Raw genomic sequence first — 56,689 nt, forward strand, 5'->3', positions numbered from 1 at the left:
TCTGGTCGTCAATACCCTCCTGACCGACTCGCGCGTTCCCCCGCCGGCCTTCCGGCGCCGGTGATCCAGATCACCCTTGGCGACACCATCCCCATTGTCCTTTATGGCGTCACAGCGATTGACGCGGCCATCTCGTACTGCGTCATCCAGAAGGATCTCTCCAATCCGGCGGTCGCCGACATTACGGACATGACGATCGTCAGCGTGAACCCCACGCCCGCCAAGACCGCCATCACCAAGGTCATGGGCGGCCAGCTCCCGCTGGATTTCAACAACCAGGGGCTCCAGGGCCCGCTGGCTGTCTACATGGTCACCGTGGACGCAGTCGGAAACGTGGCCATGTCGCCGCCATCCCTGCTGGAAGTGACCTTTGTCCCGGCGGCCAACCCCATGCCGGACGGCAGCCTGCCCGCGCCCAGCCTCGGGACGATCGAATACATCATCACGAGCAACACCATGCAGGACGCCACGCCCGTCTACGCGCCGGTCACGCCTGCACAGATCCAGCAACTGTGGCCGGACGCGACCGGCGTCCAGTTCATCATCCTCATCGACGGCTACCGCCAGGGGGCCGAAAAGCGGGACACCATCACCGCAGACGTGCTGTTCTCGGCCCTCAACAACACCGACAATGTGTCGGCGCCCATCGACTACACGACGTTCGCCGGATACGACACGGGCCCCAACAACGAACTGGGCAAGGTCGTCGTCCAGTACAAGGTGCTCTCGAAGAACAGCAGCGCGCCGCAGCCCTACAGTCTCGCCCGGACCTACGCCATCGACACCGTGGCGCCCCACACCAGGAAGCCTGGCGCCGGCTAAACCGGAGAGAAAGACAGCGCCTTCCGGAAATGGCCCTGCTGCGCGGTCCCGGCGCGGCGGGCCGCAACCGTCCGTCACGGCGGCGCGGCCAGCCCCGCGACGCGCGTTCTTTCCGGACAACATCCGGGCGTCCGCGTTAACGGCCGCCCGGACCGCGCGTCACGCCGTCTCCAGCGCCGCGTCACTGCGGCGCGCCGCAACGGCGGCGGCGTCCGGCTCCGGATCACGCGGAACCGGGCCGGTCCGCTTCCGCAGCTGCGCCAGCGCCGACAGGTTCACCGAGCCCAGCGGGCCGGCCACGTCATGCAGCCAGCACTCGCCGATGGCGATGCCGTCGCGCGCATGGTGGCTCACCATTTCCAGGCCGATCCACTCGCCCGCCGGCTCGCGGCAGAGATACAGCGTGAAGTCGGTGTTGATGAAGTCGATGCCGTATTCGCTGCTGTTCGCCACGGGGCTGACGAAATCCGCGACCATCGCCGCCCGCAGGAACGGCGTCAGCGGCATGTCCGCCACCGCCCGGTTGTTGGGCCGGAACCACGCCTGGCGCGCCTCCACCGGGCACAGCGGCCCCAGCACCGGCGCGTTGCCGGGAGCCACGCGCGGCGCATGAAACCCCTCCTTGCGGATCCGGTTGTACTGCGGCGGCAGCGGCAGCAGGTCCCAGGAGCCGAAACTCAGGTGCGGCCCCATCTGCTCCGGGGACGGCGCGCTCCAGCCCGGCGCCTGCCAGGTGGCGTTTTCGGGATTTTGCGTGCGCAGCGCGAACTGGCACGTGGCCCGCGCCAGCAGCTGGCCATCGTCGCCGGTGATGCTGGCCTCGCCCAGCTTCAGGCGCCGGCCGTCCTTCAGCAGGCGCAGCTCCACCTTCAGCGGCCGCGCCGGCACCAGGCCCAGCATGTCGATGCTGAAACGGGTCGCGACATAGTCCGGCCCGCCCCAGGCCTGCTCCAGACAGGCCGCGAGAAGACTGGCGGTGGCCGCCCCGGTGACGGTGTCGTCCACCCAGTATCCGCGGCTGATGCTGGTCGGAACGTAACGTTCGCCCTCTGTTATAAAATATGACTTATGCATTTTTTCCGCTTTTCCCGCCAGGCGGATGACTGTAACTGGCGTTTTACCTGCGCGCGTTCATTCAGCCGCGCCCGGCGCGTGTCAAGTACGCCCGGACGGCGCCCCCGCCCGCCGGTCCCGGCGCCGTCATTTCCGGCGCCCCCGCCCTGCGCCCGCCGTCGTTGCGCGCCCGGCTCCCGGCCGCTACCTGCTGCCCGCAGGCGCTGTTGACCAGACGCGCCGGCGGCGTATCGTCGCCATACAATGACATACGTAATGCAAAACGCGCCGCGCCGCCCCGCCCGCGCGACGCGCCCGGGAGGAATTCCATGGCCAGTTCCGACGCCGGCCGCACAGCCGCCGAGGTCAGGGAGAGACAGCCGGAAAGAGAGCTCACGCCAGGCCTCGTGGCGCTGCTCGCCGGCCTCGCCGCCATCGGCATTCTCTGCACCAACATCCTGCTGCCGGCCTTTCCGGCCATCGCCGCCTCGCTGGGAACGCCGCAACGGGCGCTGGGAGTCACGCTGTCGAGCTTCTTCCTGGTGTTCGCCTTCGGCCAGCTGATCGCCGGCCCCCTCGCCGACCGTTATGGCCGGCAGAAGCCGGTGGCGGCCGGGCTGTGCGTGTTTCTGGCCGGATCGCTGGTCTGCGGCCTTGCGGGCGATCTCGCCACCCTGGTCGCCGGGCGCGTGCTGCAGGCGGCGGGGGCGTGCGTGGCCTCGGTGCTGGCCCGCGCCATCGCCCGTGACCTGTTTGACGGCGACATGCTGGCGAAGGCCATGTCCATGATCATGGTGGCCATGGCCGCGGCGCCGGGGTTTTCGCCGCTGGTGGGCGGCGTGGCCGCCACCTGGCTGGACTGGCGCATCCTGTTCGTCATCGTCAGCGCGGCGGCGGCGGCGCTGCTGCTGTTTCACGCCGCGGTTCTGGGCGAGACGCTGCCCCCGCCGGCGCGGCGGCCGTTTTCCCTCGCAGGCGTGGCGCGCACCTATGCGGGGCTTGCGGCGGACGGGCGCTTCATCCTGCCGGCGCTGGCGGTGAGCATGATCATCGGCGGGCTGTACGGCACGTTCGCAGCCGCCCCCATCATCCTGATGAGCGAGGTGGGCATGACGCCGGTGGGCTACGGGCTGTTCTCGGCGGTCACGGTGTTCATCGTGTTCGGCGCCGGCCTGCTGGCGCCGCGTCTGGCCCACCGCTACGGGCCGCTGCGTCCGGCCACGGGCGGGGCCATTCTGGTGGCCGCCGGCGGGGTGCTGATGCTGGCCTTCTACCGCACCGGCGAGCTGTGGACCTATGCGCCGCCGCTGGCGGTGTTCCTGCTGGGCATGGGCATGGCCAATCCGCTGGGTTCGGCCATCGCGCTGCGGCCGTTCGGCGACCGGGCGGGCGCGGCGGCGGCGCTGCTGGGCTTCCTGCAGATGGCCACCGCCGCGGCCGCCACCGGCGTGGCGGCGGCGCTGCCGCTGGCGCCGGCGCCGGTGCTGGCGCTGCTGCAGCTGGCCGGCGGCGCGGGCGCGCTGGCGCTGTTCGTGACGCTGGCGCGCAGCGGCGCGCGCTGAGCGGGCGGCGCGGCGTTACGCCTGCGTTAACCTGACCGGGCGCAGAATGGCGGACGCGCCGCGCCGGACGGGTGGCGGGGGCGCGATCCGGTCCGGGAGGCGCCCATGTACGAGCGGAGGTCCGAGCCTCTTCTTTCCGCGCCACGGTTCGCCTGGCGCATGACGGTTCACCTGTTGCTGACCCTTGTCCTGCTCGCCCTTTCGGTGCTCGCCGGAGCGGCGGGCTTCGCCCTGGTCGAGGGGCATGACGTGGAGAACGCGGTTCTGTCGGCCCTGCAGGTTCTGGCGGGGCTGGGCCTCACCGAGGCGCCGGCCAGCCGCGGCGGCCGCATCTTCACGGCGCTGTTCGCGCTTTACGCCAACCTGTTCTTCGTCGCCACCGCCGGCCTGATCCTGGCGCCGCTGGCGCACCGGCTCCTGCATAACCTGCATCTGGACGACTGAGCCGGACGCGGGCGCTTGCCCTCACGGCCGGGGCCGTCACAATGGCGCGGCCGCGCGGGACGCAGCGAACCGGATCCAGCCCGCCGCGGAGGAGGAGCTGCATGGAGCGGGAACGGAAGGCGGAGCTGCAGGCGCTGGCGGAGCAGGTCAACGCGGCGCTGGCCGCCGCCCAGGCCGACGACGACGCGCGCCGCGCCCGGGACGAAAGCCCCGAAGCCCTCGGCCATGCGGTGCGCGAGGCCGCCCACGTCTACAACAACCTGCTGGCCGTGCTGCAGGGCACGGTGGAGCTGCTGCGCCATCCGGCGCTGCCGGAGGCGCGCCGCGCGCGCTACCTGCAGGCGCTGGAGGCCTCCACCAGCCGCGCCGCCGAAGAAACGCGCCGCATCCAGGCGCTGGGCCGCCGGCTGGCGCCGCGCCGCGTCGTCCTCGACCTTGCGCCTGTGGTCAGCGCCGCGGCGCGGCGCCACGGGCTGGCCCTCGCCGCGCCGGCCGGGCCGGCGCGCGTCATCGCCGACCCGGCCGACGCGGGCGAGGCGGCGGGCGCGCTGTGCCGGCTGGCCGCCGCGGCCGGCGCGGGCGCGCCGCTGGCGATCGGGCTGGTCATGACCGGCGCGGAGGGGGAGGCGCTGGCGCAGGTGCGCGTCGGCCCGGCCGCCGGCGACGCGGCGGCGGGCCGGAGCTTCCTGGAGGCGACGCTGGCGCTGCTCGCCGGCGCGGGCGCGACCGGCGCGCTGGCGGAGCTGTTCGCCTTCGCCAGCCGGCACGGCGCGCGGCTGGCGGCCGCCGCCGGAGAGGACGGAGGCGTCGCCCTGACGCTGGCGCTGCCGGCGCAGGCCGGCGTCCCGGAGGCGGCGCCGGCCTGCGGGAGAGACGCGCCGCAAGCCGGCGTGGCCGGCGCAGGCGGCGGGCGCGCCGGACCGGCGGTCGCCGCCGGAGGCGGTCAGTCGCGATAGATCATGCGGCGGTTCATGCCGCCGTCGAGGATCAGGGTTTCGCCGGTGATGAAGCCCGCCCCGGCGAGAAACAGCACCGCTTCGGCCACGTCCTCGGGCCGGCCGACGCGACCGGCCGGATGCTGTTCATGGTCCTCCTCGGCGAGATCAGGGGAATCCGAGATCCACCCCGGGGCGATGGCGTTGACCCGCACCCGCGGCCCGAGGCTGACGGCCAGGGCGTGGGTGAGCGCCACCACGCCGCCCTTGGCCGCGGCGTAGGCCTCGGTGAACGGCTCGGACATGAAGGCCCGGGTGGAGGCCATGTTGATGATGCAGGAGCCCTCGCGCAGCAGCGGCGCGGCGGCGCGGGTCATCAGGAAGGCGCCGGTGAGATGGCTGTCGACGATGCGCCGCCAGCCCGCCAGCGACAGCTCGGCGACGGGGCCGGTGACCGGCGCGGCCACGCCGGCGTTGTTCACCAGCAGGTCCAGCCCCTTCCAGCCGAGGCTGGCGAAGGCGTCGGCGACGGAGTCCTCGTCGGAAACGTCGCAGCAGACATAGCGGGCCTCATCGACGCCGCCGTCCTGCAGGTCGAAACTGGCGACCTCCCAGCCTGCCTCGGCGAGGGCGGCGCAGATCGCCGCGCCAATCATTCCCGACCCGCCGGTGACAATCGCCTTGCGCATGCTCCAGCCTCCCCTCCCGCGCCGGACGTGACGCCGCCCGCGCGCCGCGCGGGGCGCGACCTGCGAAAAACGCATGACAGCCCTGCGCGTCCTGCCGCCAACGGCGTTGTCTCACGGCGACGGCGCATGGAAACATCGCGATCCCAAACAAAAAATAAACGCAACAACACATGTATTCGGGAGCGAAACGCCGTGACAACGATAACCAGACGCCAGATGTTCGCCGCGCTCGCCGCGACGGCGGGCGCGCCAGCCATCACGGGCCTCATGCCCGGCGTCGCGCTGGGCCGGGACACGACCGGCGTCACTGACAGCGAAATCCTGATCGGAACCACCACCTCGCTCAGCGGGCCGGTGTCGGCGCTGGGGGTGCAGGCGCGCTGTCAGGCCGCCTATTTCCGCATGATCAACGAGCGCGGCGGCGTCGCCGGGCGCAAGATCCGCTACATCATCTATGACGACGGCTTCAGCCCGCCCAAGACGGTGGAGCAGGTGCGCCGGCTGATCGAGAACGACCGCGTCGCCTTCCTGTTCAACATGCTGGGCACGGCGCCCAATTCGGCGGTGGTGAAATACATCAACCAGAAGAAGGTGCCGCACCTTTTCCTGGCGGTGAACGGCTACAAGTGGGGCGATTACAGGACCCACCCCTGGACCATGGGCTTCGCCCCCAACGCCCGCATCGAGGCGCAGGTCTACACGAAATACGCCCTGGGGCGGAACCCCGACGCCACTTTCGCCATCCTGTACCAGAACGACGACCTCGGGAAGGATTACGTCGCCGGCGTGCGCGACATCCTGAAGGACGCGTTCGAGCGGCGCGTGAAGGCCATTCCCCATGAAGTGACGGATCCGACCGTGGATTCGCAGCTGGTGGCGCTGCGCGCCTCGGGCGCGGACGTGCTGATTTCCGGCACGACCGCCAAGTTCGTCGCCCAGAGCATCCGCAAGGTGCATGAGCTGCAGTGGCGGCCCGTGCATTTCATGGCCAGCGGCGCCGCCTCCATCCAGGGCGTGCTGGCGCCGGCGGGCATCGACCGTTCGACCGGCGTCATTTCCTGCGGCTACATGAAGGACGCCGCCGATCCGGAATGGGCCAGCGACAGGGGCATCCTCGACTACCTCGCCTTCATGAAGACGTACTTCCCGGAGGGCAACGCGCTGGAGGGCTACAACCAGTACGCCTATCTCGTCGCGGAAGTGCTGATGCAGGTGCTGCGCCAGTGCGGCGATGACCTCTCGCGCGAGAACATCATGCGCCAGGCCACCAGCCTGAAGGACCTCGAGATGCCGACCCTCCTGCCGGGCATCCGCATCAACACCAGTCCGACCAACTACTTCCCCATCCGCCAGGTGCAGCTGATGCGCTTCAACGGCAAGACATGGGAGCGCTTCGGCGACATCATCGAAGGCGCCGGCGAGGGCTGATCCGGCGCGGGGCGCAGGCGCGGTCCCGGCCGCGCCGCGCATCGGGCGACGCGCGCCGGGCGCCCCCGGCGCATGGCCGGCGCCCGGCGCGCCGGTGTAAACAGGGACGGCGCAACTGACGGGAAAAACGCCCATGCCCGCCGCCCCGGACGCCGACATCGTGGTCTGGCTGTTCAGCCTCCCGGCTCCGCCGGAGGAGGAGGCGCGGCTGGCCGCCTTGCTCTCGCCGGACGAGCAGGCGCGCGCCGCGCGGCTGCGCCGGCCGGAGGACCGGCGCCGGCATGTGGCGGCCCATGCGGCGAAACGCCAGATCCTCGCCCGCGCCGCCGGCGTCGCGCCGGAGGCGCTGGCCTTCGCCGTCAGTCCCTGGGGCCGGCCGGAGCTGGCGGCGCCGGCCGGGCTGCATTTCAGCCTCAGCCATGCGCAGGCGCACGGCGCGCTCGCCGTCAGCCGGCGCGGCCCTGTGGGGGTGGACGTGGAGGAGATCCGCCCGGTGGAGCCGGAGGTGGCGGCGCAGTTTTTCTCCGCGGCGGAACAGGCAGCGCTGGCGCGCCTGCCGCCGGCGCAGCGGCTGCAGGGCTTCTATCGCTGCTGGACGCGCCGGGAGGCGGTGCTGAAGGCGCTGGGCCGCGGCTTCAGCCTGCCGCCGGAGACCTTCGACGTGACGCTGGCGCCAGGCGAGGCGCCGCGCCTGCTGCGCTTCCGCGGCGATGCGCTTGCGCCGGCGCGCTGGCGCATCGTCCATTTCGACGCGGCGGAGGACGCGCCCGGCGCCGTGGCCGCTCCTGCGCCGGACGCGCGCGTGGCCATCCGGCGCTGGCCGGAACAGGCGTAAGGCCGCCGGCCGGGGCGCGGCTGGGCGCGACGGCGCGCGCCGCGCTCAGCCGTAGCCGCCTGCGGCCGGGCCGGCGGTCTCGCCGCGCGCTTCGGCCGCGGCGGCGTCCGCCGCCGCCCGCAGCAGGGCGCCGTCGCTGGAAACCGCGATGAAGACGAAGCCCATTTCGGCGAGCGCGCGGGCGCGGCGCGCGGTCACCGCATAGACGCACGGCGTCTTGCCGGCGGCGCGGCAGCGGGCGACCACCTGGGCAAGGGCCGCGTCGACCTCCACGCCGGCCGGGTCCACCCGCGCGCCGCCGGACAGGGCGATGGAGAGATCGGCCGGCCCGACGAACACGCCGTCGACGCCATCCACGGCGAGAATCTCGTCCAGCGCCGCCAGCGCCTCGCGCGTCTCCACCATGACGAACAGCTTGAGCAGGCTGTTGGCGCGGGCGAGGTAGCCGGCGCTGTCGAGCCCGCTGGCGACGCGCGATTCGCCCGGCCCCCAGCTGCGGCCGCCCACGGACGGAAACTTGCAGAAGCTGACGAACTGGCGGGCGTCGCCGGCGCTGTTCACCATGGGGGCGATGATGGCGGCGACGCCGGCGTCGAGCAGGCGCGCGGCGGTGGCGCACGCGCCGACCGGAACGCGCGCAACCGGCGGCTTGCCGGCCGCCAGCGACAGCTGCGTTCCCCGGACCACGGCGGCGAAGTCAACGACGCCGTGCTGCATGTCGAAGGTCGCCGCGTCGAACGCCGAACGCGCCAGAACGCTGGCCACCTGCGACCCGCCCATGCCGATCCAGGCGGAGAACACCGGCGCGCCGCCGGCCAGCCGCGCCGCGAACTGCTCATACACCGACATGTCCCGCTCCCTCACGAAGACGCCCGCCCGGCGGCGACCGGCGGACGCGGCGCGGCCCCGGGGCCCGTCACCGCAGCGCGAAGCCGACGGCGCGCTCCAGCTCGTCCAGCGCCGCGGCCGGGTCGATCACCTTGATGGTGGTCATGCCCATCTCGCGCGCCGGCTTCAGGTTGACGCCAAGATCGTCGAGATAGACGCAGCGGGCGGGATCGACTCCAAGACGCCCGGTCATCAGGGCGTAGATGCGCGGATCGGGCTTGCGCATGCCGATCTTCGCGCTCTCGATCACCTCGTGGAACAGCGCCATCACCTCGGCCTTGTAGATGGACCTGGGGTTGTCCGAGGCGGCGGCGATGACGTTGTTGGTGATGCAGCCGGTTTTCAGGCGGGCGGAGATGCGGCGCAGCGCCTCCACCATCTCCGGGCGCAGGTCGCCGCCCAGCAGGTCGATCATGTCGCGGCCCGGCACCTCATGGCCCAGCGCCCGGCTCTCCTCGGCGAACATGCGGTCGAAGGCGTCGAGATCGATCTCGTTGCGCTCGAACTTCGCCCAGGCGTTGTCGAGATGGTTGGTGGCGTTGACCGTACGCAGGAAGTCCTTCGGCAGGCCGCGCTCGGCCTCGTAACGGTTGAACGCCTCAAACGGGCTGGACGAGATGACGCCGCCAAAGTCCCAGATAACTGCCTCAATCACGCCTGTTTCCTCCGCCGTATCTCCGGGCCGGACCCGGTCTGTCGCGCCCGCCGCGGCCTGCGCCGCCGGCGCCTGTGATGGCGACGTGCGATGAGCCGCATGACGACGCCGGAGACGCAAGGCGAGACTGCGCCGCCGGCCGCGGCTCACGCCGTCCGGTGAATGGGTGTGGACCCGCATCGCGCCCGGCGTCCCGCGCGGGCGCCGTCGTGGCGGCGCCTCAGCCCTCGGGCGCCGTGCGGTAATAGATCTGGCTGCGCTGGGCCGGGGTGGGATTCCTGTAGGCCACGCACTCGGCGAAATAGAAGCTGTCCGGCCGCATGGTGGCCGGATCGGCGCAGATGCGCGCCAGCTCCTGCTGCCGGCTCTGGGTGGACTGGCAGGCGCCGAGCGCGGCGCAAACGCCGGCGAGCGCCGCAATGCGGATGATGGCGGGCAGCAGCCCGTTGCTGGTGGTCATGTCACTCCCTCGCCCCGCCGCTGTGGGCGGCTTCACAGCGGCGAAGGTAAAGTCCGTTACGGCGCTGCGCAACGCGAATTGGCGCAGGGGCGGGCGCGCGCCCCCAACATGCGCGCCTCTGTCTGCGGCGCAGCGCCCCTGCCGGCGGCCGGCTATTTCACGCCGGCGGTGGTCATGGCGGCCGCCGCCTGTTCGACGCTGCAGTCCGGCGCATCGGCGCCGGAGGCCTGCGCCGCACGGATCTCCCTGGCCGCCTCCGCCAGCTGCGCCCGGAACACGGGGCTGGACTGCAGCTGCGCGGCCACCGCCGCGCCGATGAGGCGCCCGGCGTCGACGTCGCTCTGCCAGTGATAGTTGCAGATCACCCGGCTCTGGCCGAATTCGTAGCCGCGCCGGAGGATGGCGTTGGCCTTCTCCGGCGCCGCCGCGGCGAGCACGAGCGCCCAGGTCCAGCCAAAGGCGGCGTGGCCGGAGGGATAGGAGCCGTCCTTGCGCAGGTGCTCCTCGTCCGCCGGATAGCAGGTGGCGTGGTCAGGCGAGACCACGAAGGGCCGCTGGCGGAAATAGGCCTGCTTGGCCTTCAGCGTGGCCGCGCCGGCGTCGGTCAGCGTGCGCCGCAGCAGCATGTTGAGGTGCGGCGTGGCGCTCCGGCTGATCTTCACGCCCAGCGCGCAGGAGAACGCCTCCACCACGGCGGGCGAGCGATAGTCGGCGTCGCGGGCGGCCAGCCTGCCGCGCGGCGTGTCGCGCAGCCGGCTGGCGGCGGCGCGGACCGCCTCGTCGGCCACCGCCTGGGGCGAGCCTGGCGAAGGCGGCGGCGCCAGCAGCGCCAGCGAATCAACCAGCTGCTCGCGCGGCAGGTAGCCGGGCAGCACGCCGGGGCGCAGCTCCTTCAGCGCCGCCGGGTCCGTGGGCGGCGGCGCGGACGCGTCGGCCGCCTGCGGCGCGCCGCCCGCCCCCGGTTCACGCGCGAGCGCGCCCGGCGTCGCGGCGCCGGACATCACGGCTCCTGACATCAGGGCGGCGGCGACGGCGAGGCGGAGCGCCCCCGCGAGGGTGATGGGCTGGTTTTTCATGATTGTTTCCTCCCGGCTCGTTGCGGGCGGCGCGCGCCGGCCGCCAGCGAAGCAGACAGTATCACGCTGCCCGGGACGATCTGCCAATGACCATGCGGAAACCCAGGGCCTCCGCCACGTGGGGGCGGCGCACGCGCTCCTCGCCGGCCAGGTCGGCGATGGTGCGGGCCACGCGCAGCGTCCGGTGCCAGCCGCGCGCCGACAGGCGCATTGAGTCCGCCGCCGCCTGCAGCAGGGCCATGCCCTCGCCGTCCGGCGCCGCCGTCTCGTGCAGCAAGGCCGGCGGACAGGCGGCGTTCAGCATGTCCGGCGCGCCGTGGCGGGCGTAGCGCCGCTGCTGGCGCTCGCGGGCGGCCAGCACCCGCGCGCGCACCGCGGCGGAACTTTCGCCCGGCGGCGCGCCCGGCGCCGGCATCAGGTCCACCGCCCGCACCGCCGGCGTTTCGATGACCAGGTCGATGCGGTCCAGCAGCGGACCGGACAGGCGCGCCTGATACTGGGCCATGCACCGCTCGTTGGGCCCGCGCCGGCAGGCGTAGCCGGGCTCGGTTCCGCGGCCGCAGCGGCACGGGTTCATGGCCGCCACCAGCTGGAAGCGCGCCGGATAGGTGACGCGGTGGTTGGCGCGGGCCACCATTACCTCGCCGCTTTCCAGCGGCTGGCGCAGGCTGTCCAGCGCCTGCACGCTGAATTCCGGCAGCTCGTCGAGAAACAGCACGCCGTTATGGGCAAGGGACGCCTCCCCGGGCCGGGCGGAGACGCCGCCGCCGACCAGAGCGGCCATGGAGGCGGAGTGATGCGGCGCGCGGAACGGCCGCCGGTCGGTGAGCGCGCCGGCCTCCAGCAGGCCGGCGACGGAATGGATCATGGAGATCTCCAGCAGCTCGCGCGGGCGCAGCGGCGGCAGCAGCGACGGCAGGCGCTGCGCCAGCATCGACTTGCCGGCGCCGGGCGGGCCGTTCATCAGCAGGTTGTGGCCGCCGGCCGCCGCCACCTCCAGCGCGCGCCGCCCCAGCGCCTGACCGCGCACGTCGGCGAGGTCCGGCAGCGGCCCCTCGCCGGCGCGCACCCTTGCGACAGGGCGCGCCAGCGGCTGCGCGCCCTGGAAATGGGTGACGAGCCGCAGCAGCGAGTCCGGCGCGAGAATCTCCAGCTCCTCGCCGGCCCAGGCGGCCTCGGCGCCACAGGAAGCGGGACAGATCAGGCCGTGGCCGCGCGCCGCCGCGGCGATCGCCGCCGGCAGCACCCCGGCGACGGAGCGGATGGAGCCGTCCAGCCCAAGCTCGCCCAGCACGGTGTAGCCGTCGAGCGCGTCCGAGGGCAGCGCGCCGATGGCGACCATAACGCCGAGCGCGATGGGCAGGTCGTAATGCGAGCCTTCCTTGGGCAGGTCGGCGGGAGCGAGATTGACGGTGATGCGCTTCGCGGGCAGGGCGAGACCGGCGGCGAACAGGGCCGAACGCACCCGCTCGCGCGACTCGGCCACGGCCTTGTCGCCAAGGCCGACGATGGCGAAGGCCACCACGCCGCTGGCCAGCTGCACCTGGACGTCGACCGGACGGGCCTCAATGCCCGAGAAAGCGACGGTGGCGACCTGCGTGACCATTTCCCTTCCCCCGGTTCCTTCCCCCGGCCTTTTCCTTTCCCCGCCCCTCCGCCCCCGCCCGTGGCCCCGTCTCCGACCCCCCCCGCGCCGGTCCGCGCCAGCCCGTTCCCGGCCCCTGCGTCGCCGGGCCGGCCGCCGGCGCGACGGAGCCCCGCCTGCGCCCCGCGCCGGAGCAGACGGAAACAATCTACAGATGTCATTAAATATTCCAAACAGTTTTGTGCAAGTAAAACCAGATACAACCTGCAGCAATTATCATATAATTTCACCGGCGCAGGTCGCCAGACCGGCCGCGCATGACCGCCGGCCTCCGGCGTCTGGTCCTCCAGCGCCCGCTCGCGGGCGCGCGGCGGCGCAGGCGCGCCGTTCCGGCGCCGGCCCGTGTCAAAAACCAGTAAAACGCGTCCGGGGCGCCGGTAATGCCCGACAGGCGCGCTGTTGATTGCGGTTGTTGCGTCAAAAGGCGTCCGTCCCGTGTTGGTCAAACGCTTGACCAAACCCAGGGCGCGGCATTAGGGCTAGTGGCCAGTTTCGGTCCGGCGGAGTCGCCGCTCCGGCCGGGACGGCGCGGCGGCGAGCGTCGCGCGGTCCGGCCGGACGCGCCGTCCGGTCGCAAAACGTTGTGGGGTCTGGCGGCGTCGCCGGCCAGGCCGGAAATCCTGTGTGGCCAGCCGCATGCGCTGTTCCACCGATTGGGAGGTACTAGCCTTGAAGCTCGATTCATCCGTCTCCGCAGTCATCACTGGCGGCGCCTCCGGTCTCGGCGCCGCGACCGCCCGCGCGCTGGCCGCCCATGGCGTCAAGGTCGCCCTGTTCGACCTGAACGAGGAGAAGGGCGAGGCCCTTGCAAAGGAGCTCGGCGGCGTGTTCTGCAAGGTCGACGTGACCTCCGAGGAGCAGGTTGACGCGGCGTTCGAGAAGGCCCGCGCCGCCAACGGCCAGGAGCGCATCCTGGTGAACTGCGCCGGCACCGGCAACGCCATCAAGACCGCCTTCCGCGACAAGAAGACCGGCGAGCTGGCCCACTTCCCGGTCGACGCCTTCAACCGCATCATCCAGATCAACCTGGTCGGCACCTTCCGCTGCATCGCCAAGTCGGCGAAGGGCATGCTGTCGCTGGAGCCGCTGGCTGACGGCGAGCGCGGCGCCATCGTGAACACCGCTTCGGTCGCGGCCGAAGACGGCCAGATGGGCCAGGCCGCCTACTCCGCCTCCAAGGCCGGCGTCGTCGGCATGACCCTGCCGATCGCCCGCGACCTCGCCGGCGAGGGCATCCGCATCAACACCATCCTGCCGGGCATCTTCAACACGCCGCTGCTGCAGGGCGCTCCGGACAACGTCAAGGCGGCCCTCGCCGCCCAGGTGCCGTTCCCCCGCCGCCTCGGCAACCCGGAGGAGTACGCGCACCTCGCCCTCACCATGATCACCAACAGCTACTTCAACGGCGAGGACGTGCGTCTCGACGGCGCCATCCGCATGGCTCCGCGCTGATCCGCGGCTCCATCACCGTTCGCGAAGGCCGGCGGCGACGCCGGCCTTTTGCGTTTCGGGAGGTCGCCGCCCGGCCCGTCTGTCGCCGCCGGCGGCCAGGACAGCGGCGGAGATGCGGTCGCAATTTTCCTTTGCATAAATTTTGTTCACTGTGAGTCCTTGCACGCGCCGCCCGCCCGGCGCATGGTCCGCGGCCCGACATGTTCCAGGGAGCGCCGCGTCATGCGCCTGCACATTCTTGAACTGGACGAGGTGGAGCCGGAGGCCGAGGCGCGCGGCCAGCGGTTTCGCGACCTGTTCGTCGCCTGGCTGAAGCCGGCCCTGCCGGAAGCGCGGTTCACCTCCAGCCTCATCGTGGCCGGCGAGCCGCTGCCGGCGCCTGGCGACCATGACGCCTTCATCCTCACCGGCTCGCGTCACGGCGTCTATGAGGACCTGCCGTGGATGCGCGACGTCATCGCCTTTTTGCGGGCGGCGGCGGCCGTGGGCGCGCCGGTGGCCGGGATCTGTTTCGGCCACCAGATCATGGCGGCGGCGCATGGCGGCGAGGTGCGGAAATATCCGGGCGGCTGGAACATCGGCCGCATGGGCCACCGGGTCGCCCCTTCGGCGCGGCCGCTGTTCGGCGGCCGCGACAGCCTGCACGTGCTGTCGTTCCACCAGGACCAGGTGATGCGCCCGCCGCAGGGAGCGGAGGTGCTGCTGGGCTCGGAGCGTTCGCCTTGCGGGGGACTGCGCTACCGCGACTTCCCGCAGATGTCGGTGCAGTTCCACCCGGAATTTCGTCCGGAGACGGTGCGGCTGATCCTCCGGGACGGCGCGGATCCGGACATTCCGGCGCAGGCGCAGCGCGCCGCCCTCGCCTCGCTGGAGGAAGGCCCGCTCGACAATGACGTGGTGGCCGCCGCCTTCGCGCGGTTTTTCCGCGAGGCGCTGCGCCGGAAATGACGCGCGCCGCCGTCGCCCGGCGGCGATGGCGCAGGCCGCCGGCGGCCCTGAAACGCGCCGCCGCGCTCCCGCCCCGCCGGAGACGGGGCGCGCGGCGGCCCCGGCTGTCAGGCGTTGAAATGGAGCTTCAGGCCCGGCCGCGGCCAGCGGCGCCTGTAAAGCCTGCCGGTGGATGAGGCGGTGATCCAGGCGTCGCGCATGTCAGGGCCGCCGAAGCAGATATTGGTGGTGATGGCGTCCGGCACGGCCACATGCCCGAAACTGCCGTCCTGCGGGTTGAACACTGTGATCCCGCCGTTGGCGATGGTGGCCACGCACACGCGCCCGTCCGCCTCCACCGCCAGGCTGTCCAGCAACTGGTAGCCCGGCAGCGGCCCCAGCACCCGGTGCTGGGCGGCGAAACGGTCGGTGGAGCCGCCGATCTGCCCGGGGCCGGTGATGCTGAAGCCCCACACCCGCGAGGTGCGGGTCTCGGCCACCCACACCGTCCGGCCGTCCGGCGAGAGGCCGACGCCGTTGGGCGTCATCAGGCCGCTGCGCGCCTTCACGATCATCGAGCCGTCCGGCTTCGCGTAATAGAGATGGCCGATGTCCATGCGCTCGTCGTCGGCCTTGCCGAGGTCGGTGAACCAGAAGCCGCCCGCGGCGTCGAACACCAGGTCGTTGGGGCCGCGCAGCGCCCGGCCGCCGCCCTCGGTGTAGAGGGTGGTCACCTTGCCTGTCTTCAGGTCCACGCGCTGGATGCTGCCGCCCGGATAGTCGGCCGGAACGCCGTGCGGGGCCAGCGTGCCGTCCGGCCGCGTCACCCAGTTGAAACCGCCGTTGTTGGTGACGTAGACGGCGCCGTCCGGGCCGATGGCCGCGCCGTTGGGGCCGCCGCCCAGCTCGGCGATCACCTCAACCCGGCCGTCGGGCTTCACCCGGGTCAGCGTCTTGCGGCGGATCTCCACCAGGATCACCGACCCGTCGGACATCGCCACCGGACCTTCGGGAAACTCCAGGCCTTCCGCAACGAGTTCCAGCTCTGCCTTGCTCACGGACTTCTCCTCCCTGTCGCCGTCTGCGCCCGGCGCGTCGCGCAGCATCCGGGGCGCGGTCCTGCGCAACACTGGCTGAAATCGCCGTTCCGGTCAGCAGCCGCCAGGACATTGCCGCCATGACCGGCCGGCATTGACGCGCCTGCGGCGCGCGCCCGCCGCCCGCGGAATACGGACATAAAGAATTCTTTATATGTTTATTGCGCCGGCGCGACCGGAATGCTAAGCAGCGGACGACGCCGGCGCGCCGCGCCGCCCCGCCGCCTTCGCGCGCGGGGCCGGAACGCGCCACCACGCGCGAGGTTTACGCGGCTTCGCCCCGGCCATTTCAGGGCGAGCGGACCCCGCCTCACTTCTGCAAGCAGGATATCCATGTCCCGGACCACGCACGACTACATCGTCAAGGACATCTCCCTGGCCGACTGGGGCCGCAAGGAAATCGAAATCGCCGAGAGCGAAATGCCCGGCCTGATGGCCACCCGCGCCGAGTACGGCCCGCAGCAGCCGCTGAAAGGCGCGCGCATCGCCGGCTCGCTGCACATGACCATCCAGACGGCGGTGCTGATCGAGACCCTGAAGGCGCTGGGCGCGGAAGTGCGCTGGGCCTCGTGCAACATCTACTCCACCCAGGACCACGCCGCCGCCGCCATCGCCGCCGCCGGCACCTCCGTGTTCGCGGTGAAGGGCGAGACCCTCGCCGAATACTGGGAGTACACCCGCAAGCTGTTCGAGTGGCCGGACGGCGGCGTGCCGAACATGATCCTCGACGACGGCGGCGACGCCACGCTGTTCGTGCACCTCGGCGTGCGCGCCGAGAGCGGCGACGTCGCCTTCCTTGACCAGGCGGGCTCGGAGGAGGAGGCGATCCTGTTCGCGCTGATCCGGCGCACGCTGCAGGAGAAGCCGAAGGGCTGGTTCGGCGAGATCGCCCGCAACGTCCGCGGCGTCTCGGAGGAGACCACCACCGGCGTGCACCGCCTCTACCAGATGGAGAAGGAGGGGAAGCTGCTGTTCCCCGCCATCAACGTCAACGACAGCGTCACCAAGTCGAAGTTCGACAACCTCTACGGCTGCCGCGAATCGCTGGTGGACGGCATCCGCCGCGGCACGGACGTGATGCTCTCCGGCAAGGTGGCGTTCGTGGCCGGCTTCGGCGACGTGGGCAAGGGCTCGGCCGCCTCGCTGCGCCAGGCCGGCGCGCGCGTCATCGTCTCCGAGATCGACCCGATCTGCGCCCTGCAGGCCGCCATGGAAGGCTATGAGGTGACCACGATCGAGGAGGCGCTGCCGCGCGCCGACATCTACGTCACCGCCACCGGCAACCGCGACATCATCACCGTCGACCACATGCGGCGGATGAAGGACCGGGCCATCGTCTGCAACATCGGCCACTTCGACAACGAGATCCAGGTGGCCGGCCTGCGCAACTTCAGGTGGCGGAACATCAAGCCGCAGGTGGACGAAATCGAGTTCCCGGACGGCAAGCGCATCATCCTGCTGTCGGAGGGCCGCCTCGTGAACCTGGGCAACGCCACCGGCCACCCCTCCTTCGTGATGTCCGCCTCCTTCACCAACCAGACGCTGGCGCAGATCGAGCTGTTCACGCGCGCCGGCGCCTATGAGAAGAAGGTGTACACCCTGCCCAAGCACCTCGACGAGAAGGTGGCCCGCCTGCATCTGGACAAGCTCGGCGTGAAGCTGACGCAGCTCACCCCGGAGCAGGCGGCCTACATCGGCGTCAGCGTCGCGGGCCCCTACAAGCCCGACCATTACCGTTACTGACGGTTGACGGCGGGGGCGGCGGCCCCCGCCCGACGTTGCGGCATGTTCCGGCGGAATCCCTTCCGCCGGATTTTTTGTCGGGGCGCGCCGCAGGTACACTCGCCGCTGATTCGGCCCATGCGCCGCCGCGGACGCGCCGCCGCGCGGGCGTCGCGGCGATGACGGCGGCCAGGGCGTCGCGGCGCGGGAGACGCCGCGCGCCGGCGGCGATGGAGACGGACGACACATGACCGGCCCGCGCCACTCCAGCCACACGACGACCGCCGCGCCGGCCCCCGCCGGCGCGCGCCGCGGCGCGCCGGCGCGCGGCGTCGCCGGCATGGCCGTGGCGCTGGCCGCCGGCATGGCGCCGCTGGCGGCCGCGCAGGCCGCGGCCGGAACGGCGCTGCCGGCGATCGCCGACCCGGCGCGCACCGGCCTCGCCGTGCTGGCCGGCGGCCTCGGCCTGTCGCTGGCCCTGCTCGCCGCCATGCATCACGCCATGCGCCGGCGCTGGCGCGGACGGCTCGCGGACCTGGAGCGCGAGCTGCGCCGCGCCCGGCTCGCCGCCGACCAGGCCGAGGTGTTCCTGGCCAGCGAGCCGCAGGCGCTGGTCAGCTGGCCGGAACCGGACGGCGCGCCGCGGGTTGAGGCCGGCGGCGGCTTTCTCCCGCAGAACGTCGCGCAGGAGCGGCTGCTGGCCTTCGGCGCGTGGCTGCGCCCCGCAGACGCCCGCGCGCTGGAGCGGGCGGTGGAGGGGCTGCGGGCGGCGGGCGCGCCGCTGTCGCTGACGCTGCAGGCGCTGGACGGGCGTTACATCGCCGCCGAGGGGCGCATCGTCGCCGGCGCGCCGACGCTGCGGCTGCGCGATGTCAGCGGCGAGCGCGAGGGCCGCGCCCGGCTCGAGGACCAGCTGGCCGCCACCGGCGGCGAGCTGGAGGCGGTGCGCGACATGCTGGACGAGATCCCCCAGCCCGTGTGGGTGCGCGACCGCAACGACCGCATCGTCTGGACCAACGCCGCCTATGTGCGCGCGGTTGAGGCGCCGGACATGGAGACCGTGGTGCGCCAGGGGCTGGAGCTGCTGGACCAAGCCGCGCTGGCGGAATCGCGCCGCCAGCGGGCCATGGGCGCGCCCTGGCAGGCGCGGCTGCCGGCGGTGATCGCCGGCGACCGGCGCATCATGGAGGTGGTGGAGACGCCCGGCGCCTCCGGCAGCGCCGGCATCGCCACCGACGTCTCCGAACTGGCGCGGCTGCGCGACGACTTCACCCGCCAGATGGAGGCGCACGCCCGCACCCTCGACCAGCTGCCCACCGCCGTGGCCATTTTCGACGGCTCGCGGCGGCTGATCTTCCACAATCCGGCCTACCGCCTGCTGTGGAAGCTGGACCAGGACTGGCTCGACACCGCCCCCACCGACGACGACATCCTCGAGCGGCTGCGCAACTGGCGGCGCCTGCCGGAGGAGGCGGACTTCCGCCAGTGGAAGGCCAACGTGCTCTCCGGCTACACCGCGGTGGAGCCGCAGAGCCACGCCTGGCACCTGCCGGACGGGCGCACCATCCGCGTCGTGGTCAACCCCAACCCCCAGGGCGGCGTCACCTATCTCTACGACGACGTCACAGAGCGCTACCTGCTGGAAACCCGCTACAACAGCATGCTGCGCGTGCAGGGCGAGACCCTGGACACCCTGCGCGAGGGCGTGGCGGTGTTCGGCCAGGACGGGCGGCTGCGCCTCAGCAACCCGGCCTTCGCCAGCCTGTGGGGCGTGCCGGCCGAGGTGGTTGCCGCCGGACCGCATGTCGACGAGGTCATGGCCCGCGCCAGCCGCATTCCCCCGGACGACGGGAGCTGGGCCATGCTGCGCGGCGCCATCGTCGGCATGCATGATGACCGCCGCGGCGGCGCCTGCCGCATGGAGAACCTGCCGGCGTCCGGCGACGGCGGCCGCGTCATCGACTGCAACATGGCCCCGCTGCCGGACGGCTCCATGCTGCTCACCTTCACAGACGTCACTGACTCGGTGCGCATCGAGCGCGCGCTCACCGAGCGCAACGAGGCGCTGCTCAAGGCCTCGCAGCTGCGCGACGACTTCGTGCACCACGTCTCCTACGAGCTGCGCTCGCCGCTCACCAACATCATCGGCTTCGTGGAGATGCTGGCCAGCGGCATGGGCGGACCGCTCAACGAGCGCCAGCGCGAATACGCCGACCACATCATGCAGTCGTCCACGGCGCTCAACGCCATCATCGACGACATTCTCGACCTCGCCTCCATCGACAACGGCGAGCTGGAGCTCGTGCGCGAGCCCATCGACCTCAGCGCCACCATCGCCGCGGCGACGCGCGGGGTGGAGGACCGCCTCGCCGAGGCCGCCATCACGCTGCACGTGGAGGCGCCGCCGGACATCCGCCCGTTCGAGGCGGACGTGAAGCGCCTGCGCCAGGTGCTGTTCAACCTGCTCTCCAACGCCATCCGCTTCTCCGACCGCGGCAGCAACGTCTGGCTGAAGGTGAGCGAGGACGGCGACTACGTGCGCTTCGACGTCATCGACGAGGGCCGCGGCATTCCCGCCAGCCTCATCGACCGGGTGTTCGACCGTTTCGAGAGCCATGGCGCCGGCCAGCACCGGCGCGGGGTCGGCCTCGGCCTGTCAATGGTGCGCGCCTTCGTGGAGCTGCACGGCGGCCGGGTGGAGATCGCCTCGCGCGAGGGGGTGGGCACGCGCGTCAGCTGCTTCTTCCCGGCGACGCCCGCCCCGGCCGCCTGATCCTGCCGGAGGACGTTTTTTGCTCGACCTTTCCGCGGGTTGGTCTAAACAGGGCCCGGCGGCCCCGCGGCGCGCGGACGACGGCCGGGAACGCGGCCGGGAAGAAAGTGGAAACCTTCGCGACGTTACTCTCGCCGGGTCGCCAGCATCGGCCGCGGTTCGCGGCCGCGCTCCGTCGCGCCCGCGCGGAGCCAGCCAGGGAAGCCTGATTGTCCGTGTCGACCAGCCAGATCCGCCCCGACGTCGCCGTCCCCCCCCAGCAGGAGACCGTCCGTCACGCCAGCCGCGCCCCCGGCGCCAGCGCCCTGCCGCGCGGCCAGGCGCCGCGGCACGGCGGCCAGCCCGCGCCCTATCCGGTGACCTGGGAGATCGACCTGCCTGACGAGGCGGCGACGACGCATCTGGCGCAGATCCTCGCCGAAACGCTCAAGAAGGGCGACTTCATCACCCTGTCCGGCGATCTCGGCGCCGGCAAGTCGACCCTGGCGCGGGCGCTGCTGCGCATCCTGGCCGACGACCCCGGGCTGGAGGCCCCCAGCCCCACCTTCACCCTGGTGCAGGAATACGACACGCCCTTCGGCAATGTGGTCCACGCCGACCTGTACCGCCTCGGCGGTCCGGACGACCTGATCGAGCTGGGCTGGGAGGAGCTGGTCCGCAGCGCCCTGGTGCTGGTGGAGTGGCCGGACCGCGCCGGCGAGCTGCTGCCGGCCGACCGGCTGGACGTGGAGCTGCTGCTGGACCCGGAAGGCGACGTGAACCGGCGCGTGGCGGCGCTCACCGGCCACGGCGCCTGGGCCGGACGCCTCGCCATGACCCGCGCCATCCGCACCGTGTTCCGCAAGGCGGGCTGGGACACGGCGCGCCGCGCCTTCCTGCAGGGCGACGCCTCCAGCCGCTCCTATGAGCGGCTGGTCCGCCCCAACGGCCAGACCGCCATCCTGATGGTGTCGCCGCGCCAGCCGGACGGGCCGCCGATCCGCCGCGGCAGGCCCTACAGCGCCATCGCCCACCTCGCCGAGTCGGTGCACGCCTTCGTGGCCATGGCCAACGGGCTGCGCTCGCTGTCGGTCAGCGCCCCGGCCATTCTCGGACGCGACCTCGACGCCGGCGTGCTGCTGGTGGAGGATCTGGGCTCGGAGGGCGTGGCCGATGAGAACGGCCCCATTCCGGCGCGCTATGAGGAGGCGGTGCGCCTGCTCGCGCGGCTGCACTCGGTGCAGCTGCCGCACACGCTGCCGGTGAGCGACGGCGTCGATCACGTCATCCCGCCCTATGACATGGAGGCGCTGCAGATCGAGGTTGACCTGCTGCTGGACTGGTACGTGCCGGCCACGGTGCGGGCCCTGCCGGCGCTGGCCCGCTCGCAGTTCGCCAGCGCCTGGAGCGAGGTGCTGCGGCCGGTGGTGGCCGGGCCGCAGACCTGGACGCTGCGCGACTACCACTCGCCCAACCTGCTCTGGCTGCCGGAGCGCGAAGGCCTGCAGCGCGTGGGGGTGATCGACTTCCAGGACGCGGTGCTCGGCCACCCGGCCTATGACGTGGTGTCGCTGCTGCAGGACGCGCGCGTCACCGTGCCGCCGGCGCTGGAGCTGCAGCTGCTGCGCGCCTACGCCAGCGCGCGCGCCGGCGACCCCGAGTTCGACATGGCGAGTTTCGCCGCAGCCTATGCGGTGCTCGGAGCCCAGCGCGCCACCAAGATCCTCGGCATTTTCATGCGGCTCGACCGGCGCGACGGCAAGCCGCAGTATCTCGCCCACCTGCCGCGGGTGCGCCGCTACCTGCAGCGCAATCTCGCCCATCCGGCCCTTGCGCCGGTGCGCAAGTGGTACGAGACCTATCTGATCCACGTTCTGGAAGACGAATAGGCCGGCGCGCCGCAGGCGCCTTCCGGCGACCGTTCCGCGACCCGCCCTTCGCCCGGGCGCGGCGGCCGGCGCGCCCCGCGCCCGCGCCGCGCGTCAACCCCAGGCAACCGCCATGACCACAGCGTCTCCTTCCGCCCCCGCCCCCATCACCCGCGCCATGGTGCTCGCCGCCGGTCTCGGCAAGCGCATGCGGCCCATCACCACCACCACGCCGAAACCGCTGGTCAGCGTCGGCGGCGTGGCGCTCATCGACCGCCTGCTGGACCGGCTGGCCGAGGCCGGCGTCACCGAGGCCGTGGTGAACGTGCACTATCTCGCCGACCTGGTGGAGACCCATCTGGAGCGTCGCCGCGGCGCGCCGCGCACCGTGATTTCCGACGAGCGCGGCCGGCTGCTGGAGACCGGCGGCGGCGTGAAGAAGGCGCTGCCCCTGCTGGGCGGGGCGCCGTTCTTCGTCGGCAATTCCGACAGCATGTGGATCGAGGGGCCGGCGTCCAACCTGCGCCGCATGGCCCGGTTCTGGGATCCGGAGCGCATGGACGCGCTGCTGCTGCTGGCCGCCACCGCCTCCAGCACCGGCTATGACGGCCCGGGCGACTTCGCCATGGACCGGGAGGGCCGCCTGCGCCGCCGCATGGAGCGGGAGGTGACGCCCTTCGTCTACGCCGGCGTCGCCATCCTGCGCCCGGAGCTGTTCGCCGGCGCGCCGGAAGGGCCGTTCTCGCTGAACCGCATCTTCGACGCGGCCATCGGGCGCGGGCGCCTGTTCGGCCTGCGGCTCGACGGCCACTGGCTGCATGTGGGCACGCCCGGGGCGCTGCGCGTGGCCGAGGACGTCATCGCCCGCAGCCACCGCTGACAACGCCGCCGGGGCGCCGCGGAGAGCCGGTTGCCGCCCGCCACGGCCCTGGCGCATGATGGCCGCGCGTACGGAGACGATTCCGGCCCGAGGGGCCGGCGCGCCGCCATGAACCGGCGCGGCGGGGGAGCGCATTGGCGAGGACACAGGTGATCCAGTCCGGTTCTGGCGATCTCTTCGCCCGCACGGCGCGGCCGCGCGTCTGCACCATCCCGCCCGGCGCGCCGTTTCTCTCCACCCTGGCCGACTGCCTGCTGGACGGCAGCCTCATTCCCGGCTTTTCCCCCCGCCATGAGCGGCTGGGCCTCGCCACGGCGACGATCTTCCTGCCCACCCGCCGCGCCGCCCGCGCCCTGCAGGACATCCTGCTGCGCCGCTCAGGCGGCGGCGCGCTGCTGCTGCCCCGCATCGTGCCGCTGGGCGACGTGGACGATGATTTCGACGCGGAGGCCGCCGACGAACCGGCGCCAGGCGAGCGCCAGGCCGACGCCGGCCTGGAGCCGGACCCGCTGGCTCCGCCCATTCCGCCGCTGGAGCGGCGGCTGATTCTCACCCGCCTCGTGCTGGCGTGGGCGCGCCAGGTGGACCGCGCCCTGCTGCGCCTCTCCCAGGACGAGCCGCTGCTCGCCCCGGCCTCGCCGGCCGACGCGCTGGCGCTGGCGGGAGATCTGGAGAAACTGATGGACCAGCTCGCCACCCAGGGCGTGGACTGGGACGAGCTGGCCGGCGTGGTGGCGGCGCGGCACAGCGCCTGGTTCGCCATCACCCTGGAGTTCCTGCGCATCGTGCGCGAGGCGTGGCCCGCCATCCTGCGCGAGCGCGGCGCCTCCGACCCGGTGATGCGCCGCCACGCCATGCTGCTGGCGGAGGCGGAGCGGCTGGCGCGCCAGCCGCCGCCGGGGCCGATGATCGTCGCCGGCTCCACCGGCTCGGCGCCGGCCACCGCCCGGCTCATCGCCGCCATCAGCCGGCTGCCGAAGGGCGTGGCGGTGTTGCCCGGGCTGGACCTTGATCTCGACGAGGACAGCTTCCGCCTCATCGCCGGCGAGGCGCCGCCGGGCGCGACGCCCGACGTGGAGACCACCTTCACCCATCCGCAGGCGATGATGGCGCGGCTGCTGCGCGTCATCGGCGTCAGCCGCGACGAGGTGATTCCGCTCGGGTCGCCGCCGCCGCAGGCGCGCGCCCGCAACCGGCTGCTCACCGAGGCGCTGCGCCCGGCCAGCACCACCGAACTGTGGGCTGACCCCGCCCGGCGGCCGGACGCGGCGACGGTGGCGGCCGCCCTCTCCGGCGTCGCCCTGGTGGAGGCCGCCGACGAGCGCGAGGAGGCCCTGGCCGCCGCCATCGCCATTCGCGAGACGCTGGCGCAGCCGGACGCCACCGTCGCCCTCATCACCCCGGACCGCGACCTCGCCGAGCGGGTGTGCGCCGAACTGAAGCGCTGGGGGGTGGAGGCGGACGATTCGGCCGGCTGCCCGCTGGGGCGCACGAGCGCCGGGCGGCTGGCGCGGCTCGCCGCCGAGGCCGCCGCCAGCAACTGCGGCCCGCGCCAGCTCGTCGCCCTGCTCGCCCATCCGCTGGTGACCCTGGGCTGGCCGCGCGCCGCCACCCGGCGCGTCGCCGCGGCGCTGGAGATCGGACTGCTGCGCGGACCAGAGCCGCCGCCGGGCGTGGACGGCCTGCGCCGCATTCTCGACGCGCGGCGGGAGGCGGCGCGCCAGCCCCACGCGGTGCGGCCGCTGAAACGCATGGCGGACCGCGACTGGGAGCGCGTGGCGCTGATGCTGGACCGGCTCGAGGCGGCGCTGCAGCCGCTGGCCGGCGCCGCGCAGGGCGGCGATCTGGTGGCCATGGCCGTGGCGCACCGCGAGACCGTGCGCCGCCTCGCCGCCCCGCCGGAAGGCGACGGCGCCGGCGCGGACGCCGTGCTGGCCGCCAGCGCCGACGGCGCGGCGCTGCTGCAACTGTTCGACGACCTGGCGCGCATCCGGGACTGCCCGCTGCCAGGGCAGTTCGAGGACTATCCGGCGCTGTTCGCCGGCCTCGCCGCCAGCCGCATGGTGCGCAGCGAAGGCGACGGCCGCGGCCGCGGCGCCCACCGGCGGGTGCGCATTTTCGGCCTGCTGGAGGCGCGCCTGATCGAATCAGACCGGGTGGTGCTCGGCGGCCTCGACGAAGCGGTGTGGCCGCCGGCGGCGCGCACCGACGCCTTCCTCAACCGTCCCATGGCGGCGGCGCTGGGCCTGCAGCCGCCGGAGCGGCGCATCGGCCAGACGGCCCACGACTTCGTTTCCGCCATGGGGGCGCGCGACGTGGTGATCACCCGCGCCGCCAAGCGCGGCGGCGCGCCCACGGTGCCCTCGCGCTTCCTGCAGCGCATCAGGGCGCTGGCGACCACGCCCGAGGGGCGAGCCGGCGCCGGCGCGGCCGACGCGACGCCGGACGCGGCCTGGGCGGCGGCGCTGGCGCGCGGCCAGCGCTATCTCGACCTCGCCCAGCAGCTGGAGACGCCGCCGGAAGTGACGCCGGCGCGCCGGCCGGCCCCGGTTCCGCCGCTGGCGTTCGTGCCGCGCACGCTCTCGGTGACCGAGGTGGAGACGCTGGTGCGCGACCCCTACGCCATCTACGCGAAGCACGTGCTCGGCCTCGACGCGCTCGAGCCGCTGGCCGCCCCGCCGGACGCCGCCGACCGCGGCTCCATCATCCATGAAGCGGTCGGCCGTTTCGCCCAGGAGTGGCCGGAGGCGCTGCCGGACGACCCGCTGGCGCTGGTCACGGCCCTGGGGGAGGAGGCGTTCGCCCGCCTCGCCGCCTGGCCGGACGTGCGGGCCCAGTGGTGGCCGCGCTTCCGCCGCATCGCCGCGGCCTTCGCCGAATGGGAGCGGCGGCGGCGGCCGCAGCTGCAGCGGGTGTTCGCCGAGACCGGCGGCCGGCTGGAGATTCCGCTGGCCGGCGGCGACGTCTTCACCCTGCGCGCCAGGGCCGACCGGATCGAGCTGGCCCGCGACGGCGCGGCCCGCATCCTCGACTTCAAGACCGGACAGCCGCCCTCGGCGCGGGAGATCATGGCCGGCTTCGCCCCGCAGCTGACGCTGGAGGCGCACATGCTGCGCCAGGGCGCCTTCGCCGCGGCCATGGGCGGGCCCGTCCCGCCGCATGTCCCGGTCAGCCTCGGCTACGTGCACATGACCGGCGGCGATCCCGCCATGGACGAGCGGGAGGTGAAGCCGGGCCGGGACGATGCGCGCAGCCTCGACGAGGTCATCCAGGCCCATGCGGACGGGTTCGTGAAGCTCATCAGCCATTACCGCGCCGGCGGCGCCGCTTTCCCGGCGCGGCCGTACGCCAAATACGCCCGGCGCTACAACGACTATGACCATCTGGCGCGGGTGCGCGAGTGGGCCCGCGCCGGCGCCGGGGAGGATGAGGCATGAGCGAGGCCGCGTCCCTCTCCCCCGCCCCGGATCCGGTGAGCCGCGCCACGCTGGCGCAGCGGCTCGCCGCCGATCCGGGCCTCTCCGCCTTCGTTTCGGCCAACGCCGGCTCCGGCAAGACCAAGGTGCTGGTGGACCGGGTGCTGCGCCTGCTGCTGGAGGGGGCGGCGCCCGGGCGCATCCTGTGCCTCACCTACACGAAGGCCGCCGCCGCCCACATGGCGGTGAAGGTGTTCGACCGCCTCGCCAGCTGGGTGGGGCTGGACGACGGCGCCCTCGCCGCCGAGCTGCAGAAACTGGACGGGCGCCGGCCCACGCGCGCGCGCATGGACGCCGCCCGCCGGCTGTTCGCCCGGGCGGTGGAGACGCCGGGCGGGCTCAAGATCGAGACCATTCACGCCTTCTGCGAACGCGTGCTGCACCTCGCGCCGTTCGAGGCGAACGTGCCGGCGCGCTTCGAGGTGCTGGACGAGGCGGCGAGCGAGGAGATCTACGCCCAGGCGCGCCGCCACGTGCTGACCGCGGCGGCCCGCGGCGAGGATCCGGAGCTGGAGGCGGCGCTGGCCGTCGTGAGCCTCGCCGCCGCCGGCGACGCCTTCGACGCCGCCCTGCGCGCCGCCATGCGCCATGTGAAGGCGTTCCGCGAGGAAACGCGCGCGCACGGCGGCCATGACGCGGCCATGGCGGCGCTGGCGGCGGCGCTCGGCCTGCAACCGGGCGACACCCGGGAGAGCCTCACGCGCAGCATGCTGTATGACGGCTTCCACCCGTCGGAGTGGCCTGACCTGATCGCCGTCCTCGACAGGGGCTCCGCCAGCGACCAGAAGCTGGCCGGAAACCTGCGACAGGCGCTGGCCGCGGAGGATGAGGCGGAGCGGCTGGCCTGCTATCTCGGCGTGTTCTTCAGGACGGACGGCGCGCCCAGGGGCGACAGGGGCTTTCCGACGGCGAAGATCGCACCTGAGGTCGCCCAGGCGCTGCGCGACGAGCGCGACCGGCTGGCGGCGCTCGACGACCGGCGCAAGGCGGCGCGGACGCTGGAGCTCACCGACGCGCTGCTCACCCTCGCCGAAGCCATCGGCGAGCGGGTCGAGATCATCAAGAACGCCCGCGGCGCGCTCGATTTCGACGACCTGATCGGCAAGACCCGGACGCTGCTGCTGCGCTCGGAGGCGGCGAGCTGGATCCTGCACAAGCTCGACGCCGGCATCGACCACGTGCTGGTGGACGAGGCCCAGGACACCAATCCGGCCCAGTGGGACATCCTGCGCGCCATCACCGGCGAGTTCAGCGCCGGCGAGGATCCGGCCCAGGGCGGCCGGCTGCGCCGCACCATCTTCGCGGTGGGCGACCCCAAGCAGTCCATTTACGGCTTCCAGGGCGCGGAGCCGCGCGCCTTCGCCGAGAGCGAGCACCATTACCGCAACGCCCTGGCCGCGGCGGGCGCGCGCTTCGAAAGCGTGCCGCTCAACGTGTCGTTCCGCTCCGCCCCGGCGATCCTGCGGGCGGTGGACCTGGTGTTCGGCGTGCCGGAGAATTTCGCCGGCCTCTCCTTTGACGACGACGCCCGCGCCGGCACGGTGCACGAGAGCAGCCGCATCGGCCATATGGGGCGGGTCGACGTATGGGAGCCGGAGGCGGCGGACGAGGAGGCCGAGCCGCTGGCGTGGAACGCGCCGGTGGACACGCCCGATCCCGCCTCCCCCGCCGTGGCGCTGGCCCGGCGCATCGCCGCGGAAGTGGCGCGCCTCACCCGCGAGGGCGACGAATACGGCCGCCGCATTTCCCCCGGCGAGGTGCTGGTGCTGGTGCGCAAGCGCGGCGCGCTGTTCGACGCCATCATCCGCGCGCTCAAGGCGGAGGGCCTGCGCGTGGCCGGCGCCGACCGCCTGACGCTGGGCGACCATATCGCGGTGCAGGACCTGATCGCCGCCGGCCGCGCCGCCCTGCTGCCGGAGGACGACCTGACGCTGGCGGCGTTCCTCAAGTCGCCGCTCGTCGGGCTCGACGACGACGACCTCATGGCCATCGCCGCCGGCCGCGGCGAGCGCCCGCTGCACGCGGCGCTGGCGGCCCTGGCCGAAGGCGCGGCGGAGGCGCCCGGCGCGCAGGCGGCGCGTCGCGGCCATGACATGCTGCGCGCCCTGCAGGACCTGGCGGCGCGCCATGGCGCCTTCGGCTTCTACGCCGCCCTGCTCGGGGCCATGGGCGGGCGCAGGGCGCTGGTGGCGCGGCTCGGCGCCGAGGCCGGCGACGCCATCGATGAATTTCTGGCCCTCGCCCTCAGCCACGACCGCCAGGCGACGCCGTCGCTGGCCGGCTTCCTCAACCGTTTCGGCGACGCCTCCCACGAGGTGAAGCGCGACATGGACGCGGCGCGCGGCGAGATCCGGGTGATGACCGTGCACGGCGCCAAGGGGCTGGAGGCGGATCTGGTGATTCTCGCCGACGCCTGCCGTTTCGTCTTCCGCCCGCCGCCGGTGCTGCCGATGCCGGTGCGGCTCGGCGGCCGCGTCATCGGGGCGCCGGTGTGGCTGCCGGCGGCGAAGGCGCGGCCGCAGGCGCTGGTCGCCCTGGCCCGGGAGGCGGAGGAGCGCGAGCGTGAGGAGCACAACCGCCTGCTCTATGTGGCGCTCACCCGCGCCCGCGAGCGGCTGGTGATCGCCCCCTACCTCGGCAGGAGCCAGAAGGAGATTCCGCCGCGCTGCTGGTACGGCATGATCGACGCCGCCTTCGCCGCCGCCGGCGAAACCCGGATCGATGTGGACTACGCCACCAGGCGCCGCATGCGCGTTCTCGCCGCCGGGCGGCCGCAGCCGGCGGAAGCGCCGGCAGAAACGGCGCGCCCCATGGCCGAAGCGCCGGAGTGGCTGTTCCGCACCGTGGCGCGGGAGACGGCGCCGCTCGCCCCGCTCAATCCGTCCCGGGCGCTTCCGGACGCCGCCCCCGCCGCGGCCGCAGGCGCCCGGGAGACGGGCGAGACGGCGGCGCGGCGCGAGGCGGCGCGCTTCGCCGGCGCGCTGATGCACACGCTGCTGGAGCATCTGCCGGCGGCGCCGGCGGCGGAGCGCGCGCGTCTCGCCCGCGCCTATGTGGCCCGCCGGATCGCCGCCCTGGCGCCGGACGATCCCGCCGTTCCCGACGAAGCCCTGCGCGAGCGGCTGACCGGGGGCGCGCTCGCCCTTGCGGCGGCCCCGGAGCTGGCGCCGCTGTTCGGCCCCGGCGCCGCCGCCGAGGTTCCGGTGGCGGGAACCGTGGAGATCCCCGGCAGGGGCCCGCGCCAGGTCTCCGGCCAGATCGACCGGCTGGCGGTGACGGACGAAGCGGTGTGGCTGGCGGATTTCAAGCTCTCCGCCCTCGCCCCGGACGCCCCGGCGCCGCCGGCCCATGTGACGCAGCTGGCGCTTTACGCCGCGCTGCTGCGCCAGATGTGGCCGGACCGCCCGGTGCGGCCGCTGCTGGCCTTCGCCGAAGGGCCGCGCATCATCGCGCTCACGCAGCAGGAGCTGGACGCCGCCCTGGCGGCGCTGGGCGCCGGCGGCGGGCCGGGCCCCGGCGAACCTTGACCCGGGGGGAGGGCGTTCCTAGCTTCCAGCAGAATGGACATTGCGAGTCGCAGCAGGACTCGCGGAAAGGCATGTCATGGCGACCGCAAAAGTAACTGACGCAAGCTTCGAGGCCGACGTCCTGAAGGCGGACGTTCCCGTCGTCGTCGATTTCTGGGCGGAGTGGTGCGGCCCGTGCCGCATGATCGCGCCGGCGCTGGAGGAGATTTCCGACGAGCTGGCCGGCCGCGCGCGCGTGGTCAAGGTCAACATCGACGAGAATCCGGGCGTCGCCTCGCAGCTCGGCATCCGCTCGATTCCGACGCTGATGGTGTTCAAGGACGGCAGGCTGGCGGCGCAGAAGGTCGGCGCCGCTCCCAAGGGCGAGCTGTCGCGCTGGATCCAGACCGTCATCTGAACCGCGGTCGCCCGTCTGTCATCATGAATACAAAAGCCGCCGGCCTCCCCGGCGGCTTTTTCGTGCGGGCGGCGGCGCGCCTATTCCGGCGGCGTGCCGTTGGCGGCGAGCACGGCGCCGGCCAGATACAGCGAGCCGGCGATGAGAATGCGCGGCGGCCGCGGCCAGGCGCGACGGCTCACCGCCGTCAGCGCCGCCTCGATGCTGGCGGCCGTTTCCGCCCGCATGCCCGCAGCCAGCGCCAGCTGCGCCACCTCCGCCGCCGGCCGCGCCGCCTCCTGGCCGGGAATGGTCACGGCGATGACGTCGCGGGTCAGCCCCGCGAAGGGCGCGAGAAAGCCGGCGCTGTCCTTGGTGGCCAGCATGCCGACGACCAGCGCCAGCGGCGCCGGGCTGCGCTCCTCCAGATCGGCCAGGGCAGCGGCGACGGCGCGGGCGCCGTCGGGATTGTGGCCGCCGTCCAGCCACAGCTCCGCGCCCGGCGGCGCCAGCGCCAGCAGCCGGCCGGCGCGCAGGCGCTGCATGCGCGCAGGCCACGCGGCCTGCGGCAGGCCGCGTTCGATGGCCGTTTCGTCCAGCCCGGGCAGGGCCGCGGCGCGCAGGGCGGCGATGGCCGCGCCGGCGTTCACGTGCTGGTGGCGCCCCACGAGCCGCGGCAGCGGCAGGTCAAGCAGGCCGTGGGCGTCCTCATAGATCAGCCGGCCGTTTTCCTCGCGGGCGTGGAAATCCTGGCCGCCGACGACCGGCCGCGCGCCCACGCGCAGCGCCGCCTCCTCCAGCTCGCGGCTGGTTTCATGCGACTGGCTGGCGATCACCGCCGGGCGGCCACGGCGGAACACCCCGGCCTTCTCGCGGGCGATGGCCCGCACGTCAGCGCCAAGGAAATCGGCGTGATCGAGCGACACCGGCGTCACCACGGCGGCGGCCGGCCGGTCGATGACGTTGGTGGCGTCGAAGCGTCCGCCCAGCCCCACCTCCAGCAGCAGCGCGTCGGCCGGATGGTCGGCGAACAGCCTGAACGCGGCGGCGGTGGTGATCTCGAAGACGGTGACGGGATCGCCGGCGTTGGCCTCCTCACAGGCGCGCAGCGCCTCAACCAGCGTCGCCTCGTCCACGAACCGCCCCGGCGCGCCGCGCCGGCCGAGGCGGATGCGCTCGTGAAAGCGCACCAGATGCGGCGAGGTGTAGACGTGCACCGCCAGCCCCGCCGCCTCCAGCATGGCCCGCATGAAGGCGATGGTGGAGCCCTTGCCGTTGGTGCCGGCCACATGGATGACCGGCGGCAGGCGCGTGTGCGGCGCGCCAAGGCGCTCCAGCAGCCGCAGGATGCGGTCCAGCGACAGGTCGATCGCCCTGGGATGCAGGCCGAGGAAGCGCGCGATCAGCGCTCCGGACGATTCGCCGGCCGCGGGCAGGCCGTCGCGGGCGTCCATGGCGTCAACCGGCGACGGCGGCGTCAGGAACGTCGGCGCGGGCCGCGATCTCGGCGCCGCCGGTCGCGGGCCGCCTGGTCAGCAGGCGGCACAGCCGCGCGACGGTGGCCTTCATGTCATGGCGGTGCACCACCATGTCGACCATGCCGTGCTCCTTCAGATATTCGGCGCGCTGGAAGCCGGGCGGCAGCTTCTCGCGGATGGTCTGCTCGATGACGCGCGGGCCGGCGAAGCCGATCAGCGCCCCCGGCTCGGCGATGTGCACGTCGCCCAGCATGGCGTAGGAGGCGGTGACGCCGCCGGTGGTCGGGTTGGTGAGCACGACGATGTAAGGCAGGCGCGCCTCGCGCATGTGGCGCACCGCCACCGTGGTGCGCGGCATCTGCATCAGCGAGAACATGCCCTCCTGCATGCGCGCGCCGCCGGAGGCGGCGAACAGCACGCAGGGCGCGCGCCGGGCGATGGCGGTTTCAAGGGCGGTAATCACCGCCTCGCCGGCGGCCATGCCGAGGGAGCCGCCCATGAATTCGAAGTCCTGGACGGCGATGACGGTGTCGAGCCCCTCAACCGGGCCGAAGCCGACGCGCACCGCGTCCACGGCGCCGGTTTTGGCCTTCGCGTCGCGCAGGCGGTCCACATACCGCTTCTCGTCCCGGAACCTGAGCGGGTCCAGCGGAACCTCGGGGAAGGGAATCTCCTCCCAGGTTTCATTGTCGAACATCGCCTTCATGCGGGCCAGCGCCGGCATGCGCATGTGGAAGTCGGAGCCGGGGATGACGAACTGGTTGGCCTCCACCTCCTTGTGGAAGACCATCTGCCCGGTCTCCGGGCATTTGATCCAGAGGTTCTCCGGGACTTCCCGTTTGAACAGCGTCTTGATCCTTGGCCGGACGACGTCAGAAATCCAGTTCATTAACCCGTGACCTTTTGCGTCGCGCCGCCAGACATTCCGGAAGCGCCCGTTGCGCCCGCTGGCGGGAGCGGCCCGCCCGCCGGGACCAGTAAGGCTGACAATCGCGCCATTTCATGGCGGAGACGCGCGAAACGCGCCGGAGCGGAGTCCCGCGCCGCTTCAGGCGCGGCGGCGCACGCCTTCCGCCAGCTCGCGCGCCAGCGCCAGCGCGGCCTCGCGCGCGGCGGGGCCGGCCTCGCCCTTCGCGTCCAGGGTGGCGCGGATGCGCTCGATCAGCGCCGAGCCCACCACCACGCCGTCGGCGCCCGCGGCGGCCACGGCGGCGGCGTGGCCAGCGTTCTTGACGCCGAAGCCCACCGCCACCGGCAGCGAGGTGTGCCGCTTGATGCGGGCGATGGACGCCGCCACCTGGCCGAAATCCGGCGTCGCCGTGCCGGTGATGCCGGTGATCGAGACGTAGTACACGAAGCCGGCTGTGTTGGCGAGAACCGCCGGCAGGCGCCGGTCATCGGTGGTCGGCGTGGCCAGACGGATGAAGGCGAGCCCGGCCCGCAGCGCCGGCAGGCACAGCTCGTCGTCCTCCTCCGGCGGCAGGTCCACCACGATCAGCCCGTCGACGCCCGCCTCCTTCGCGTCGGCGAGGAAGCGGTCGACGCCATAGACGTAGATGGGATTGTAATAGCCCATCAGGATGACGGGCGTGGCCTGGTCCTTCTGGCGGAAGCGGCGCACCAGCTCCAGGGTGCGGCGGGTGGTCTGGCCGCGCTGCAGCGCATGCAGGCCGGCCTCCTGGATCACCGGGCCGTCCGCCATCGGGTCGGTGAACGGCATGCCGACCTCGATCACGTCGACGCCGGCGCCGGGCAGCGCCTCGAAGATCTCCGCCGAGGTTTCGTAATCCGGATAGCCGGCGGTGAGGAAGGTCACCAGGGCGGCGCGCCCTTCGGCCCGGCAGGCGGCGAAGCGCGCGTCGATGCGCGCCACGCCGGTCGCGACGCCGGTCTGCCCGGCCTGTTTCGCCTCAGCCATGCTCATGCCCGTGCTCCGCCTGCGCCATCAAGATTGGGACCCAGCATTTCCGCCACCTGGGGAACGTCCTTGTCGCCGCGGCCGGAGAGGTTGACCACCATGATGTGGTCGCGCGGCAGCTTCGGCGCCATGTCGATGACCCTGGCGATGGCGTGCGCCGGCTCCAGCGCCGGGATGATGCCCTCAAGGCGGGTGAGCAGCTGGAAGGCCGCCAGCGCCTCGTCGTCGGTGGCGCTGAGATAGGTGACGCGGCCGACGTCATGCAGCCAGGCGTGCTCCGGGCCGATGCCCGGATAGTCGAGGCCCGCGGAGATGGAATGCGCCTCGCGGATCTGGCCGTCGTCGTCCATCAGCAGATAGGTGCGGTTGCCGTGCAGCACGCCCGGGCGGCCGCCGGCGATGGAAGCCGCGTGCAGGCCGGTCCCGACGCCGCGCCCGCCGGCCTCGACGCCATAGATGGCCACGCCCGGATCATCGAGGAACGGGTGGAACAGGCCCATGGCGTTGGAGCCGCCGCCGATGCACGCCACGAGGCTGTCCGGCAGGCGGCCCTCCGCCGCCAGGATCTGCTCGCGCACCTCGCGGCCGATCACCGACTGGAAGTCGCGCACCATGGCCGGATAGGGGTGCATGCCGGCGACGGTGCCGATGCAGTAGAACGTGGTGTCCACATTCGTCACCCAGTCGCGCATGGCGTCGTTCATGGCGTCCTTGAGCGTGCGCGAGCCGGACTGCACCGGCACCACGGTGGCGCCCAGCATGCGCATGCGGAACACGTTCGGCGCCTGGCGCTCCACGTCCACCGCGCCCATGTAGACCACGCACTCAAGGCCGAAGCGGGCGCACATGGTGGCGGTGGCCACGCCGTGCTGGCCAGCGCCGGTCTCGGCGATGATGCGCTTCTTGCCCATGCGCCGCGCCAGCAGGATCTGGCCCAGCACGTTGTTCACCTTGTGGGAGCCGGTGTGGTTCAGCTCCTCGCGCTTCAGATAGATCCTGGCGCCGCCGTCGCGGCCTTCGCCGCGGGCCTTCTCGCGCAGGTATTCCGTGAGGCGCTCGGCGTAATACAGCGGGCTCGGCCGGCCGACATAGGTGGCCAGATACTGCTGCATCTCGGCGTGGAACTGAGGATCCGCCTTGGCCGACGCCCACGCCGCCTCAAGCTCGTGCACCAGGGGCATCAGCGTTTCGGCGACGAACTGGCCGCCGTGGATGCCGAAGCGGCCGCGGGCGTCCGGGCCGTTCCGGTAGGAATTGGGCCGCTGGGCCGCGTCGCCAGGCGACGGGGAATTCGGATGAGCGCTCACGCAACGGATTCCTTCAAAGCTCACGCGCGGCGCGCCGCGCGCACAAACGCCTCGACCAGCGCCGGACTCTTGACGCCTGGAGCACTCTCTACTCCCGACGAGACGTCAACGCCAGCCAGCGCGTCCTGCCCGGCCAGCCGCGCCAGCGCCTCGCCGACGTTCTCCGGCGTGAGTCCGCCCGAAAGCAGGAACGGCGGCAGACGCCGGCCGCGCGCCAGATCCCAGTCAAAGGCCAGTCCGTTGCCGCCGGGCCGCGTCGCGTCCTTCGGCGGGCGCGCGTCCAGCAGCATGAGATCGGCGCCGTCATAGTCCAGCGCGCGGGCGATGTCGCCAGGGCCGGAGACGCCGATGGCCTTGATCAGGCCGACGTCGTGATTCTCCGCGATGCGCGCCACGCGCGCGGGCGTTTCGCCGCCGTGCAGCTGGATCCACTCCGGCCGCACCGTCGTCATGATGCGGGCGAGCAGGTCATCGTCCGGATCGACCGTGAGCACGACCACCTGGGGCCTGGCGCCGTCGCGACCCGCCGCCCTGGCCCGGGCGTGCGCCGCCAGCCCCGCCGCCTCCTCCAGCTCCACATGGCGCGGGCTGCGCGGAAAATGCACGAAGCCGAGCAGCGACGCCCCGGCGTCGACGGCGGCGTCCACAATGGCGCTGTCTTTCACTCCGCAGATTTTCACCAGCACGGCGCGGCGCTCCTGTCCTGACCGCCGGCCCCGCCGGCGCGCCGTTCATATGCCCGCAGGCGCCCCCGGGCGCAACGCCCATGCCGCGGGCGCACGGCCCCTCCCTGCCCGGCCGGCTGACGCCCCTCGCAAGATGCGGCGGATTGACGCATGCCGGTCATGACGGTTTCCGGACCGTCCGCACCGGCCCGCCCGCGACCGCCCGGAAGAAAGATGATATAACAAATAGTTGCCGCAAGGCCGCCGGCGCAGGACGCGCGCGCGCCCCGCGCCAGGACACGAAACCCGCGCGGAGACAGGCGGCCGCCGATCACGAACGGCTCATCATTCCGCATATTTTGTAAAAAATTTGGTTGCGCGTGGCGCCAATCCCGCGCTACGTTCCCCCAGAAAGAAAAAAGGGCTGCACAGCGAAGCGCAGCCCCAAAGTCTAGGGAGGAAACGCCCACAGAGGGCATGCAGCTCATCGCTGCATCTCTCTGATAGGGCGCGGCGCAAAAACGCGCAACACATATCATGGCGGCTCTGCCGCCATTTTTTGTGCTGTGTGCGCCAAGACACATGAACTGCCCATCCGCGCGGCGCCGCCGGCCGGCCAGACCGGCCGGAAAACAATGAAAAGCCGCTCCAGACGGCGCTGGAGCGGCCCTTGCCGTTACTGCTGCATTTTTAGGCGCCGGACTCCGCCGCCCGTGATCCGCCCGGACGCGACGGCGGCGGCCAACCCCGGCTCGCGTGGCGACGGGCGCGGAACCGGCCGGACCGCGGCGCACCGCGGCGGCCGTCCGCGGTCAGCTGCGGCTCGCCTTGGCCTGGGCGTCCTCCTGGGCTTTCAGCTCGGAGGTGCGCGGCATGGCGATGATGTTGTAGCCGCTGTCCACGTAATGGATTTCGCCGGTGACGCCCGACGACCAGTCCGACAGCAGGTAGAGCGCCGACTTGCCGATCTCCTCGATGGTCACGGTGCGGCGCAGCGGCGCGTGGGCCTTCTGGTAATTGTACATCAGGCGGGCGTCATTGACGCCCGAGCCGGCGAGCGTGCGCACCGGGCCGGCGGAAATGGCGTTGACGCGCACCTGGTCGGGGCCGAAGTCGGCGGCGAGATAGCGCACGCTCTGCTCGAGCGCCGCCTTGGCCACGCCCATGACGTTGTAATTGGGCATGACGCGGTCGGCCATGAAGCTCAGGGTGAGCATGGCGCCGCCGTTGGGCATCATCGCCGCCGCCCTCCTGGCCACCTCGGTGAAGGAGAAGCAGGAGATCACCATGGTGCGCGAGAAATTGGCGCGGGTGGTGTCGGCGTAGCGGCCCTTGAGCTCGTTCTTGTCGGAGAAGGCGATGGCGTGCACGAGGAAGTCGAGCGCGCCCCACTGCTCCTGCAGGGTGGCGAACACGGCGTCCACGCTGTCGATGTCCTCCACGTCGCAGGGCAGGATGATCTTCGAGCCCAGCGACTCCGCCAGCGGCGCGACGCGCTTGCGCAGCGATTCGCCCTGATAGGTGAAGGCCAGTTCGGCCCCTTCCGCCGCAAGCGCCTGGGCGATGCCCCAGGCGATGGAATGGTTATTGGCGACGCCCATGATGAGGCCGCGTTTTCCCGCCATCAACGCCATGTGTCGTCCTCTCAACGCCGCCGTCCGCGCGGGGCGTCCCTTGCTGACGGCGGGGGCGCCCGGAGCGCCCGGCCGTCGCGGTTACGTTTCAGTGCAGCAAACCAGCGGCAGGCGGGGTAGCGGCGGCCGCGCCGGAGCGCGGCTGCGGCGGACGCCTGGCCGCAGACCGCCGGGCGGGCGCTGGCCCCGCCCGGACCGGCTCAGGCGTCAATGTGTTTCAGCACCAGCGTGGCGTTTGTGCCGCCAAACCCGAAGGAGTTGGTGAGCACGGTCTCCAGCTGGACGTTGTCCATGCGCTGGCGCACGATGGGCATGTCGGCGAACGCCGGGTCGAGCTCCTCGATGTGCGCGCTTTCGCAGATGAAGTTGTTGTGCATCATCAGGAGCGAATAAATCGTTTCCTGCACGCCGGTGGCGCCCAGCGAGTGGCCGGTGAGCGACTTGGTGGCCGAAATCGGCGGGCACCTGTCGCCAGAGCCGAACACCTCGCGAATGGCCTCGATCTCCTTGTCGTCGCCGACCGGCGTCGAGGTGGCGTGCGGATTGATGTAGGAGATCGGCTGCTTCACCGTGGCCAGCGCCTGGCGCATGCAGCGCACCGCGCCCTCGCCGGAGGGGGCCACCATGTCGTAACCGTCCGAGGTGGCGCCGTAGCCGATGATCTCGGCGTAGATGCGCGCGCCGCGGGCCTTGGCGTGCTCCAGCTCCTCCAGCACCAGCACGCCGGCGCCGCCGGCGATGACGAAGCCGTCGCGGTTCCTGTCATAGGCGCGCGAGGCCGTGGACGGCCGGTCGTTGAACCGGCTCGACATGGCGCCCATGGCGTCGAACAGCACCGAGAGAGTCCAGTCCAGCTCCTCGCAGCCGCCGGCGAAGATCACGTCCTGTTTGCCCCAAGCGATCTGCTCATAGGCCGCGCCCACGCAGTGCACCGAGGTGGCGCAGGCGGAGGAGATCGAATAGTTCACGCCCTTGATCCTGAACCAGGTGGCCAGCGTCGCCGAGGCGGTGGACGACATGGCCTTGGGCACGGCGAAGGGGCCGACGCGTTTGGGCCCCTTGCTGCGGGTGATGTCGGCGGACTCGACGATGGTGCGGGCCGAGGGGCCGCCGGAGCCCATGATGATGCCGATGCGCTCGTGGGAGATCTCTTCCTTCGCGAAGCCGGCGTCGGCGATGGCTTCTTCCATCGCCACGTGATTCCAGGCTGCGCCCTGGCCAAGAAAGCGCAGGGCCCGGCGATCGACGACGGTCTCGGGGTCGAGCGTCGGACGGCCATACACCTGGCTGCGGAAGCCCAGCCTCGCGTGCTCCTCGGCGAAAGAAATGCCGGAGCGGGCCTCGCGAAGGGACTCCGTCACCTCCGGGATATTGTTGCCAATGGACGAGACAATGCCCATCCCGGTCACGACGACGCGCCTCATCAGCGACTGTTCCTCATTCTCGGCGCCGGCCCGGCCATGGCGGCGCGCCATGGCCAGTGCGCCCGTCTGCATCATGATCCCGGCGCGCGGCGAACGCCCTGCGCCCGCCGTCCGCGCGGCCCCCGGGACGGTGCGCCTGTCCGCGCGCCTGCCGGGAGAGCGTGCTGGATATCGTGCTTTTCGTCCGCCAGCGCAATCCATGCCCGCGCAAAAGCGCGCGGGCGGACCGGGAGGGCGGAAGGCGCGGACCAGGGCCCGCGCCGGCCTCAGGCCGTGGACAGGCCGACCCGCAGGTCTTTCGCCTCATAGATCTTTTCGCCGTCGGCCTTCAGCCAGCCGTCGGCGGTGCCGAGCACGAGGCGGCCGCGCATCACCCGCTTGAAGTCGATGCCATACTCCAGCAGCTTCACGGTTGGCCGCACCATGCCCTTGAACTTCACCTCGCCGGTGGAGAGCGCCATGCCCCGCCCCGGCTCGCCCAGCCAGCCAAGGAAGAAGCCGGTGAGCTGCCACATGCCGTCCAGCCCGAGGCAGCCCGGCATGATGGGATTGCCTGCGAAGTGGCACGGAAAATACCAGTCGTCCGGACTGACGTCATATGCGGCGCGCACGTAGCCCTTGCCGAACTCGCCGCCGGTCTCGGAGATCTCGGTGATGCGGTGCACCATCAGCATCGGCGGCAGCGGCAGCTGGGCGTTGCCGGGACCAAACAGTTCGCCGCGCGCGCAGGCGAGCAGTTCTTCATAGGTGTAGCTGGATTGACGCGTTGCGCTGTGAGCAGTGTCGGTCATCGTCCTGACAAATCGCGGGCGATCCTCACCGGGATCTGGATATGGGTGCGCGACAGGCGCGCAGGGAGCGGACCGCGATCCGGCATCAATCCGTCGCCTGCCATCCTGTCGCGCTTGTAACACGATTGGCCCCGGCGCTGGAACCCGTCGCGACGCCCGCGGCGCCGGCGCGCAGGGCGGCGGCGCCCGGCGGCGCCTGGCGTCGCACCCAGTTGCAAATGGCTTGCAAAGGGGTTGCGGCCGTCGCCCGGCTTCCCTATGATCATGGCGGGTTCACGGGATATCTTGCGCGATGACAGACGGCGACGCCCTCCGCGGCGTAGAGACTTCCAATGCTTCCGGCGGCGACGGGCTGAAGGGCTGCCCGGTGCACGCCCTGCGCGCCGAGCTGCGCCGCGTCGGCCTGCGGCCGACCCGCCAGCGCGTGTCGCTGGGCTGGCTGCTGTTCGCCAAGGGCGACCGCCACGTCACGGCGGAAATGCTCTATGAGGAGGCCAACCGCGCCCGCGTGCCGGTGTCGCTCGCCACGGTCTACAACACCCTGCACCAGTTCACCGAGGCCGGCCTGCTGCGCCAGGTCGCCGTGGACGGCTCGCGCACCTATTTCGACACCAACACCGGCGATCATCATCACTTCCTAGTCGAGGGCGAGGACCGGCTCGTCGACATCCCCGGCTCCTCCATCGACATCGCCAACCTGCCGGAGCCGCCGGAGGGCATGGAGATCGCCCGCGTCGACGTGGTGGTGCGGCTGCGTCCGCGCCGCGCCTGATCCACAGGGCCCGCGTCGCGCCAGGAGGCCGGAAGCCGGCGGCGGGAAAGGCCGTCCGGAAATCCGCCGGCCCCGCCGGCGACAGGGAAACGCGCCGCCGCCGGCTGGCGGCGGCTTTTTTTCACGCGGCGGCCCCGCGGCGCAGCTCAGTTCACCACCTCGCCGGGATAGACGCCCCACAGCCGCTCCTGCCGCACATAGCCGCGGCGGCGGCGCACCTCCACCTCGCACCAGGTCCCGTCGCATTTCTCCACCTGCACGATGACGCGCGGGGCGAGGCGCGCCACGAGGCCGGCGTCGTCAGAGGCGGCGCGGCGCATGGGCGTCAGCGCCCCCTCCTTCTCCCACGGCGTCACCAGCCCGGTGCGCTTGCCGGAGAGCAGCGAGTGCAGCACCCAGCCCTCCACCCCCTCCGAGTCGCGCACCCGGCGCCAGGTCTCGAATTCGGCGGTGATCTCCACCGGCAGGCCGGCGCGCTGGTAGATCCAGACCGTGGCGTGATCCTTGCCCGGACCGCGGCGCAGGTTCACCCGGTCCGACTTCAGGCTGACGTAACGCGGCAGCGGCAGGCCGGTGACCGTGCCCCTGGCCACCGCCTCCACAGCGGCGGCGGGCTGCGCCGCGGCGAGGGAAAGGGCCAGCGCGGCGAGGAGGCCGGCGACCGGCGCGACGCGCGCCGCCTGCGTCCGCCGGCGGGCGGCCCGGCGCCCGCGCCCGTTTCCTGCGGCTGTAATGGTCATGATCCGGCTCTCCCCCGCGGCTGCTCCGGAACGGCTTCCGGCGCCCGCGGCGCCTGCCCGGCGGCGGTCCGCGCCGGAGGGCGCCGTGAAGGCGAAAACATGGCGTCCTGCATCCGCTTCCGGCCGCGCGCGGTGGCGGCATGGCCGTCAGACGTTTGGATGCGTTGTGTTTCTGGCCTCGTCTGATAGTAAGGTCGCGAGGCGCGGAACCCGCCGTGTTTCGCCTGTTCCTGCTTAACGCAGCGTGAAAAGCTCCCGTCTGGACGCGTCATGACCAAAAAGAAGCCGCTCGTCGTCGTCACCCGGCGCCTGCCTGACGCCATCGAAACCCGCATGGCGGAGCTGTTCGACGTACGGCTCAACCATGACGACATTCCCATGCGTCCGGCCGAGCTGGTGGAGGCGGTGAAGACCGCCGACGTTCTCGTGCCCACCATCACCGACGTGATCGACTCGGCCATTCTCGCCCAGGCAGGCCCGCAGCTGAAGCTGATCGCCAATTTCGGCAACGGCGTGGACCATATCGACGTGCACCAGGCGCTGGCGCGCGGCATCACCGTCACCAACACCCCCGGCGTGCTCACCGAAGACACCGCCGACATGACCATGGCCCTGATCCTCGCCGTGGCGCGGCGCGTCGCCGAGGGCGCGCGGGTGATTCCGGAGGACGCCTGGCCCGGCTGGTCGCCCACATGGATGCTGGGCCGGCGCATCACCGGCAAGCGGCTGGGCATCGTCGGCATGGGGCGCATCGGCCAGGCGCTGGCCCGCCGCGCCCGCGCCTTCGGCCTCTCCATCCACTATCACAACCGCCGCCGCGTGCCGGAGGCGATCGAGAACGGGCTGGAGGCCACCTACTGGGAATCGCTGGACCAGATGCTGGCCCGCATGGACATCATCTCGGTCAACTGCCCGCACACGCCGGCCACCTATCACCTGCTCTCCGCCCGCCGCCTGCAGCTGATGAAGCCCTCGGCCATCATCGTGAACACCGCGCGCGGCGAGATCATCGACGAGACCGCCCTCGCCCGCATGCTGGAGACCAACCAGCTGGCCGGCGCCGGCCTCGACGTGTTCGAGAGCGAGCCTTCCGTGAACCCGCGCCTGCTGCGGCTGGCCCGGTCCCACAAGGTGGTGCTGCTGCCCCATCTCGGCTCGGCCACCATCGAGGGGCGCCATGACATGGGCGAGAAGGTGATCCTCAACATCCGCACCTTCATGGACGGCCACCGCCCGCCGGACCGCGTGCTGCCCAGCATGCTGTGAGGCACGGCCCCTTTTCGCGCCCGGCTCCGGCGTTTCGCCGCAATTCGCCTTCATGAACCGTCCGGCGGACCGGCGCCGCGGCCGCGCCCGGGCGTCTCCGCGCGGGGAGCAGGCGCCGGACGTCGCCCCGCCGCGGGGCGCCGCGCCGCGGCCGCTCCGCACGATCTTCCGGAAGCGCCAGCGGACGGCGGCGCCTTTCCCTGGATTGCCGATGACCCGCATCAGCCCCCCCGGCCCCGCCGACCTGACCGACGCCGCCGCGCGCGCCTTCCGCCAGGTGCTGTCGCCGCCGTTCCGGCGCATGCTGCTGCGCTCCATCGGCCTCACCGTGCTGATCCTGGCGGTGGTCTGGTTCGGGCTGACGCGGCTGGCCGGCCATTTTCTTGACGGCCACGCCCTCAGCGCCGCCTGGCCGGTTCTCGACACCCTCGCCTATTTCCTTGTCGGGGCCGGGCTGCTGGTGGGGCTCGCCTTTCTCATTCCGCCGGTGTCGGCGCTGGTCTCGGGCTATTTTCTCGACGACGCCGCCGAACTGGTGGAGCGGACGAACTACCCTGACGATCCGCCGGGCCAGCCGATGTCGGTGTGGCGCTCGCTGGTGTGCGGCCTGCGCTTCGCCGGCCTGTCGCTGGCGCTCAACCTGCTGGCGCTGCTGCTGTTCTTCATTCCCGGCGTCAATGTCGCCGCCTTTTTCGCCGTCAACGGCTACCTGCTGGGGCGGGAGTATTTCGAGATGGCGGCGGCGCGCTTCCGCCCGGTGGCGGAGGCGGACGCCATGCGGCGGCGCAACCGCGGCTTCGTGTTCTGCGCCGGTCTGGTGACCGCGGCGATTCTAGCGGTGCCGGCGCTCAACCTGATCACGCCGCTGTTCGGCGTGGTGATGATGGTGCACGTGCACAAGCGCGTCGCGCGCTACGAGCGCGCCGCCGGCGTCCCCGGCGTCTGAAAACCCCGGAAAACAGGGCGCCGCCTCCGGACATCCGGGGGCGGCGCGGAAAAATCACGGCCCGTCTGCGGCTGCGGCCGGAGGGGCTGCGCTCAGGCTTCGGCCTCGCGCGCGCCCGAGCCGACCTTCGGCGGCGGCTCGAACTGGCCCTTCTTGCGGAAGCGCCACAGATAGGTAGGGATGATGCCCTCGACGCCCTGCGGGATCACGCCGAGACCCGCGAGGGTGCGGTTTTCGGCGACGGCCTCATCGGAGAGCACGTTGTCGTGGCGCAGCAGCTCCACCTGGTCGCGGGTGAGGCGCAGGCTGTCCGGCAGCAGGCCGAGCGACGCCAGATGGGCGACCTCCAGCATGAAGGCCTGCAGCTTCGCAAGGCCGAACGGCAGGCCGGCCAGCGCCCGGCGGCGCCTGATGACGCGCAGCGTCAGCTCCGCCGCCTCACGTATGGTCATCACCTCCGGACCGGCGAGCTCATAGGTCGCGCCGGGCCGGGCCGCGCCGTCGAGAGCGCGGGCCGCCGCCTCGGCCACGTCGCCGACGAACACCGGCTGCACGCGGGTGTCGGCGCCCACCAGCGGAATCACCGGCAGGAACGTCGCCAGCTGGGCGAAACGGTTGAAGAAACGGTCCTCGGGTCCGAACACCACGGAGGGGCGCAGGATCACCGCGCCCGGAAAGGCGTCCAGCACGGCGCGCTCGGCGTTGGCCTTGGAGCGGGCGTAGGCGCTGCCGGAATCGGGCGAGGCGCCGAGAGCCGAAACATGCACCAGCTGCGGGACGCCGGCCGCGGCGGCGGCCTCGGCCACGGCGCGGGCGCCGAAGCCGTGCACGGCGTCAAAACGCTGGCGGCCGCCCTGATGCATGATGCCGACGAGATTGATCACCGCGTCGGCGCCGGCGACGGCCCGGGCCACCGAGGCGCGGTTGCGCAGGTTGGCCTGCACCGGCTGGATCTGGCCGACGCCGCCGAGCGGCTGGAGGTGGAAGGCCAGATCCGGCCGCCGCACGGCGACGCGGATGCGGCGCCCCTGGCGCGCCAGCGCCCGCACCACGTGACGGCCGATGAAACCGGAGCCGCCGAACACGGTGACGAGCTCTCCGGATGGCTGACGGATGCTGCTGGACATAAACCTCTCCCGCCCAAATCCGCGCTGCGCGGCGCGCGCCGGCGCCTCTTCCCGCGCGCCTGACGCGACGCTGCCTGCGCCCCGGCCTCCGCCGGGAGCTTCGCCTCAAACCCTGCTTCCGGCGGCCCGCCGCGACGGCGCCAGTCCGGGGCGATTCCTTAGGACAGGCGCCGCCGGCGCGCAATCCCGCGCACGCGCGCGGCGAAGCCGCAGCCCCGTCTGGCGCTCCGGCCGGCCGCCGCCCGCATTTCGCCAGCGCATATATCGCCGCCGTGGAAATCATTCCAGTCATGTCCGCATTTGCTGTATAGGGCGTGCCTGTCGCGCGGCCGCAGCGGAAAGGCGGCCTTCCGGAGGGCGCCCTGCGCGTTCTCCGGCTTCCTGTCCGGCGTTTTCGCGCCGGCCGCCGCGCGATGGCGAACCGCCTGTCTCCGCCGGGCGGCTCCTGGCTTCACCGTCGCCCGGACGCACGTCCGGGCCCGTCACACCCGCCCTCCGGGGCAAGGCGCGCCCGCATCATGACCGAGATTCCGTCGCTCAACCGCTTCCGCCGCATCGTCGTGAAAGTCGGCTCTTCCCTGCTGGTCGACCGGGAGCGCGGCGCCGTGCGCCAGCAGTGGCTGGCCGCCCTCGCCGACGATCTGGCGGCGCTGCACCAGGCCGGCAAGGACGTGCTGGTGGTGTCGTCGGGCTCGATTTCGCTCGGCCGCGCCGTGCTGAAGCTGCCCTCCGGCCCGCTGCGGCTGGAGGAGAGCCAGGCCGCGGCCTCGGTGGGCCAGATCGCCCTCGCCCGCACCTGGTCCGAGGCGCTGGGCGCGCGCGGGCTCACCGCCGGCCAGGTGCTGGTGACCCTGTGGGACACCGAGGAGCGCCGGCGCTATCTCAACGCCCGCGCCACCATGGGCAAGCTGCTGGAATGGCGCGCCGTGCCGGTGATCAATGAAAACGACACCGTGGCCACCAGCGAGATCCGCTACGGCGACAACGACCGCCTCGCCGCCCGCGTCGCCACCATGACCGACGCCGACCTGCTGGTGCTGCTCTCTGACGTGGACGGCCTTTACACCGCCCCGCCCGGCTCCAGCCCGGACGCCCGCCACATCCCCGTGGTGCCGCGCATCACGCCGGAGATCGAGGCCATGGCCGGCGGCGCCGCCAGCCAGTTCTCGCGCGGCGGCATGCGCACCAAGATCGAGGCCGGCAAGATCGCCACCGCCGGCGGCGCCCACATGATCATCGCCTCCGGGCTGGTGGACAATCCGCTGCGGCGCATCGCCGAAGGGGCGCCGGCCACCTGGTTCCTCTCGCGCTCCACCCCGGCGCGCGCGCGCAAGAAATGGATCAGCGGCCTGCTGGAGACCCATGGCGTCATCACCATCGATGACGGCGCCGTGGCGGCGCTGCGCCGCGGCAAGAGCCTGCTGCCGGCCGGCGTCACCGCCGTGGAGGGCGCGTTCCTGCGCGGCGATCCGGTGCTGGTGAAGAACGCCTCCGGCCAGGTGGTGGCCCGCGGCCTCGTCAATTTCGACGCCGACGACGCCCGCGCCGTCGCAGGCCGCGCCAGCGCCGAAGTGGCCGCCATCGTCGGCTATTCCGGCCGGGCGGAGATGATTCACCGCGACGTCATGGTGGTGAGCCCCGCCGTGAAGGACGAGGCGTCCTGAGCGCGAAAGACGCGCAGACCGCCCGGACGGGCCGGCGCGCCTTGCGCCGCCGCCCCCGGGGCGGGTAACAATAACGCCCCTGATCGACGGACCGGCGAACGGCCGGAGCAAGCGAAGGCAGGACAATGGGCACCGCAGCACGCATCGACAGCACCGCCAGCGCAGTCACCGGCGCCGGCGCGCCGCCGGCCGGCGCGGCCGACATCGCCGGTCTCATGCGCGACATCGGCCGCCGGGCCGTGGCCGCCCGGCGCCAGCTGGCGCTGCTCGACGGAGAAACCCGCGCCGCCGCCCTGCGCGCCGCCGCCGACGCCATCCGCACGGCGGAGGACGCGATCCTCGCCGCCAACGCCGGGGATGTGGCCGAAGCGCGCGCCAGCGGCCAGACCGAGGCCTATATCGACCGCCTCGCCCTGGACGCCCGCCGCCTCGCCGCCATCGCCGACGGCGTGACGGCCATCGCCGCCCTGCCCGACCCGGTGGGCCGCGTGCTGGCCGTATTCGAACGGCCCAACGGGCTGGTGATCGAGCGCGTCTCCACGCCGCTCGGGGTCATCGGCATCATCTTCGAGAGCCGTCCCAACGTGACGGCGGACGCCGCCGCCCTGTGCCTGAAGGCGGGTAACGCCGCCATCCTGCGCGCCGGCTCCGACAGCTTCCGCTCGGCGACGGCCCTCGCCGACGCCATGCGCGCCGGCGTCGCCAGCGCCGGCGTTCCGGCCGACGCGGTGCAGCTGGTCCCGACGCGGGACCGCGCCGCGGTGGGCGAGATGCTGCGCGGCCTCGACGGCGCCGTCGACGTGATCGTGCCGCGCGGCGGCCGCAGCCTGGTGGAGCGGGTGCAGAACGAGGCGCGCGTGCCGGTGTTCGCCCATCTGGAGGGCCTGGTGCACGTCTATGTGGACGGCGAGGCCGACCTGGAGACGGCGCGCAAGGTGCTGATGAACTCCAAGATGCGGCGCACCAGCATCTGCGGCGCGGCCGAGACGCTGCTGGTGGACCGCGCCGGCGCCGGGCGCCTGCTGGCCCCGCTGGTCACCATGCTGCTCGACGCCGGCTGCGAGGTGCGCGGCGACGAGGCCGTGCAGGCCGTCGACCCGCGCGTCAGGCCGGCCAGCGAGGAAGACTGGCGCACGGAATATCTGGAGGCGATCATTTCGGCGCGGGTGGTGGACGGCCTTGACGGCGCCCTCGCCCACATCGAGGCCTATTCGTCCCGCCACACCGACTGCATCATTACCGAAAACCGCGAGCGGGCCGAGCGCTTCCTCGCGGAGGTGGATTCGGCCATCGTAGCGCACAACGCCTCCACCCAGTTCGCCGACGGCGGCGAGTTCGGCTTCGGGGGCGAGATCGGCATCGCCACCGGGCGCATGCACGCGCGCGGCCCGGTCGGCGCAGAGCAGCTCACCTCGTTCAAGTACAAGGTGCGCGGCTCCGGCCAGACCCGGCCGTAACAGCACGGCCGCCGGTCAGCGGGCGGCGGCCGCGGTCTCCGCCGGCGCGTCCGCGGCGTCGCCGGACAGCAGGCCCAGGCGGCCGAGCATCGCGGCGATCTCCTCCGGCGTCTCCTGCGCCCGCAGCACGTCGGGATGGTGCGCCGCGCCGGTGGACAGGTAAATGACCGAACCGCCATGCACCGCCGCCCGCACCATCAGGATGCAGGACGCGTTCAGCAGGATGCGGGCGTTGTCGGCCGGATCGGTGACATGAATGAACATGACGGGCTCCTTGCGCCAGATCCGCCCCCATATTAACCGGTTCCGGCTGCGACGCGTTACATGGGCGAGGGCGGCATGATTCCACGGTGGCGGCTGCCGCAGGGCGCCCCAGGACAGCGCATCGGTCTTTACGGCGGCACGTTCAATCCGCCCCACGCAGCCCATCGCCTCGTCGCCGACATCGCCCTGCGCCGGCTCGGGCTAGACCGGGTGTGGTGGCTGGTCACCCCCGGCAATCCGCTGAAGGACCAGGACGGCCTGCCCTCCGTCGCCGAACGCATGGCTCTGACACAGGCCGTCGCCCGCGGCCCGCGCCATCACGTCAGCGGCCTCGAGACCGACATTGGCGCCCGCTTCACCTGCGAGACCGTGGCCTGGCTGCAGCGCCGCTTTCCGCACATGCATTTCGTGCTGGTGATCGGCGCCGACAGTTTCGTCACCCTGCACCGCTGGCGGCGCTGGCGCGACATCATGCGCCGCGTGCCGGTGGCGGTGATCGACCGGCCGGGCAGCACGCTGGCGGCCGCCGCCTCGGTGGCGGCGCGCAGCTTCGCTGCGGCGCGCGTGCCGGAACCGGCGGCGCGCGCGCTGGCGCTGCGCCGCCCGCCCGCCTGGACGCTGCTGCACGGGCCGCGCTCGGGGCTGTCGTCCACCGCCATCCGCGCCGGGCGCCGCACGCCGCCCTGAAACCGCCTTCCCCGACGTCGCCCGCGCGTTGAACGCATGGAGGGGAATGGTTATGTTGCCCGAAACGGCGATTATCCGCCGGGGCGGCGCGCATGCCGGACAGCCGGCCGGCGGACCGGCGCCCTGCCGCCGGCAGCCGCGACCACGCCCGGAGCGGCCGCCGCCCCGCGGACCGCGCTCCGACAGCGAAACACGCTCCAACAGAAGGCGCCAGACGCAGCCATATGCCCAACCAGATACCCGAAGCCGGACAGTCCCCGGCCGGACAGCCGGAAGCCGGCGCCGACGCCGCCCTCGTCAGCCTGATCGGCGTCGTCATGCGCAGTCTCGACGAGATGAAGGCCGAGGACGTCGTCGAACTGGACCTGCGCGGCAAGACCACCATCGCCGACGCCATGGTGATCGCCTCCGGCCGGTCCAACCGTCACGTGGGCTCCATTGCGGAGAAGGTGATCGGGGACCTCAAGGCCGCCGGCGTGCGCGACATCAGGGAAGAAGGCTTCCCCGCCTGCGACTGGGTGCTGATCGACGCCGGCGACGTCATCGTCCACGTGTTCCGGCCCGAAGTGCGGGCGTTCTACAACCTTGAAAAAATGTGGAGCGCGGCGCCGGCGGGCGGCCGCGGCGCCTGACGTCTGGCCGGAGCCGGCGCGGAGAGGCGGGCGCGTGAAAATTTCCCTTGTCTGCGTCGGCCGCATGAAGGCCGGCCCCGAGCGCGAACTGGCCGAACGCTACCAGCGGCGCGCCGCCGCCCAGGGGCGCGCGCTCGGCGTCTCCGCCGTGGAGGTGGCCGAACTGCCCGAGAGCCGCGCCGCCGATCCCGCCCGCCGCAAGGCGGAGGAGGCGGCGGCCATTCTCGCCCGCGTCGGCGATGCGCCGCTGTTCGCCTTTGACGAGCGCGGCGCCGCCCTCTCCAGCGCGGCCGTGGCCGGGCGCCTCGACCGCGTGCGCGAATCCGGCGCCGGCCAGCTGTGCCTGGTCATCGGCGGCGCCGACGGTCTCGACGCCAGCGTGCGCGGGCGGGCGCAGCTGGTCCTCTCCTTCGGCGCCATGACGCTGCCGCACCAGCTGGTGCGGGTGCTGGCGCTGGAACAGGTATACCGGCTGCTCACCATCATCGGCGGCCATCCCTATCACCGCGCCTGACGTCCGCCGGCGACGGGGCGGCGGGCGATCTGTCGCAGGCGTCGCCGCGCCCGCGCCAGAATTGCGGGGATGATGCGGCGCGGGCGGCCTCGCGGACGCCCCGGGACGGCTTGCGCTCCGGCCGTCCGGGGTTCATCTGCGGGGGCGCGCAACCGCGCGTTTACCATAACCGCCTTACTGTCGCCGTCCGGCGTCCCCGTGCAGAACAGCGATACCGCATGCCCCGCGTCTCCCTGAAGGCTTCGGCTCCGTCCGCGACCGGCGCTCCGCGCCGGCGGCCGCCGCGCGGCGCGCTGCTGGCGCTGGCGGCGGGCTGCGCCTGCTGGAGCCTTGCGCCCGGCGCGCTGGGCCAGCAGCCGGCGCAGCAGGCCGCCCAGACGGAAAAAAACCGGGCGGAGAGCGAGAAAGAGGCGCGCGAGGCCGAGCTGAAGGCGATTGAATCCCGGCTGATGTCCAGCGAGGAGGCCCGCATCCGCCTTGAGGCGGAGATCGCGGCGCTGAAGCTGGACCGCGCCCGCCTCAACGGCGCGCTGCTGAACACCACCAGCAAGGTGCAGGCGACGGAGGAGCGCATCGCCGAGCTGGAGTCGCGCCTGGCGACGCTCAATGACAGCGCCGACGCCATCCGCCGCTCGTTCGAGAGCCGCCAGGACGTGATCGCCGAGGTGCTGGCGGCGCTGCAGCGCATGGGCCGCAAGCCGCCGCCGGCGGTGCTCTCCAGCCCGGACGACATGCTGGCCGCCGTGCGCACCTCCATGCTGCTCGGCGCCGTGGTGCCCGAGCTGCGCAACGAAACCCGGGCGCTGGCCACCGATCTCGCCGAGCTGGCGCGCCTTGGCGACGCCATCAAGGCTGACCGCCAGCGCCTGTTCGCGGAGATGGAGACGATCGTCGAGGAGCGGCGCCGGCTGATGGCGCTGATTGAGGCCCGCCAGGCCCGCCTCGCCGGCGCCGAGCGCGAGACCAGCGAACAGGCCGCCCGGGCGGCCGAACTGGCGAAACAGGCCGACGACCTGAAGTCGCTGATCGCCCGGCTGGAGAGCGAGCTGGCCACCGCGCGGCGCAACACCGAGGCGGCGCGCAAGGCCGAGGCGGAGCTGAAAAACGCGAAGGAGCAGCTCGCCGCCCTCGCCTTCCGTGATCCGGCGCGGCTGGAGCCGAAGATCGCCTTCGCCGACGCCCGCGGCCAGCTGCCGCTGCCGGTGGGCGGGCGCGAGATCGTCTCCTTTGGACAGCCGGACGCCACCGGCGCGAAATCCCAGGGGATCACCATCGCCACCCAGCCCGGCGCCATCGTTTCGGCGCCGGCGGACGGTTGGGTGTCGTTCGCGGGACCGTTCCGGTCCTTTGGTCAACTCTTGATCATAAATGCCGGCGGCGGATACTATGTGCTGCTCGCCGGCATGGAGCGGATCAACGTCAGTCTCGGCCAGTTCGTGCTGGCCGGGGAGCCTGTCGCGGTGATGGGCTCCGGGGCGGATTCTGGCTCTGGCGGAGGCCCCGCCGCCACGGCCCGGGGACGGGCGGACGCCCCCGCAGGGCCGGCGCTCTATGTCGAATTCCGCAAGGATGGCGGGGCGATCGACCCCACGCCCTGGTGGGCGAAGTCCCCCGGCGCGTCTCAAGGCGAAAAGGTTCGCGGATAATGCGAAAAATCTCGATTCTGGTCTGCGGCGTAGCGCTCGGCGTCGGTCTGTCGCTGGCGGCGACCCAGACCCGTCTGATGTCCACGACCAGCGCCACCGCCGCCTCTGCCGACATTTACCGGCAGCTCAACCTGTTCGGCGACGTGTTTGAAAAGGTGCGCAGCGACTACGTCGAAAAGCCGAACGAAAGCAAGATGATCGAGGCGGCCATCAACGGCATGCTCTCGTCGCTTGACCCGCACTCCAGCTACATGGACGCCAAGGCGTTCAAGGAGATGCAGGTGGAGACGCGCGGCCAGTTCGGCGGCCTCGGCATCGAGGTGACGCAGGAGGACGGGCAGATCAAGGTGGTGACGCCCATTGACGACACCCCCGCCGCCCGCGCCGGCATCCTCACCAACGACCTCATCGTCAAGATCGACGGCGAGCCCGTGCAGGGCATGGCCCTCAACCAGGCCGTCGACAAGATGCGCGGCCCGGTCAACACCAAGGTGACGCTCACCATCCAGCGTCCCGGCCGCAAGGAGCCGCTGCAGATCACGCTTACCCGCGAGATGATCTCCATCCGCTCGGTGCGCGCCCGCGCCGAGGGCGACGTGGCCTATATCCGCCTCACCCAGTTCATCGAGCACTCCTTCGACGACCTGAAGGCGGCGATAGAGAAGGTCACGAAGGAAATCGGCCCGGACAAGATCAAGGGCTACGTGCTCGACCTGCGCAACAACCGCGGCGGCCTGCTCGACCAGGCGGTGTATGTCTCCGACGCCTTCCTCAACCGCGGCGAGATCGTCTCCACCCGCGGCCGCAACGCCGACGAGATCCAGCGCTTCACCGCCCGCGCCGGCGACCTCACCAACGGCAAGCCGGTGGTGGTGCTGATCAACGGCGGCTCGGCCTCGGCGGCGGAGATCGTCGCCGGCGCCCTGCAGGACCACAAGCGCGCGACGCTCATCGGCACGCGCTCCTTCGGCAAGGGCTCGGTGCAGACCATCATCCCGCTCGGCTCCAACGGCGCCCTGCGGCTGACCACGGCGCGCTACTACACGCCCTCCGGCCGCTCCATCCAGGCCAAGGGCATCGATCCCGACATCGTCGTGCTGCAGGACGTCCCGGACGAGCTGAAGGGCAAGGACGAGACCAAAGGCGAAGCCGGGCTGCGCGGCCACCTTTCCGGCAGTCCGCGCGACGGCAGGGACAGGGCCGACGGCAAGGCGGCGCAGGACGGCGAGAAGCAGGAGGAGCGCTCCGGCTCGTCGGCCTACATTCCGCCGGACCCGGCCAAGGACAAGCAGCTGCAGGCGGCGCTCGAGCTGCTGCGCACCGGCAGGATCGCCTCGGTGGCGAAATCCGGGGAAGCCGGCGCGCCGGAGAAGGCGAAGAACTGAGCCGGCCCGCAACGGGCTGGCGGCCCCGCGTCCTGCGGCGCGGGCGCCTGCAGGCGCGGCCCCTTCAGGGCCGCGTTTTTTTGCGGGCGCGACGCTTCGTCCGGGCGTCCGCAGCCTTCGCCATTGCCAGCAGGCCGGGCGCTGCGGCATAACACGGCCCCGTGGGGTCCATGCGCCTCGCGCGCCAGGACGGGCCCCGCGGGGGAAGGCGGCCGGCGCGTTGAACGGCCGACCGGCTCCATTATATTGCTGAAAAAAATGCCTGTTCCGGAAGCGACGGCCGTGTTTCCGGAACACGCATGGGGCGAAAGCCAGGGCCGCGCGCCCGGCTTTACGCGGGGCCAGGAACGATGACCGACGACACCCGTTTCGCGCAATTGCCGTATCGCCTGTGCGTGGGCGTCATGCTGCTGAACCGGGACAATGAGGTGTTCGTCGGCAGGCGCCGTTCGGACGCGGGTCCCGAACATGTGGACGACGCCTATGTGTGGCAGATGCCCCAGGGCGGCATCGACGAGGGCGAGGATCCCTATCAGGCGGCCCTGCGCGAGCTTTATGAGGAGACCAGCGTCAGCTCGGTGGAGCTGGTCGCCGAGGCACCCGGGTGGTACTGCTACGACCTGCCGCGCGAGATCCTCAAGCGCTCCTGGCGTGGCCGCTATCGCGGGCAGAAGCAGAAGTGGTTCGCCCTGCGCTTTGTCGGCGACGTCTCGGAGATCAACGTGCGCAGGCCGGCGGGCGGCCACAAGGCCGAGTTCAGCGACTGGCGCTGGGCCCCAATGCATACGCTGCCGGACCTGATCATCCCCTTCAAGCGGCCGGTGTACGAGCAGGTGGTGGCCGCCTTCGCCAACCTGCCGAGGGGCTGAGACGCCTCGGGCCCGGCCAGGGCGGCGGCCGCGCGGTCACGGCGGCGCCGCCAGCAGCCGCTCCAGGGCGCAGAGGGCGTCGGCCGCGGCCGGCGGCTTGTCCCAGCGGATGCGATGGATGCGCGGGAAGCGCATGGCGAGGCCCGACCTGTGCCGCGGCGAGCGGCGCAGCCCCTCAAAGGCGATCTCCAGAACCAGACCGCGGTCCGGCTCATGGGCCACCTCGCGCACCGGTCCGTAGCGCGCCACCGTGTTGTTGCGGATGAAGCGGTCGAGCTGCGCCAGCTCGGCGTCGGTGAAACCGAAATAGGCCTTGCCCACCGGCGTCAGCCGCGGTTCGCCGTCCTCACCCCCTGTCCACACGCCGAAGGTGAGGTCGGAGTGGAAGGACGAACGCCGGCCGTGGCCGCGGCGGGCGTACATCAGCACCGCGTCCACCAGCCAGGGATCGCGCTTCCACTTGAACCAGGGACCGCGCGGGCGGCCGCTCACATAGACGCTGTCGCGACGCTTGAGCATGCAGCCCTCCACCGCCGCCGCGTCCGGCCCGGCGCCGGCCGCGGCCGGATCATCCCGCGCCGCCGCCAGCGCGGCCCAGCTGGCGAAGGGAATGAGCGGCGACAGGCTGACGCGCGGATGGGCGAAACGCGCCACGAGCGCCTCCAGCCGCTCCCGCCGCTGCGTCCATGGCAGCGGCGTCAGGTCCGCGCCGTCCAGCGACAGCAGGTCCCAGACGCGGATGTGGGCGGGCCAGTCGCGCAGCATGCGGGCGCTCACCGTCTTGCGGTTCAGCCGCTGCTGCAGGGTGTTGAAATCCTGCGCCGCGCCGTCGCGCGCCACCAGCAGCTCGCCGTCCAGGGTGCCCTGAAAGCCCTCCAGCTCCAGCAGCGCCGCGATCAGGTCGGGAAAGGCGGCGGAGATGTCCTCCCCGGCGCGCGACCACAGCCGCGCCGCCGGCGCGCCCTGCGCGTCGGCGCCGGCCACCGCCTGGACGCGGATTCCGTCCCATTTCCACTCGGCGGCGAAATCCGCCGGATCGAGCGCCTCCAGCTCCGCGCGCGTCACCGGATGCGACAGCATGGGCGGACGGAACGGCGTCGCCTCCGCGCCGCGCGGCCTCGGCCCGCGCCCTTCCGCCCAGGCGAACAGCGCCTCATAGGGCGGCGCGAGCCCCGGCCAGATGGTCTCAATCTCCTGCGCCTCCCGCCCGCCGTAGCGCGCGAGCGCCAGCCGCGCCAGGCGGCCGGACACGCCGACGCGGAAATTGCCGGTGACCAGCTTGAGCAGCGCCCAGCGCCCGGTTTCGTCGAGAACGTCGAGCCAGCCGGCCAGCAGCGGCTCCATCTGCGCCCTGGTCGCCCCGGCCATGGTCTCCACCACCCGCGCCAGGGAAAGGCCGGCCGCCGGCGGCGTCCGGGGCGCCGGCCACAGCAGGGCGACGGTTTCGGAGAGATCGCCCACATAGTCGTAAGACATGGCGAACAGGGCCGGATCGACGCGCGCGCTGACCAGCCGGCGCAACAGCGCCGGCCCGGCGTGGGGAAAGGCCAGCTCGCCGGCCAGCGCCGCCAGGGCGTAGCCGCGGTCCGGGTCAGGCGTCGTGGCGAAATAGTCTGCGAGGATGCGCAGGCGGGCGTTGCGACTGCTTTCAAACGCCAGGCGGTCCGCGAGGGCGGCGAAACGGTTCATGGCGCCTCCCCGGCTGGCGTGGTCCTGATCGCGGGCCCGTCCCCCGGCGAGGCGCCGGCCGCGCCGTCGTCCGCGGACGGCGCGCCGGGCAGGCCGGGGCCGTCGCCGTCCTCATCTTCGCCATGACCGGGCAGGCTGAGGGGGCGGGCGTCGCGGCCCTGCTGGCGGAGCCAGTAGACCAGCGCGTCCTCCCGGCCGTGGGTGACGAGCACCTGGCCAGCTCCGGTTTCGGCGACGGTCTGCAGCAGGGCGGGCCAGTCGGCGTGATCGGAGATCACCAGCGGCAGCTCCACGCCGCGCTGGCGGGCGCGGGCGCGGGTGCGCATCCAGCCGGAGGCGAGACAGCGGACCGGATCGGCGAAACGCCGGCTCCAGCGCTCCTGCAGGGCGCCGGGCGGGCAGAGGATGATCTGGCCGGGCAGGCCGTCGCCGGGGCCGCGGCGCCCGGCCGGCGGAACCGGCCGCAGCGCGCCCAGCGCCACGCCGTGGCGCAGATAGACCTCCGTGACCCGCTGCATGGCGCCGTGCAGGTAAACCGGCGCGTCGTAACCGGCGGCGCGCAGCAGGGCGACGAGCCGCTGCGCCTTGCCCAAGGAATAGGCCCCCACCAGATGGGCCCGCTCCGGGAACAGCCGCAGCGAGGCCAGCAGGCGGGCGATCTCCGCCGCCGGCGGCGGATGGCGGAACACCGGCAGGCCGAAGGTGGCCTCGGTGACGAACACGTCGCAGGCCAGCGGCGCGAACGGCGCGCAGGTGGGATCGGCCTCGCGCTTGTAGTCGCCGGAGACCACCGCCCGCGTCAGCCAGCCGCGGCGGTTGCGCGCCTCGATGCGGATCTGCGCCGAGCCCAGCACATGGCCTGCCGGATGGAAACTCACCCGCGCCGAGGACAGGGTCAGGATTTCGCCGGGGGCGACCGCCCGCGTCGCCCCGGCGAAATCCGGGCCATGGCGCGCGGCCATGAGGTCGAGGGTTTCGCGGGCGGCCAGCACGAGGCCGTGACCGGGGCGGGCGTGATCGGCATGGGCGTGGGTGATGAGCGCCGCCGGCGCCGGACGCAACGGATCAATGTGAAATTCGCCGGCCGGACACCAGAGCCCGGCCGGGGTCAGGGCCAGCAGCCCTTCCGCCGCGCCGCGCATCGCCAGTTCCGGCTGTTCCATGGTCCGCCCGCCCCCCGCGCCGCTCCGGCTCCGCCCCGCCGGCGCCCCGGCGCATGGCCCCCGGCGCATGGACAATGCCCGG

At 72.5% G+C, this 56,689-nt stretch carries 47 protein-coding genes; 26 read left to right on the forward strand and 21 right to left on the reverse strand.

Going from position 1 to position 56,689, the window contains the following annotated elements; genetic code table 11:
* Window positions 1-60 precede the first annotated feature (60 nt).
* The gene (locus ACFFJB_RS00355; protein WP_376828585.1) at window positions 61-822 is read left to right on the forward strand and encodes a hypothetical protein; all 762 of its coding nucleotides are present in this window, start codon (window positions 61-63) and stop codon (window positions 820-822) included.
* Between the two features lie 159 nt (window positions 823-981).
* Here ACFFJB_RS00355 and ACFFJB_RS00360 read toward each other — a convergent pair whose 3' ends face one another.
* Window positions 982-1,896, reverse strand: a complete 915-nt coding sequence (locus ACFFJB_RS00360) for a thioesterase family protein (protein WP_376828586.1) — start codon at window positions 1,894-1,896, stop codon at window positions 982-984.
* Window positions 1,897-2,204: 308 nt separating this feature from the next.
* Here ACFFJB_RS00360 and ACFFJB_RS00365 point away from each other — a divergent pair, with 308 nt between their 5' ends.
* From ACFFJB_RS00365 to ACFFJB_RS00375, 3 genes are all read left to right on the forward strand, one after another.
* Window positions 2,205-3,437 (forward strand): Bcr/CflA family efflux MFS transporter, encoded by a 1,233-nt coding sequence (locus tag ACFFJB_RS00365; RefSeq protein WP_376828588.1) that lies wholly within the window; start codon window positions 2,205-2,207, stop codon window positions 3,435-3,437.
* A 105-nt stretch (window positions 3,438-3,542) separates the two neighbouring features.
* Window positions 3,543-3,881 (forward strand): hypothetical protein, encoded by a 339-nt coding sequence (locus tag ACFFJB_RS00370; RefSeq protein ID WP_376828589.1) that lies wholly within the window; start codon window positions 3,543-3,545, stop codon window positions 3,879-3,881.
* 101 nt (window positions 3,882-3,982) lie between these two features.
* Entirely contained in the window at window positions 3,983-4,837 is an 855-nt protein-coding gene (locus tag ACFFJB_RS00375; protein ID WP_376828591.1) for a nitrogen regulation protein NR(II), read from the forward strand.
* On the opposite strand, the gene ACFFJB_RS00380 is transcribed toward ACFFJB_RS00375, so the two are convergent.
* Window positions 4,825-5,505: an SDR family oxidoreductase gene (locus tag ACFFJB_RS00380; protein WP_376828593.1), complete on the reverse strand. Its 681-nt coding sequence runs from the start codon at window positions 5,503-5,505 to the stop codon at window positions 4,825-4,827. The genes ACFFJB_RS00375 and ACFFJB_RS00380 overlap by 13 nt on opposite strands.
* A 192-nt stretch (window positions 5,506-5,697) precedes the next feature.
* Between ACFFJB_RS00380 and ACFFJB_RS00385 the strand changes: the two genes are divergently transcribed.
* Both ACFFJB_RS00385 and ACFFJB_RS00390 read left to right on the forward strand, forming a co-directional pair.
* Window positions 5,698-6,933, forward strand: coding sequence for an ABC transporter substrate-binding protein (locus ACFFJB_RS00385; protein WP_376828595.1), 1,236 nt, complete (start codon window positions 5,698-5,700; stop codon window positions 6,931-6,933).
* Between the two features lie 133 nt (window positions 6,934-7,066).
* On the forward strand, window positions 7,067-7,768 hold the full coding sequence (locus tag ACFFJB_RS00390; RefSeq protein ID WP_376828597.1) for a 4'-phosphopantetheinyl transferase family protein: 702 nt from the start codon (window positions 7,067-7,069) through the stop codon (window positions 7,766-7,768).
* Between the two features lie 45 nt (window positions 7,769-7,813).
* Here ACFFJB_RS00390 and ACFFJB_RS00395 read toward each other — a convergent pair whose 3' ends face one another.
* The 5 genes from ACFFJB_RS00395 to ACFFJB_RS00415 all read right to left on the reverse strand — a co-directional run bounded on the left by ACFFJB_RS00395 (window position 7,814) and on the right by ACFFJB_RS00415 (window position 12,453).
* Window positions 7,814-8,617, reverse strand: coding sequence for an HpcH/HpaI aldolase family protein (locus ACFFJB_RS00395; RefSeq protein ID WP_376828599.1), 804 nt, complete (start codon window positions 8,615-8,617; stop codon window positions 7,814-7,816).
* Window positions 8,618-8,684: 67 nt separating this feature from the next.
* The gene (locus ACFFJB_RS00400; RefSeq protein ID WP_376828601.1) at window positions 8,685-9,311 is read right to left on the reverse strand and encodes an HAD-IA family hydrolase; all 627 of its coding nucleotides are present in this window, start codon (window positions 9,309-9,311) and stop codon (window positions 8,685-8,687) included.
* A 220-nt stretch (window positions 9,312-9,531) separates the two neighbouring features.
* Window positions 9,532-9,771: a hypothetical protein gene (locus ACFFJB_RS00405; protein ID WP_376828603.1), complete on the reverse strand. Its 240-nt coding sequence runs from the start codon at window positions 9,769-9,771 to the stop codon at window positions 9,532-9,534.
* Between the two features lie 152 nt (window positions 9,772-9,923).
* Window positions 9,924-10,847, reverse strand: a complete 924-nt coding sequence (locus ACFFJB_RS00410; protein ID WP_376828605.1) for an acid phosphatase — start codon at window positions 10,845-10,847, stop codon at window positions 9,924-9,926.
* A 61-nt stretch (window positions 10,848-10,908) separates the two neighbouring features.
* On the reverse strand, window positions 10,909-12,453 hold the full coding sequence (locus ACFFJB_RS00415) for a YifB family Mg chelatase-like AAA ATPase (RefSeq protein WP_376828607.1): 1,545 nt from the start codon (window positions 12,451-12,453) through the stop codon (window positions 10,909-10,911).
* 708 nt (window positions 12,454-13,161) lie between these two features.
* On the opposite strand from ACFFJB_RS00415, the gene ACFFJB_RS00420 reads away from it, so the two are divergent.
* Both ACFFJB_RS00420 and ACFFJB_RS00425 read left to right on the forward strand, forming a co-directional pair.
* Window positions 13,162-13,944 carry an SDR family NAD(P)-dependent oxidoreductase gene (locus ACFFJB_RS00420; RefSeq protein ID WP_446680577.1) on the forward strand — a complete coding sequence of 261 codons (783 nt, stop codon included), beginning with the start codon at window positions 13,162-13,164 and terminating at the stop codon, window positions 13,942-13,944.
* Between the two features lie 222 nt (window positions 13,945-14,166).
* Window positions 14,167-14,892, forward strand: coding sequence for a type 1 glutamine amidotransferase (locus ACFFJB_RS00425; protein WP_376828609.1), 726 nt, complete (start codon window positions 14,167-14,169; stop codon window positions 14,890-14,892).
* A 107-nt stretch (window positions 14,893-14,999) separates the two neighbouring features.
* On the opposite strand, the gene ACFFJB_RS00430 is transcribed toward ACFFJB_RS00425, so the two are convergent.
* Window positions 15,000-15,977, reverse strand: a complete 978-nt coding sequence (locus ACFFJB_RS00430) for an SMP-30/gluconolactonase/LRE family protein (protein ID WP_376828611.1) — start codon at window positions 15,975-15,977, stop codon at window positions 15,000-15,002.
* Between the two features lie 324 nt (window positions 15,978-16,301).
* On the opposite strand from ACFFJB_RS00430, the gene ahcY reads away from it, so the two are divergent.
* From ahcY to trxA, 7 genes are all read left to right on the forward strand, one after another.
* Window positions 16,302-17,711 carry an adenosylhomocysteinase gene (ahcY, locus tag ACFFJB_RS00435; protein ID WP_376828613.1) on the forward strand — a complete coding sequence of 470 codons (1,410 nt, stop codon included), beginning with the start codon at window positions 16,302-16,304 and terminating at the stop codon, window positions 17,709-17,711.
* A gap of 226 nt (window positions 17,712-17,937) precedes the next feature.
* Window positions 17,938-20,463 carry a sensor histidine kinase gene (locus ACFFJB_RS00440; RefSeq protein WP_376828615.1) on the forward strand — a complete coding sequence of 842 codons (2,526 nt, stop codon included), beginning with the start codon at window positions 17,938-17,940 and terminating at the stop codon, window positions 20,461-20,463.
* A 215-nt stretch (window positions 20,464-20,678) separates the two neighbouring features.
* A complete protein-coding gene (gene tsaE / locus ACFFJB_RS00445; protein ID WP_376829100.1) occupies window positions 20,679-22,331 on the forward strand; it encodes a tRNA (adenosine(37)-N6)-threonylcarbamoyltransferase complex ATPase subunit type 1 TsaE in 1,653 nt (550 codons plus the stop codon).
* A gap of 112 nt (window positions 22,332-22,443) precedes the next feature.
* Window positions 22,444-23,190 carry a nucleotidyltransferase family protein gene (locus ACFFJB_RS00450; RefSeq protein WP_376828617.1) on the forward strand — a complete coding sequence of 249 codons (747 nt, stop codon included), beginning with the start codon at window positions 22,444-22,446 and terminating at the stop codon, window positions 23,188-23,190.
* A gap of 134 nt (window positions 23,191-23,324) precedes the next feature.
* Window positions 23,325-26,627 carry a double-strand break repair protein AddB gene (gene addB, locus ACFFJB_RS00455; protein ID WP_376828619.1) on the forward strand — a complete coding sequence of 1,101 codons (3,303 nt, stop codon included), beginning with the start codon at window positions 23,325-23,327 and terminating at the stop codon, window positions 26,625-26,627.
* Entirely contained in the window at window positions 26,624-30,193 is a 3,570-nt protein-coding gene (gene addA / locus ACFFJB_RS00460) for a double-strand break repair helicase AddA (protein WP_376828621.1), read from the forward strand. Before addB ends, addA begins: the two co-directional genes overlap by 4 nt.
* 76 nt (window positions 30,194-30,269) lie before the next feature.
* A complete protein-coding gene (gene trxA, locus ACFFJB_RS00465; protein WP_376828623.1) occupies window positions 30,270-30,590 on the forward strand; it encodes a thioredoxin in 321 nt (106 codons plus the stop codon).
* 80 nt (window positions 30,591-30,670) lie between these two features.
* Here the strand turns inward: trxA and ACFFJB_RS00470 are convergent, their stop codons facing one another.
* From ACFFJB_RS00470 to fabA, 8 genes are all read right to left on the reverse strand, one after another.
* Window positions 30,671-32,023 carry a bifunctional folylpolyglutamate synthase/dihydrofolate synthase gene (locus ACFFJB_RS00470; RefSeq protein ID WP_376828625.1) on the reverse strand — a complete coding sequence of 451 codons (1,353 nt, stop codon included), beginning with the start codon at window positions 32,021-32,023 and terminating at the stop codon, window positions 30,671-30,673.
* Between the two features lie 4 nt (window positions 32,024-32,027).
* Window positions 32,028-32,936 carry an acetyl-CoA carboxylase, carboxyltransferase subunit beta gene (accD, locus tag ACFFJB_RS00475; RefSeq protein WP_376828627.1) on the reverse strand — a complete coding sequence of 303 codons (909 nt, stop codon included), beginning with the start codon at window positions 32,934-32,936 and terminating at the stop codon, window positions 32,028-32,030.
* Window positions 32,937-33,095: 159 nt separating this feature from the next.
* Window positions 33,096-33,965, reverse strand: coding sequence for a tryptophan synthase subunit alpha (gene trpA / locus ACFFJB_RS00480; RefSeq protein ID WP_376829102.1), 870 nt, complete (start codon window positions 33,963-33,965; stop codon window positions 33,096-33,098).
* 2 nt (window positions 33,966-33,967) lie between these two features.
* The gene (gene trpB / locus ACFFJB_RS00485; protein WP_376828629.1) at window positions 33,968-35,272 is read right to left on the reverse strand and encodes a tryptophan synthase subunit beta; all 1,305 of its coding nucleotides are present in this window, start codon (window positions 35,270-35,272) and stop codon (window positions 33,968-33,970) included.
* A 20-nt stretch (window positions 35,273-35,292) separates the two neighbouring features.
* Entirely contained in the window at window positions 35,293-35,958 is a 666-nt protein-coding gene (locus ACFFJB_RS00490; protein WP_376828631.1) for a phosphoribosylanthranilate isomerase, read from the reverse strand.
* A gap of 791 nt (window positions 35,959-36,749) precedes the next feature.
* Window positions 36,750-37,571 carry an enoyl-ACP reductase FabI gene (gene fabI, locus ACFFJB_RS00495; RefSeq protein ID WP_376828633.1) on the reverse strand — a complete coding sequence of 274 codons (822 nt, stop codon included), beginning with the start codon at window positions 37,569-37,571 and terminating at the stop codon, window positions 36,750-36,752.
* Between the two features lie 200 nt (window positions 37,572-37,771).
* A complete protein-coding gene (fabB, locus tag ACFFJB_RS00500; protein ID WP_376828635.1) occupies window positions 37,772-38,995 on the reverse strand; it encodes a beta-ketoacyl-ACP synthase I in 1,224 nt (407 codons plus the stop codon).
* 266 nt (window positions 38,996-39,261) lie between these two features.
* Window positions 39,262-39,786, reverse strand: a complete 525-nt coding sequence (gene fabA / locus ACFFJB_RS00505; protein WP_376828637.1) for a 3-hydroxyacyl-[acyl-carrier-protein] dehydratase FabA — start codon at window positions 39,784-39,786, stop codon at window positions 39,262-39,264.
* A gap of 292 nt (window positions 39,787-40,078) precedes the next feature.
* Between fabA and irrA the strand changes: the two genes are divergently transcribed.
* Window positions 40,079-40,558 carry an iron response transcriptional regulator IrrA gene (irrA, locus tag ACFFJB_RS00510; RefSeq protein WP_376828639.1) on the forward strand — a complete coding sequence of 160 codons (480 nt, stop codon included), beginning with the start codon at window positions 40,079-40,081 and terminating at the stop codon, window positions 40,556-40,558.
* Window positions 40,559-40,704: 146 nt separating this feature from the next.
* On the opposite strand, the gene ACFFJB_RS00515 is transcribed toward irrA, so the two are convergent.
* Window positions 40,705-41,298 (reverse strand): SH3 domain-containing protein, encoded by a 594-nt coding sequence (locus ACFFJB_RS00515; protein WP_376828641.1) that lies wholly within the window; start codon window positions 41,296-41,298, stop codon window positions 40,705-40,707.
* 270 nt (window positions 41,299-41,568) lie between these two features.
* Between ACFFJB_RS00515 and ACFFJB_RS00520 the strand changes: the two genes are divergently transcribed.
* Together ACFFJB_RS00520 and ACFFJB_RS00525 are read left to right on the forward strand one after the other, a co-directional pair.
* Complete coding sequence (locus tag ACFFJB_RS00520) at window positions 41,569-42,564, forward strand: 2-hydroxyacid dehydrogenase (protein ID WP_376828643.1); 996 nt, start codon at window positions 41,569-41,571, stop codon at window positions 42,562-42,564.
* A 211-nt stretch (window positions 42,565-42,775) separates the two neighbouring features.
* Window positions 42,776-43,510 carry a sulfate transporter family protein gene (locus ACFFJB_RS00525; protein ID WP_376828645.1) on the forward strand — a complete coding sequence of 245 codons (735 nt, stop codon included), beginning with the start codon at window positions 42,776-42,778 and terminating at the stop codon, window positions 43,508-43,510.
* Window positions 43,511-43,602: 92 nt separating this feature from the next.
* On the opposite strand, the gene ACFFJB_RS00530 is transcribed toward ACFFJB_RS00525, so the two are convergent.
* Window positions 43,603-44,637, reverse strand: coding sequence for a complex I NDUFA9 subunit family protein (locus ACFFJB_RS00530; RefSeq protein ID WP_376828647.1), 1,035 nt, complete (start codon window positions 44,635-44,637; stop codon window positions 43,603-43,605).
* A gap of 518 nt (window positions 44,638-45,155) precedes the next feature.
* Here ACFFJB_RS00530 and proB point away from each other — a divergent pair.
* Window positions 45,156-46,301, forward strand: a complete 1,146-nt coding sequence (gene proB / locus ACFFJB_RS00535) for a glutamate 5-kinase (RefSeq protein ID WP_376828649.1) — start codon at window positions 45,156-45,158, stop codon at window positions 46,299-46,301.
* Between the two features lie 215 nt (window positions 46,302-46,516).
* Window positions 46,517-47,758, forward strand: coding sequence for a glutamate-5-semialdehyde dehydrogenase (locus tag ACFFJB_RS00540; RefSeq protein ID WP_376829104.1), 1,242 nt, complete (start codon window positions 46,517-46,519; stop codon window positions 47,756-47,758).
* A 15-nt stretch (window positions 47,759-47,773) separates the two neighbouring features.
* Here ACFFJB_RS00540 and ACFFJB_RS00545 read toward each other — a convergent pair whose 3' ends face one another.
* Window positions 47,774-48,022, reverse strand: coding sequence for a hypothetical protein (locus ACFFJB_RS00545; RefSeq protein ID WP_376828650.1), 249 nt, complete (start codon window positions 48,020-48,022; stop codon window positions 47,774-47,776).
* 75 nt (window positions 48,023-48,097) lie between these two features.
* Between ACFFJB_RS00545 and ACFFJB_RS00550 the strand changes: the two genes are divergently transcribed.
* The 6 genes from ACFFJB_RS00550 (at window position 48,098) to ACFFJB_RS00575 (ending at window position 53,755) form a co-directional block, all read left to right on the forward strand.
* Window positions 48,098-48,709, forward strand: coding sequence for a nicotinate-nucleotide adenylyltransferase (locus ACFFJB_RS00550; protein WP_376828652.1), 612 nt, complete (start codon window positions 48,098-48,100; stop codon window positions 48,707-48,709).
* Window positions 48,710-48,933: 224 nt separating this feature from the next.
* Window positions 48,934-49,341 carry a ribosome silencing factor gene (gene rsfS / locus ACFFJB_RS00555; RefSeq protein ID WP_376828654.1) on the forward strand — a complete coding sequence of 136 codons (408 nt, stop codon included), beginning with the start codon at window positions 48,934-48,936 and terminating at the stop codon, window positions 49,339-49,341.
* A 34-nt stretch (window positions 49,342-49,375) separates the two neighbouring features.
* Entirely contained in the window at window positions 49,376-49,855 is a 480-nt protein-coding gene (gene rlmH, locus ACFFJB_RS00560; protein ID WP_376828656.1) for a 23S rRNA (pseudouridine(1915)-N(3))-methyltransferase RlmH, read from the forward strand.
* A 218-nt stretch (window positions 49,856-50,073) separates the two neighbouring features.
* On the forward strand, window positions 50,074-51,501 hold the full coding sequence (locus tag ACFFJB_RS00565) for a murein hydrolase activator EnvC family protein (protein WP_376828658.1): 1,428 nt from the start codon (window positions 50,074-50,076) through the stop codon (window positions 51,499-51,501).
* Complete coding sequence (locus ACFFJB_RS00570; RefSeq protein WP_376828659.1) at window positions 51,501-52,886, forward strand: S41 family peptidase; 1,386 nt, start codon at window positions 51,501-51,503, stop codon at window positions 52,884-52,886. Before ACFFJB_RS00565 ends, ACFFJB_RS00570 begins: the two co-directional genes overlap by 1 nt.
* A gap of 350 nt (window positions 52,887-53,236) precedes the next feature.
* The gene (locus ACFFJB_RS00575; protein ID WP_376828661.1) at window positions 53,237-53,755 is read left to right on the forward strand and encodes an RNA pyrophosphohydrolase; all 519 of its coding nucleotides are present in this window, start codon (window positions 53,237-53,239) and stop codon (window positions 53,753-53,755) included.
* A gap of 36 nt (window positions 53,756-53,791) precedes the next feature.
* On the opposite strand, the gene ACFFJB_RS00580 is transcribed toward ACFFJB_RS00575, so the two are convergent.
* Window positions 53,792-55,444, reverse strand: a complete 1,653-nt coding sequence (locus ACFFJB_RS00580; RefSeq protein ID WP_376828663.1) for a cisplatin damage response ATP-dependent DNA ligase — start codon at window positions 55,442-55,444, stop codon at window positions 53,792-53,794.
* Window positions 55,441-56,607 carry a ligase-associated DNA damage response exonuclease gene (locus tag ACFFJB_RS00585; RefSeq protein WP_376828665.1) on the reverse strand — a complete coding sequence of 389 codons (1,167 nt, stop codon included), beginning with the start codon at window positions 56,605-56,607 and terminating at the stop codon, window positions 55,441-55,443. The genes ACFFJB_RS00580 and ACFFJB_RS00585 overlap by 4 nt, the downstream gene beginning before the upstream one ends.
* Window positions 56,608-56,689: the final 82 nt, after the last annotated feature.

The organism is Camelimonas abortus (assembly GCF_042432745.1).
GTDB lineage: Bacteria > Pseudomonadota > Alphaproteobacteria > Rhizobiales > Beijerinckiaceae > Camelimonas > Camelimonas abortus.

Bases quoted from the DNA above. Each gene is read 5' to 3' on its own strand.
- ACFFJB_RS00360 (WP_376828586.1), bottom strand. From the start codon at position 1,896: ATGCATAAGTCATATTTTATAACAGAGGGCGAACGTTACGTTCCGACC.
- ACFFJB_RS00365 (WP_376828588.1), top strand. From the start codon at position 2,205: ATGGCCAGTTCCGACGCCGGCCGCACAGCCGCCGAGGTCAGGGAGAGA.
- ACFFJB_RS00370 (WP_376828589.1), top strand. From the start codon at position 3,543: ATGTACGAGCGGAGGTCCGAGCCTCTTCTTTCCGCGCCACGGTTCGCC.
- ACFFJB_RS00375 (WP_376828591.1), top strand. From the start codon at position 3,983: ATGGAGCGGGAACGGAAGGCGGAGCTGCAGGCGCTGGCGGAGCAGGTC.
- ACFFJB_RS00380 (WP_376828593.1), bottom strand. From the start codon at position 5,505: ATGCGCAAGGCGATTGTCACCGGCGGGTCGGGAATGATTGGCGCGGCG.
- ACFFJB_RS00390 (WP_376828597.1), top strand. From the start codon at position 7,067: ATGCCCGCCGCCCCGGACGCCGACATCGTGGTCTGGCTGTTCAGCCTC.
- ACFFJB_RS00395 (WP_376828599.1), bottom strand. From the start codon at position 8,617: ATGTCGGTGTATGAGCAGTTCGCGGCGCGGCTGGCCGGCGGCGCGCCG.
- ACFFJB_RS00405 (WP_376828603.1), bottom strand. From the start codon at position 9,771: ATGACCACCAGCAACGGGCTGCTGCCCGCCATCATCCGCATTGCGGCG.
- ACFFJB_RS00410 (WP_376828605.1), bottom strand. From the start codon at position 10,847: ATGAAAAACCAGCCCATCACCCTCGCGGGGGCGCTCCGCCTCGCCGTC.
- ACFFJB_RS00415 (WP_376828607.1), bottom strand. From the start codon at position 12,453: ATGGTCACGCAGGTCGCCACCGTCGCTTTCTCGGGCATTGAGGCCCGT.
- ACFFJB_RS00425 (WP_376828609.1), top strand. From the start codon at position 14,167: ATGCGCCTGCACATTCTTGAACTGGACGAGGTGGAGCCGGAGGCCGAG.
- ACFFJB_RS00430 (WP_376828611.1), bottom strand. From the start codon at position 15,977: ATGCTGCGCGACGCGCCGGGCGCAGACGGCGACAGGGAGGAGAAGTCC.
- ahcY (WP_376828613.1), top strand. From the start codon at position 16,302: ATGTCCCGGACCACGCACGACTACATCGTCAAGGACATCTCCCTGGCC.
- ACFFJB_RS00440 (WP_376828615.1), top strand. From the start codon at position 17,938: ATGACCGGCCCGCGCCACTCCAGCCACACGACGACCGCCGCGCCGGCC.
- ACFFJB_RS00450 (WP_376828617.1), top strand. From the start codon at position 22,444: ATGACCACAGCGTCTCCTTCCGCCCCCGCCCCCATCACCCGCGCCATG.
- addA (WP_376828621.1), top strand. From the start codon at position 26,624: ATGAGCGAGGCCGCGTCCCTCTCCCCCGCCCCGGATCCGGTGAGCCGC.
- trxA (WP_376828623.1), top strand. From the start codon at position 30,270: ATGGCGACCGCAAAAGTAACTGACGCAAGCTTCGAGGCCGACGTCCTG.
- ACFFJB_RS00470 (WP_376828625.1), bottom strand. From the start codon at position 32,023: ATGGACGCCCGCGACGGCCTGCCCGCGGCCGGCGAATCGTCCGGAGCG.
- accD (WP_376828627.1), bottom strand. From the start codon at position 32,936: ATGAACTGGATTTCTGACGTCGTCCGGCCAAGGATCAAGACGCTGTTC.
- trpA (WP_376829102.1), bottom strand. From the start codon at position 33,965: ATGGCTGAGGCGAAACAGGCCGGGCAGACCGGCGTCGCGACCGGCGTG.
- fabI (WP_376828633.1), bottom strand. From the start codon at position 37,571: ATGGCGTTGATGGCGGGAAAACGCGGCCTCATCATGGGCGTCGCCAAT.
- fabB (WP_376828635.1), bottom strand. From the start codon at position 38,995: ATGAGGCGCGTCGTCGTGACCGGGATGGGCATTGTCTCGTCCATTGGC.
- fabA (WP_376828637.1), bottom strand. From the start codon at position 39,786: ATGACCGACACTGCTCACAGCGCAACGCGTCAATCCAGCTACACCTAT.
- irrA (WP_376828639.1), top strand. From the start codon at position 40,079: ATGACAGACGGCGACGCCCTCCGCGGCGTAGAGACTTCCAATGCTTCC.
- ACFFJB_RS00515 (WP_376828641.1), bottom strand. From the start codon at position 41,298: ATGACCATTACAGCCGCAGGAAACGGGCGCGGGCGCCGGGCCGCCCGC.
- ACFFJB_RS00520 (WP_376828643.1), top strand. From the start codon at position 41,569: ATGACCAAAAAGAAGCCGCTCGTCGTCGTCACCCGGCGCCTGCCTGAC.
- ACFFJB_RS00525 (WP_376828645.1), top strand. From the start codon at position 42,776: ATGACCCGCATCAGCCCCCCCGGCCCCGCCGACCTGACCGACGCCGCC.
- ACFFJB_RS00530 (WP_376828647.1), bottom strand. From the start codon at position 44,637: ATGTCCAGCAGCATCCGTCAGCCATCCGGAGAGCTCGTCACCGTGTTC.
- proB (WP_376828649.1), top strand. From the start codon at position 45,156: ATGACCGAGATTCCGTCGCTCAACCGCTTCCGCCGCATCGTCGTGAAA.
- ACFFJB_RS00540 (WP_376829104.1), top strand. From the start codon at position 46,517: ATGCGCGACATCGGCCGCCGGGCCGTGGCCGCCCGGCGCCAGCTGGCG.
- ACFFJB_RS00545 (WP_376828650.1), bottom strand. From the start codon at position 48,022: ATGTTCATTCATGTCACCGATCCGGCCGACAACGCCCGCATCCTGCTG.
- ACFFJB_RS00550 (WP_376828652.1), top strand. From the start codon at position 48,098: ATGATTCCACGGTGGCGGCTGCCGCAGGGCGCCCCAGGACAGCGCATC.
- rsfS (WP_376828654.1), top strand. From the start codon at position 48,934: ATGCCCAACCAGATACCCGAAGCCGGACAGTCCCCGGCCGGACAGCCG.
- ACFFJB_RS00565 (WP_376828658.1), top strand. From the start codon at position 50,074: ATGCCCCGCGTCTCCCTGAAGGCTTCGGCTCCGTCCGCGACCGGCGCT.
- ACFFJB_RS00570 (WP_376828659.1), top strand. From the start codon at position 51,501: ATGCGAAAAATCTCGATTCTGGTCTGCGGCGTAGCGCTCGGCGTCGGT.
- ACFFJB_RS00575 (WP_376828661.1), top strand. From the start codon at position 53,237: ATGACCGACGACACCCGTTTCGCGCAATTGCCGTATCGCCTGTGCGTG.
- ACFFJB_RS00580 (WP_376828663.1), bottom strand. From the start codon at position 55,444: ATGAACCGTTTCGCCGCCCTCGCGGACCGCCTGGCGTTTGAAAGCAGT.
- ACFFJB_RS00585 (WP_376828665.1), bottom strand. From the start codon at position 56,607: ATGGAACAGCCGGAACTGGCGATGCGCGGCGCGGCGGAAGGGCTGCTG.